We start from the raw sequence: 57,671 nt of genomic DNA on the forward strand, positions 1-57,671 counted from the left end.
ACGTACTGCTTGATGAAGAGCTTCTTCAAAAGCACCTAATTCATCATTTACAGCAATACGAAGTGCTTGAAAACTCCGTTTCGCAGGATGTCCCCCTGTTCTTCTTGCTGCTGCTGGAATGCCTTCTTTGACAAGTTCAGCCAGTTCCCCCGTTGTTTCGATCGGCTGGATACTTCGCTTGGCAACAATGACTTTAGCAATCCGTCTTGAAAATTTTTCTTCACCATATCGATATAAAATGCGGGCGATTTCTTCTTCCGGCCAGGTATTCACTATAGTTTTGGCTGTGAGTTCGGCAGATTGATCCATTCTCATATCCAAAGTTGCATCATGGTTATAGCTGAATCCTCTGTCACCGTCGTCGAATTGAGGTGAAGAAACGCCAAGATCGAACAAAATGCCATCTACTTGCGGAACTCCATCTTTGACCGGTACTCCTGCTGCCAATAGCGACTCTTCCAATTGACGGAAATTGCTTTTGATCAACGTTACTCGATCTTCATAAGGTGCAAGTACTATTTTCGCATTGGCAAGTGCCGTATCATCTTGATCAAAAGCTATTAGTCTTCCGCCTGCTCCAAGTTCAGCAGCAATAACTGAACTATGACCAGCTCCCCCGAGTGTGCAGTCAACGTAAATACCATCAGGCTTAACCTGAAGTGCTTTTGTCGCTTCTTCTTTTAATACTGTGATGTGATGAAACAAGATGTAAACCTCCCGGACGATTACAGGTCGAAATCAAAATCAACCAGCTTTTCTGCAATTTCATTAAAAGATTGTTCAGAAGTATCATAATACTCTGACCATGTTTCTTTACTCCAAATCTCTACCCGATTCGAAACGCCAATAATAACACACTCTTTTTCGAGTTTGGCATACTGCCGTAAATTTCCCGGCAGATTGACTCTGCCCTGCTTATCCCATTCCACTTCGGTTGCACCGGAGAAGAAAAAACGACTAAATGCACGGGCATCCGCTTTCATCAGCGGTAGAGATTTGAGCTTTTGCTCAAGGAGGGACCACTCCTCCATAGGATAGACGAATAGACAATGATCCAATCCGCGGGTGACTACAAACGAAGTTCCGAGTTGTTCACGAAATTTGGAAGGAATAATAATCCGACCTTTTTCATCAATGCTATGTTGAAATTCTCCCATAAACATTGACGTTTCACTCCTCTTAACCATAGTCTCCCACTTTGTCCCACTATCCACCACTACCATAAGCATAATAGATTCGACGCAGAAAATCAAAATCCTTTTTTAATATCATTTTTTTTTAGAAAAATACTGAAAAATTTTATTTTATGTAAATCAGCCAATTCATTTGCAAAAATAGGCATAAAAAAGAACTGATTTCTCTTTATCGGAAAAATCAGTTCTTTTTGTTATGCATGAGTAACTTTTATTTTATTTTTTAAATATATTGAGATTGCTTGCAGATTATGACCAGCTATCTAAATATAATTTTTGTTCTTCAGTCAATGTATCAATATGAATGCCTAGACTTTCTAGTTTAAATCGTGCCACTTGTTCATCCAGTTCATAAGGGACACTGATTACTCCTGCTTCCAACTGCTCATAGTGTTCGCTCACATAACGAAGACCTACTGCTTGTAAAGCAAAAGTCATATCCATAATTTCAACAGGATGACCATCTGCTGCTCCCAAGTTAACCAGACGACCTTCTGCAAGAAGATAAATACGGCGTCCATCATTCAATTTGTATTCTTCAATATTTTTGCGAACCGTACGAATCGATTGAGAACGAGCTGCTAGATCAGGCTTATTCGCTTCAACGTCAAAATGTCCAGCATTGGCAATCACAGCGCCATCTTTCATCACGTCATAGTGCTCGCCTGCAATAACACTTTTATTTCCTGTTACTGTAATAAAGAAGTCACCATGCTTGGCGGCTTCATTCATCGGCATCACACCAAAGCCGTCCATATGTGCTTCTACCGCCTTAATTGGATCAACCTCGGTTACGATAACATTAGCACCCAAACCTTTAGCACGCATCGCTATACCTTTACCACACCAGCCATAACCTACTACTACAACTGTTTTACCTGCGATAATTAAGTTGGTTGTACGAATAATACCATCAAAAGCGGATTGTCCTGTTCCGTAACGGTTATCAAATAGATGCTTACAATACGCATCATTTACAGCAACCATCGGAATTTTCAACGTTCCTTCTTTTTGCAATGCTTTTAAACGGATAATTCCAGTCGTTGTTTCTTCTGCTCCACCACGAATCGTTGATAATAGATCAGGACGTTCTCCATACAAAAATGTAATCAGATCGCCACCATCATCAATAATCAGGTCAGGCTTCGCTTCTAATGCTTTTAAGTTCAAGCTTTTATATTCTTCCACACCTGGATTATATTTTGCAAATACAGTAATACCGTCTTCTACCAAAGCTGCACATACATCATCTTGTGTAGACAAGGGATTGCTACCTGTAATAGTGACATTAGCTCCACCGGCTTGGATAACTTTAGCCAAATAAGCGGTTTTAGCCTCCAAGTGCAAACAGATCGTTACATTCAAACCTTTGAAAGGCAAATCTCTTTCAAATTCTGCTCGAATACGATTTAATACCGGCATATGAGAAGATGCCCAATCAATTTTAAGATGTCCCTCAGGAGCAAGTGCCATATCGGCAACAATACTTGCTTGAATAGATGATGTCATTGTACAGTTCTCCTTTGTTAGTTGGAATAGATAACCTATTTTTATAAATAAACAAGACGATGCGAACCGTTAAAATCAGGCTCAAGGGTTAACAATTGATCGATCCAGCGCTCTCCGTAACGTCCAAGATAGTAATAGCTGTTGATCGTACGTTCTTGTGGCTTGCCAAACGGATACAACGCATACGCGATTCGATCCAAACGTTGTAATCCTGTCTGATGTTGACGTGCTATCGCATTTTGACTTTTGCGGTACAAATAATCAATTTGCAAATCAATCTTATGCTGAGTCGTTTCTCCGAGATGCGGTAATGAAGGATCAATCTCATGCAAAGAGTCTACAAAAGGCGCATACAATTGTTGAAATTGCTCGCGGAATGTAGTGAATCTTTTTTCTAAATGATAATCTTCTTGCTCACTTAACCAGGTCTGACGAATATCATCAAAGCGTTGTCTGACATCATCAAATGTTAATTGATACTGTTGCATCAAAATTTTAACTTTTTCTTCCACCATTGTAAATAACATTCTAGGAACAATCGGAGGCATTTGTAGATTCAAGACAGGAAATGCTTGTTTTGTTAACGCCCAATATGCAATCTCGCCTGTTCCCAAAATGGTACTAAGTACAGGGAATAATGAATCCTGCATCAAAGGACGTGTTAATACATTGTTGCTAAACCGTTCTGGATATTGTTCTAACAACTGTAACAACTCTTGTTTGGTAAAAACAACTAATCCTTTACGATCTGTAAACATCCCATTGCGTTTGAACAATAACAAACGTTCGTTGGTATATACTTCATCACTATGGATATAGAACAAATTAGCACTTTCTTCATCTACTGTTGCTTGTTCTTCATATCCATACTGTCTTACTTGCTCAGCAGCAGACATATATGCTTGAGTCAATTTATCATTATGTTCTATCAATTGACGAAATACTGGAATTTCTAAGCGACGAATAGCAGCATCATCTGAATCGATGAGTACCAATCCAAAACGGCCAAATAAAAGACCCAATTGTTCAGCAAAGGCACTACTCAAATCTGTAGCATGCTCCATAATATTTCGCAATGTCTGTGTCCATTGATTTTTATTTTCCGTATCCGGTAACAGACTTTCAAATTGATTCAAAATATGTTCAGTATTCTGTTCATGAATAAATGTACGACTCACCGGTGAATGTCCACCACGTTCATGATCTAAGCGAATTTTGACAGCCGCTCCATCTTGATCAGGTAGATACGTATGATTCACTTCATCCCAGTCATGATCTTCACCTGCTATCCAAAATACAGGTACGATTGGACGTTGTAGACGCTGCGATGCTTCACGCGCAGATGCTAACAATGTAATCACTTTGTAAATGACTAACAATGGGCCTGTAAATAGTCCGCTTTGTTGTCCACCTACCATCACAAGTGCTTCATCTGTTCGTAGTGTTGCTAAAGATTGCTGTACAGCTTCATGATTATTGTACTTACCGTTATATATGGTTAAGCAGTCAACTAAAGCTCCACGGTCGATTCGGGAGTCTTTACTCTGATCCAGCCATTCTGCACGTTTGATCCATGTTTGTGGATCAGAGACATTCATATTATACAAACTGCTTACCGATGCAAAATCATTGATGTACCGCTCAGCGAGCGGCTGATTCGCGGGTAGGCTCTCCGGAATCACATTCATGGGGTGAAGTCCTCCTCATCGCTATTGCTTTTGATTGTTACTAATCGTAACTTATTAAATCTTATTTGATTGTAACGAAGTTAGTACTGTTTAGTCAAAAGCTATTCTTAAAATATTTGAATATTTTTAGTAACAACCAAAAAACCGCCAGCAAATGGCGGTTTTTTGATTTGAAAGTATAAATTAAGCAGAAGGTTGAGAAACCCAGTGACCTTCAGATACTTCGATCAACTGAGAATTTTCTAAATTAAACGGATCTTTAGCTGCCAAAGTTGCTGCTGCTTCTTGAGAAGCGGCAAGATGTTCTTCAGGCAATAAGATTCTACGTTTATTTGCTTCTACTTCTGGATCAGGAATAGGAATCGCAGATAGCAAAGTTTTGGTGTAAGGATGTAGAGGATTAGCATACAGTTCTTCACTTTCAGCCAATTCTACAATTTTACCCATATACATAACCGCTACACGGTCACTAATATGTTTTACCATGGATAAATCATGCGCAATAAACAAATAAGTCAATCCAAGACGTTGTTGTAGTTCTTCTAGCAATTTAACAATCTGTGCTTGAATCGATACGTCCAAAGCAGACAATGGCTCATCACAGATAATAAATTTAGGATCTACAGCAAGTGCACGCGCAATCCCGATACGTTGTCTTTGACCACCGGAGAATTCATGCGGATAACGAAGAGCATGACTTGGGTTCAAGCCTACCATATCCAGCAATTCTTCTACACGTTTTTTACGTTCAGCACGGCTATTCACTAGACCATGAATATCTAGAGACTCGCCGATAATGTCCATAATATTAAAACGAGGGTTCAAAGAAGCATATGGATCTTGGAAGATCATTTGCATATCTTTACGCATGTTTTTCATTTTGCGTGGAGACAGATCATAAATGTCTGTTCCGTTAAACTTTACACTACCACCGGTAGGTTCGTATAAACGAAGAATTGTACGACCTGTTGTTGATTTACCACAACCAGATTCTCCTACAACTCCAAGTGTCTCACCTTCGTAGATGTTGAAGCTAATGTCATTAACCGCTTTAAGGATATTACCTTTACCTAGATTAAAATGTTGTTTTAATCCTTTTACTTCAACCAACGGTTTACGTGGGTCTAGATTAAGTTTAGCAGACGCTAATTTAGGTTTTTTAGGCTCATCCAAACGTGGCAATGCATTAAGCAAACGTTGTGTATATGGATGTTGAGGGTTTTTGAAAATTTCAGCAGTTGTTCCTGTTTCAACAACATCGCCTTCTTTCATAACAACCACGCGATCACACATACCTGCTACTACACCAAGGTCATGTGTAATCAAAATGATTGAAGTACCCAATTTTTGTTGCATATCTTTCATCAGATCAAGGATCTGAGCTTGAATCGTTACGTCTAGTGCTGTTGTAGGCTCATCCGCAATTAGCAATGATGGACGACAAGCTAGAGCGATTGCAATCATCGCACGTTGGCGCATACCACCAGAGAATTGGTGAGGATATTGATTAAAACGAACATCAGAATTTTTGATACCAACCAGTCGTAACATTTCAAGCGCACTTTCTTTAGCTTGAGCAGAAGACATATTTTGATGTTTACGCAATACTTCTGTAATTTGTTTACCTACTTTGATTGTTGGATTCAAGGAAGTCATCGGATCTTGGAAAATCATGCCGATATCCTTACCACGAATTGCTTCCATTTGTTTATCCGTTTTAGCAAGTAGACTTTGACCTAGGAATTCAATCTCTCCACTTTTGATCTTAGAAGGCGGAGAAGGAATCAGACGCATAATTGTTTGAGCTGTTACACTCTTACCACTACCGGATTCCCCAACAATACCTAGCGTTTCGCCTTTGCCAATTTCAAAATTGACATCTTTTACCGCATCAAATTCACCAGCACGCGTTTGAAAGGATACGCTTAAATTCTTTACTGTTAAGATTTTCTCCACTTGTTCCACCTCCTATAGATTTTATTTTCTCAATTTTGGATCCAAAGCGTCTCTAAGACCGTCGCCTAGCAAGTTAAATGCAAGCATTGTCAAACAGATTAGAGCAGCCGGGAACCACATACGCCAAGGATACAAATTCCATCCTGTTAATGCATCATTGATCATAGAACCCAATGAAGCGACAGGAGCCTGTACACCTAGACCCAAGAAACTCAAAAATGCTTCAGAGAAGATAGCACTTGGTACAGAAAGAGTTACAGTAACGATAATAGGACCCAAAGCATTAGGCAAAAGATGTTTGAACAATTGACGTCCAGCACCTGCACCCATAGAACGAGCTGCTAATACGAAGTCTCTACTTTTCAGTTGCATAATTTCACCACGAACAATCCATGACATCGTAATCCAACCTGTTACAGTCAAAGCAACGATAATTGTTCCCAAACCTGGCTCAAATACAACCAACAATAGAATAACAACTAGCAAATAAGGAATAGAATAAAGAATTTCGGAAAATTTGTTCATAATGTTATCTACACGGCCACCGAAGTAACCCATGATTCCACCATAAATAATACCGATAATTAAGTCAATTGCTGCTGCTGCCAAACCTACGATAAGAGAGATTCGTGCACCCATCCAGGTACGAACCCACATATCACGTCCAAGGTTATCTGTACCAAACCAGTGAACTCCAGAAGGTGGCTTATTAGTATTCATCAAATCATTAGAGTAATAGTTAAAAGCAGAGATCATTGGTCCAACGATCGAAGCGATAATAATAAGAATCAAAGTACCTAAGCTAAACATAGCTACTTTATTACCTTTTAAACGAATCCAAGCATCCTGCCATAAAGAGATACTTTCCTGTTGCAGTGCGATTGGTTCGCCGACCACATCTGTAGTCGCATTTTGATTGTTTTTGTTTCCGCTAGCTGACAACGTTTAGCTCCCCTTCCGACCTGATAATTTGATCCGCGGATCTACCAGCACATATAAAATATCTGTAACAAAACGAGCAAGCATCAACAACACGCCATAGAAAATAGTTACTCCCATAATCATTGTATAATCACGGTTAGTAATACTATCTACGAATACTCTACCAATACCACCGATACCGAAGATTTGCTCGATAACAACAGAACCCGTTACGATATTTGCAGTCATAGGACCTACATACGTAACTACTGGAAGAATACCATTACGTACAACGTGTCTAGTCATAATAGTAAAACCATTTAGACCTTTTGCTTTAGCTGTTTTGATATAATCTGCATTCAATACTTCTAGCATACTTGAACGAGTTAATCGTGCTATAAATGCAATCGGTTGAACAGCAAGTGCTATAACTGGAAGTACAAAGTCACTTGGTTCATTAAAGCCCATAACATCAAACCAACCTAGTTTTAGAGCAAAAATATACTGGATCAATGTTGCCAATACAAAACTCGGAACAGCGATACCTAATACAGCAATAATCATAGCTACATTATCAATTAATTTGCGATGGTAAAGTGCAGCGATTAATCCCAATACAATACCCGCTACAATCGAAATAATAATAGCGAAAATACCGATTTGTAATGAAGGTGAGAATGTATCAGCGATACGTTGTGTAACCTCCTGATTTTGGTATTTCATCGAAATCCCCAAATCACCTTTAACTAAATTTCCTAGGTACTGTAAATACTGTTCAGCAATTGGTTTATTTAATCCATACTGCTCCATTAGACGTTCTTTGATTTGAGGCTGTACATTTTTTTCTGACATAAACGGATTACCAGGTATAGCTTTCATCAGGAAAAATGTAGCTGATGCCAAAATGAACAATGATAACAGCATATACAAAAATTTACTGGCGATATAACGAATCATTTCCCCAAGAACCTCCTTTATCACATTTTCTAGTTTATTGAATATGTTTAAAAACAGCTCGTCATTATTCAACAACTTTTTCATTTTAAAACTTCATCTAATAGATAACAAGTAGAACTTGAAATTATCATGTTTAGAATAGCAATATATGGAAAAATGATAAACACGCAAAAACGGGATATATATGGATGGAGAATCCACACATACATATCCCGCTGCAATCATTAAACCGAAATCTTACTTAATTATTGGAAATAAGCACGAGTAAAGTCAATTGCACCACTAAAGTCTACAAATATACCTTTAAGATTTGGTTTAACCAATGAAACGCTAGTGTAGTAATAGATTGGCATCATAGCCATATCATCTTGCACTAGAATTTTTTCTGCTTTAGACATATCATCCATACGTTTAGCATTATCTTGAGTTGCTTGCGCATCTTTCAACAATTTGTCATATTCAGGATTGCTGTATTTTGCATCATTGTTGCCATTACCAGTCATCCACATATCCAAGAAAGTCATAGGATCGTTATAATCCGCTGTCCAACCTGCACGTGCGATTTGGTAGTTACCACTTTGACGATTATCCAAGAACACGCTCCACTCTTGGTTTTGTGTTTTAACACTTACACCAAGATTGTTTTTCCACATATCAGCAATTGCCAAAGCAATTTTTTGGTGAGCTTCACTAGAGTTGTAAATCAAAGTAATTTCAGGAAGAGTAGTATAACCTTCTTCTTTCATACCTTCAGCTAGCAATTGTTTAGCTTTAGCAGCATCTTCTGTGAAGTAGCTATCTTTGTACTCTGTACGGAATTCTTCGTTGTTACCTTTGATTCCTGGTGGTACATAACCATAAGCTGGAATTTGTCCACCTAATGTTACGTTGTCTACAATCGCTTGACGGTTGATCGCCATAGAGAATGCTTGACGGATTTTCAAGTTGTTAAATGGTTTTTCTTTAACGTTAAACAAGTAGTAGTACGTACTTGCAATACCTTTAGCTTGGAATTGATCTGGGTATTGTTGTTTTGCAGCTGGAATTTGGTCTGTTGGAATTTCACCAGTAGGTGCTCCAGCATAATCCAATTGTCCACTTTGGTAACTTGAGAACTCAGTAGCTCCAGAGTTAACCAATGAAGAAGTGATTGTATTTAATTTAATACTAGAAGCATCCCAATACTTAGCATTTTTTGTCCAAGCCAATTCTTGACCTGTTGTCCAAGTTGTTAAGTTGAATGCACCGTTAGTAATCATTGTATCCGCTTTAGAAGCCCATTGTGGGTTAGCTTCTACATTCTTTTGATTAACAGGGTAGTACGTGTAGAAAGAAGTCAATCCCAACCAGTAAGAAGTTGGATTAGCCAAAGTCACTTCTAGTGTTTTGTCATCTACGACTTTAACACCAACATCAGCGAAATCTTTAACTTTTCCTTCGTTGAATTCTTGTCCATTTTTGATGTAATAAAGTTGGTAAGCGTACTCAGATGCTGGAGTTGTTTTTGGGCTTAGAACGCGTTCCCAAGCATAAGCGAAATCTTTAGCTGTTACAGGTTCGCCGTTACTCCATTGTGCATTATCACGAAGATGGAAAGTATATTTCAATCCGTCTTCAGAAACATCCCATTTTTCAGCAACGCCTGGAACAGGATTACCATCTGTACCTGGACGTGTAAGACCTTCATACATTAGTCTCAAGGCAGTGTTTGTTTGACTATCTTTTGCCTGAGCTGGATCAAACGTTGGAGGCTCAGCGCTCATGTTAATGTGTAAGTCTTGAGCTGCTGCTGTAGTGCCATCTCCTGATTCTCCACTTGTTCCTGTGTTGCTAGAACCGCTGCCGCAAGCTGCAAGCAAAGTTCCGAACGCCATGACAAGCGCCATAAGTACTAACCAACTTTTTCTCTTCATCTAGCAGTTTCCCCCTAAAAAATGTGGTATATGCTTTTAAATTATACAACCAGTGGTCAAAAAAATCTATAACTTATATTTAAAAAATCATCTTTTTTTCGTTATTTTATATAAAACTGTCACATTTAAGCGTATATTATGCTTCACGTCACGGTCGAATACCTAACATCAAGCAAATATATTCCATTTTTCGACAAAATTATTGTGTTATGTATTGCAGAATACCAGTAATCAATAAAGCAATGTAACCTATACTCAACAATAAAAAAGAAACACGCCAAACGGCACGAAATAGTCGTTTGTAGTCCACTTTTCCTTTTAATCGGTTTTGTGCACCACCAATTAGACCAATACCTAACAATAAAATCAATAAGAAAATATAGAATCCTGTTTTGGTATTGAATGTATTATTGAACAAAGCGGCTACAGAAATATATAAAAAAGGAGTCGTTACATCCATAGCCATACCTATCGCTGGTTTCTTTTCTTTCCCTTTTAGCCTATTGATCACATATGTTAATACAAATGGAATAAATGGAACTAGACTTAAAAAGATAAACCCGTTCAATAATAATCCCAAAAATACCCCCATCAATTATCCTCCTGTCTATTCATAGCCTCAACTAAATGGTATACCCAGTAATTTGCTGGTGTAGCTATACCGTAATCTTGACCCATTTTAATAATACTACCATTAATCCACTCTATTTCTGTTGTTTTACCTTGTAATACATCTGCAAGCATAGATGATGTATTGGTAGATGTAGCACGACATACTTCTAAAATCTCTTCCCACCATAAAGAAGAACTCTCTATTCCTGCGGCTTGATATACTTCAATAACTTCATTATACAATTGCTGCATTACAAATAGTCTCTGTTCAGAAACAAGTAATTCACCATTCATTATACGCCAAATCGCTGTTAATGGATTGATTACAGCATTTATAATAAGCTTCCGATATATATCTTTATCGATATTATTCGACAACCGAATATCAAATCCTGCTTGTTGTAGTTCGTTTAGCAAAGGTTGTATTAATAGTTGCTCTTCTTTATCTATTGATTTGGTCTTATTACCTACTCTAGCACTAGAAAGATTACTTAGACTACCTATAACCGTTTTTCCTATACCGGTATGATGGATTTCGTTTATAGACATTCTTTTAGCACCTTCTGTGGTAATTGCTGCATAAACCTGCCATGGTGAAGGCCATAAGCTATCGGTTCGCAATCCATTTTGCAGGCAGATTATACGAGTATGTTGCCCTGCTCGTTGCTGAATTTTACCAACTAAATCTGCTGTTATATCTTTCTGCTTAACCGTGACTAATATATAATCCGCTTTGGGTATATGAGAATAGTTATTTAATTCGTCGATTGCATAAGCATTCTGTGTAGCAGATGGAATCCATAACTGTGGTTCACTATGATGATCTATAGTAGATGTTTGGATCGTTATACCTTGTTGATTCATAATAGATGCTTGTTCTACGGTACGTGTCCACAAATGAATAGTAGCTGAAGAATCATTACTTATTAATTTGCTATAAAAAAGTAATCCTATAGCTCCTGCTCCAAAAATATCAATAATCAATTTTGTAACCTCCATGCATTTTAAAATAGGTATAATTAGACTCATATTCAACAGTAATACGTACGATGCTATAATAATGATAGATTATGCATTATTCGGAATAATATTGTAAAAAATTGCGCTTAGATATCCAAGTGCTAAGGAGGGGCGATCTATGAAATACTTATATTCGGTTAAAATCGTCTGCTTCTGTTTGACTTTAGCTCTAACTTCGCAGTGTTTGCTCTCTTCGGCGCAAGCACAAGCATTAGAAGCACCACCACAATTAGACGAAGCAACACGACAGTTATTAGAAAATAGTCTATCTGTGAATGAATTAGATCAAGAAATCAAACGGATTACAGATCAGCAACATGTAGCTCAAACGAAATATACTCAATTAGAAAAAAGTTTGACTCATCAAGAAAAGCTATTGTCACAAGCAAGACATCAAGCAGATTCTGTGCTTGTTTCTTATTATACAGGAGAAAGAGATGATTTTTGGGCTCTTTTTTTATCTACAGGTAGTCTATCGGGAATGATCGCTTTTTACGATTACTATCGAATGATTATTGATCATGACCAGTTGCTATTAAGTGATTATCAAGAGCAGTATACACAACTTACACAGCAAAAAAATGAGTTATATGCTACAGCAACAGAATTAGGAGAGATTAGCAGTAATTTATCTAATCAGCGTATACGTGTAGCTAATTTGCAACAATCGATTCATCAAAGTCTTGCTACAAGTTCTAATCCTGAGATTGCTCGTCAATTAATGAATGAAATGAATGAGTATTGGAAAAATATTGGACTGTATGAAGTCAAAAAATATTTCAGAGCTATTGCTATATCGATGCAACAGTTCCCGGATTACTTGAAATCACAGCCCGGAGCAATCCAGATTAGTGGAACACATTACACCATCTCGATTGATGAGCAACAACTGAATCAATTTTTACATGTACAAGGACAGTTACCAGAATCATTTCAATTCAAATTTGCACAAAATCAATTGAGTATCCATGGCAAAGAAGGCAATTTAGATTTGGATATTACAGGTCATTACGAAATCGTGAATCAGCCTCAAAATGCAATCCAATTTTATGTAGACAAGCTTGTTTTTAATGGTCTGCAATTGCCTGATACTACCTGCCGGATGCTTGAAAACGAATTTGATCTTGGTTTTTATCCACAACAAATTATAGCTTATTTAAAAGCTACTGCTGTAACTACAGAACCACAACTCATGAAAATTCAGCTAGAGCTATCATTGAATTAATCGGCTAACATGTATGTACTGGATAGGCTAGATGTGAAAGGATTTTGTATATGATTAACGAAGCTGATATTTTAAAGCTATTCTAACTCTATACCGACATGGCTAGAGAATTATGTGCTTCTATGCAACAAGTGATTCCCGATCATCAAAAATCTTTGTTATCGAAGCCACTTACATCTACTAATTTCGAATGGTTGTTTGATCTTATTTATGATGTAGAGCCAACGGAGGAATTTGTGTTTTATTCGGATATGCAGTGGACATGGCATTGGCATGGTGAACATTGCTTATTCGAAAGTGAGCAAGGAACAATGATCGAAGCCAATATCTCTAATACAGACTTTGTAGATATCGCTTTTTTTAATCATTTTATCCAAAGTTATGATGGTGCTCAGTATGTATTGCAATCTATCGATCATCTGGATTTTAACTTTACTGCTAGTTTATTTGATCAATTTGTTGAAAAGAATCTTTTACATCAGCAAAATGGTACTGAATTTACTCTAGTGAATCCTTCAGATCATTAAGCCATATATTTACGAGTATAGTAATAGATAATAAACAAAAGACTCTACTGTGCTACTAATGCACAGTAGAGTCTTTGTTATAAAATAATAATGACGTTACAACAAATCAGCAGCCAGTTGAGCCAGTTTGGAACGCTCTCCTTTTTCCAGCGTAATATGACCACTGATTCCTTCTTGTTTGAAATGCTCTACGACATGCGTTAATCCATTGCTGATTGAATCGAGATAAGGATGATCTATTTGATCAGGATCGCCGACCAGCACAATTTTACTGCCTTCACCTACACGCGATACAATCGTTTTGACTTCATGACGGGATAGATTCTGAGCTTCATCAATAATAATAAATTGACCCGGAATAGAACGTCCACGAATATACGTTAAGGCTTCAACTTGAATACTACCCAGTCCCATCAAAATTTTGTCGATATCGCCTGCTTTTTTGGTATCAAATAAAAACTCTAAATTATCGTAAATCGGTTGCATCCATGGACGCAATTTTTCATCTTTCTCTCCAGGTAGATAACCAATATCTTTACCCATAGGCACAACAGGTCTCGCAATGAGTAGCTTTTTATATTTTTGTTCATCTTCTACTTTGGACAATGCAGCCGCTAAAGCAAGTAACGTTTTACCTGTTCCTGCTTTACCTGTAATTGTGACTAACGGAATATCATCATTTAGTAACAATTCTAGTGCCATTCTTTGCTGTGCATTACGAGCAGCGATTCCCCAGATTGGATCATTACTCAAAAATAAAGGTTCCAATTTGCTAGCATCTGCATTTACTTTAAGCAATGCAGATTTGGCACTACCCAATTCATCTTTTAAGATCACAAACTCATTGGCATAAAAAGAATGTTTGATATTTAGAGATTGGATAGGTAAATAGCGGTTACTATAAAATTCATCAATTACCGCAGGATGTACTGTTAAGGTGCTATATCCTGTATACATTTCATTAGGATCAGCCGCTCGATCAGAAAGATAATCTTCTGTATTAACACCCAATACATCTGCTTTGACTCTAACCAATACGTCTTTACTCACCAGCACGACTTGCGAGCGAGACAGTTGACTTGCTTCTTTTTCCTGTTCTTCTAATTCATAGTTCAAAGCTACTGCCAAAATACGATTATCGTTCGAAATTTCTCCAAACATATCTTGTACTTTAGCAAAGCTACGATGATTTAATTCTACACGTAACGTACCACCATTTTCTAAGTGGACTCCGTCATGTAAATATCCTGATTCTCTTAATGAATCAAGAGAACGTGAGATACTGCGGGCATTCCGTCCAATTTCATCTGCATTTCGCTTTTTAGAATCAATTTCTTCGAGTACGACTGCGGGTATAATAACATCATTTTCTTCGAAAGCAAAAATGGCATTTGGATCATGAAGAAGCACATTGGTATCCAGTACAAAAATCTTTTTCATCGAGAGTTCCCCCTTGAGTAGAAAGTCTTATGATCTCTGATGCCATTTACTTTATGGATAACTATGCTTATCCCTTCTTGATCAGCCAAGCCTCACCCTCCTCTTAATACACAAAAACCAGACGCTAAACAGCATCCGGTTTTTTATAAGATCATACACGTATAGACATACTCCATCAGACACCAGGGTACATAACAGTATAGAGCCTCTCCGGCACATACGTTCAACATATAGCATACGATCAAGCAACATGGATTCCTGCATCATCGAGACCTCCAATCACTGGCATGAATATACTGGTGTTTCTTCATTATAGCATAGGTCAAATTCATTTCAAATCTATAATCTGCTGACCCTTATTCGCTGTCTGTATGCAAAAAAAAGAGCCTTCGCCTGGGCGAAAACTCTATCATTTATTTCTACATTATAGTTCACTTTATTTATTACAAAATGAATATTATTGACTCGGTTTGCTTGTACTTGCTGGCTGATCAAATTGATCCGTATGCGTAGCTGTACCTGCTAATTCATCTTGTAGTGCTTTTTTAGCATTCGCTAACTCTGTTTCATTAATGTAGACATAAGGACTTTTCCAATCACCTGTTACTGGCATGTATTTGATATTCTGTTTCGGAATATCCCAATAGGTTGTCAGTAAGTTTTTAAATTGTTCGCCTTCAATATCAGTTTCCATATTTTTATCTACAGATTCGATAATAGAGCCCAATTTAGTCACACCGCTAAACGATTGAATTTTGTCTACAACAGCATTCAATACTTGGTTTTGGCGTTGGTTACGGCTAAAGTCGTCTGATCCTTGTGTACGAGGACTACAATTTGATTTACGGTAACGTACATAATCTAGAGAGTTTGCACCATTTAGATGTTGTTGACCGGTAGACAAATTAATATTCGTACCATCTGCTTTATCTACATAACACATTTTCATATCTACATTGATATCAATACCACCTACTGAATCGACAACATCCCGGAAACCCTGGAAGTTCAACACAGTTGTATACTCTACATCTACACCCAAATATTTACCAAGCAATGTTTTCATTTCACTCATCGCTAGATCTGTACCATCTTTTTTATCTTTCGCATAAAACTTCGGATAATAAGAGTTCAGTTTATTGGGAATATAACCTTCGAGTTGTAGGTACGTATCACGCGGCAAAGAAACAATCGTGGCTGATTTGGTATCTGGGTTCAGTGTAGCTACCATAACAACGTCTGTTAATCGTGTTCCTGTTTCTTGACGATAATCAGTTCCCAAAAGTGCCATCGTAATCGGTTTTACTTTTGCTGATTTTTCAGGAGCGACAGGTTGACTAATAACAGTACCGCCACTATCTTTTGGACCTACACCATTAAACATACCTTGAACCTGATAATATAAATATCCTGCATAAGCCATAACTCCTACAATTGCCAAAAGAACAACGATCAGCAAAATCTGCATAAATCGTTTAAAGCCACTGGCCTTTTTCTTTTGCTTTTTTTTGGGATTAGGATTACCGGATTTTTGTGTTTTGGATTTGGTTCCTGCACGCGGCGGAAGCCCACCTGTTGTCGTACTCATTGCTCTCAACACCTGTTCCATCATTTTAGATAATGAAGTTATAGTCTTCAATTATGTTGCCTTATCATACGTTCAGCTTATGCATCTTAGTATGTAGTGGCATGTACTGTTGTCATCCGGTCAATACAAGATTGACCGGATATCCAAACAGTATTTAACCTGTTGAAACAGGTACTTAAGCGCAGTGGTCTATCCAACAATATATGATATTACGATTGCATTGCAGATTTACGTTGTTTTTCCGCACGTTCGCGCTCACTCTTATTCAAAATCTTTTTACGCATACGAATTGATTTTGGAGTGATTTCACAATACTCATCTTCGTTCAAATATTCCAAAGCTTGCTCTAGAGAGAAGCTACGAGGAGTTTTCATTTTAACTGTATCGTCTTTTGTTGCAGAACGAACGTTAGTTAATTGTTTTTCTTTACAAATGTTAACAACAATATCGTTATCACGAGTATGCTCACCAACGATCATACCTTCGTAAATTTCAGCACCTGGCTCAAGGAACAAAGTACCGCGATCTTCAACAGACAAGATACCGTACAAAGTTGAAGAACCACTTTCACTTGAAACCAATACGCCTTCATGACGTCCGCCTACTTGACCAGCAGCAACTGGACCATAGCTATCGAATGAATGGTTCATAATTCCGTAACCTTTAGTCAATGTTAAGAAGTATGTTCCGTATCCGATCAAACCACGAGCAGGAATCAAGAATTCTAAACGAACTTGACCACTACCATTGTTAATCATATTTACCATCTCAGCTTTACGTGAACCCAAGCTCTCCATAACTGCGCCCATGCTTTCTTCAGGCAAATCAATTAGTAGATGCTCGATAGGCTCCATACGTTTACCATCGATTTCACGTACGATAACTTCTGGTTTGGATACTTGCAATTCGTAACCTTCACGACGCATATTTTCGATCAAGATACCAAGGTGAAGTTCACCACGACCAGATACGATATAAGCATCAGGGCTATCTGTTTCGTCTACACGTAGACTTACGTCTGTTTCTAATTCTTTGAACAAACGGTCACGAAGACGGCGAGAAGTTACCCATTTTCCTTCGCGTCCAGCAAATGGACTGTTGTTTACAAGGAAAGTCATTTGCAATGTAGGCTCATCAATTTTAAGAACCGGCAATGCTTCTGGGTTTTGTGGATCAGCAATCGTTTCACCGATATTGATGTCTTTAATACCAGCGATAGCAATAATATCACCAGCACCAGCTTCTTCGATCTCAATACGTTTTAGACCTTGGAAACCAAACAATTTCTCAATACGAGCTGTTTTCTTTTGGCCTTCACGGTTAATAACTGTTACCGATTGACCTTGACGGATAACACCACGGTTAACACGACCTACCGCAATACGACCCAAATATTCGTTATAGTCCATCAATGTAACCAAGAATTGCAATGGCTCATCGATTTTCTCTTTTGGTGAAGGGATATGTTCGATAATTGTTTCGTACATAGCTTGCATCGTTTCGTCTTGTTTTTCTGGATCAAGACTAGACGTACCATTCAAAGCAGAAGCGTAAACAACCGGGAATTCCAATTGCTCGTCACTTGCACCAAGTTCAATAAATAGATCCAATACTTCATCAATAACTTCTGTCGGGCGAGCAGCAGGACGGTCAATTTTGTTTACGACAACAGTAGGAGTCAAATTTTGCTCCAATGCTTTACGCAATACAAATTTAGTCTGAGGCATACAACCTTCATAAGCATCAACAATAAGAAGTACTCCGTCTACCATTTTCATGATACGTTCTACTTCACCACCAAAGTCGGCGTGACCCGGTGTATCCACGATATTGATTAAATAGTCTTTATACGTAATAGCTGTATTTTTTGCAAGAATCGTAATACCGCGTTCACGCTCCAGATCATTAGAATCCATCGCACGCTCCTGTAAAGTCTCGTGATCCCGGAAAATACCTGACTGTTGCAACAATTTGTCCACTAGCGTTGTTTTACCATGGTCAACGTGGGCAATGATTGCGATATTGCGAATTTGTTCTCTTGATTGCATAAATTTCTCCAAATCCTCTCCATAAAAGGAGCGTCGGTCAACTAAGCCGACGCTCTACTATTTGTTAACACAGTGTTCAAAAAATCGGCATCCATAATCTTGCTTATTATAATTATACGTCATTGTTGCTATAAATCAAGCAAATTCGCATTTTATTACCAACCTGTTTTTGAATTACTCCGGCTAGCTAGTATCCATAATCCAGATAAGATCAACAGTAGCGCAATAAAATAAAAAGCAAAATTTCCTAATAAACTAAAAATAAGCAGAATTACTGATAACCAAGTAAGTGCAATTGAAGCAAAACCAACGTTGCGTGATACTGGTGAGGCTGCACATACATAATACTCATACATTCCTATAGAGACTCCCAAAATAAGCACAGGCCATAGATGTCCCATGAGCCACCATCCCCAAGTATTGCAAAGGAAGAATAAGGCTCCATATACTGTAAGTATTCCAGCCGGAATCAATACAATAGCAGGTGCACTACGGCTAAAATACAGTAATTGTAATATAATACCTGGCAAAAGAATCGCCAGTGGCCAGAAAATATGACCAATAAAACTGAATACGCCCAATTTGCCAAGTAGGATAATCAAACCTGCACATACAATAAACAGTCCGATTAACCCTTGATTACGATTGGTCATTCCAGCTTCCTCCTTCATCGATCTGTCCCTATTTATATCGGTTTTCATTTTGGCATCATGAAGATATAAAAGGTAATCTAATCTTCTTTAAAACCAATCTTCATTTATAGCAGTAGAAGCAAGCTGTAAAGGGCTTCCTGCTTCGATCGTTAACACTTCCGTCTGCTCTACAGCACGTTCAATCATCGGCTCCAGTTCCAAAAACGATTCTACTTTTTCAATAATTCTCAAATTGGGATTGGTTGTCGGTGATTTCGGGATAAATAGTGTACAGCAATCTTCATAAGGCAAAATCGATAAATCATATGTGCCGATTTCTTTGGCAATTTGAATAATCTCATCTTTACCTGTCATGACTAACGGACGCAAAATCGGTAACTCTGTAGCACGTTCGATAGCGTTCATACTGGATAATGTCTGACTGGCTACCTGACCCAAGCTTTCCCCGGTGATCAAAGCTAATCCTTTTTGCTGTTCAGCGATCTTAGTCGCAATCCGTAACATCGCCCGGCGCATCAATGTAATCATTAAATTATCTTGTCCTGTAGTCGTAAAAGCGGTCTGTATCTCTGTAAAAGGTACCACATGCAATTTGACGACTCCTGCATATCCTGCTAATACACGCGTAAGATCGACGACTTTTTCTTTAGCACGTTCACTGGTAAACGGATAACTATGAAAATGAATACATTCTACTTCAAGTCCGCGGCGCATCGATTGCCATCCTGCGACAGGGCTATCTATCCCTCCAGAAAGAAGCAACATCGCTTTACCATTACTTCCGCGCGGGAAGCCACCTACTGCTGGAATCAATTCACTATAAATATAAGCCGCTCCATCTCGAATCTCTACTCGTAATTCAATCTGTGGTTGTCTTACGTCGACTTTGAGTAATGGATATGCACGTAATACAGGTGAACCTACCAAATGATTCATTTCTTGCGATGAATGAGGGAACTCTTTCCAGACTCGCTTCACAGATACTTTGAATGTAGTAAGTTGGTCAATATGTTGCTCTCCGATTAATTCAATAGCAGCTGCAATAATGTCATCCAATTGAGGCAATGTCTGCTTGACTGGAATAATATCCATAATGCCAAATACATTTTTTAACACTTGAATTAACGCTTCTACCGATTCTCCACCTGTTTCCACATACATTCTACCGTATTCACGACGAACATGCGCTTTAGGATAAGGACGTAAAACCGCACGTACATGTTCTGAAATTGTTTTTTCAAATCTGGATCTATTTTTACCTTTGAGTGTAATTTCACCTAATCTTAAAATCAAACGATCTATATTTTGCATACTTAACGGGTTCTCCTCTCCAATGGGCGAAGCTGTGTAACAGTCTGACGAAGCGCTGTGATTAAATGTTCAATATCTTGATTTGTATGTTGATCGCCCAAGCTGATCCGTATTCCACTTGCAGCATGTTCTCGCGTGATCCCCATCGCTACTAATACACGACTTGGTTCAGCTTTACGGGAAGAACAAGCAGACTGTGTAGATACGATACAACCCTGCTGTTCTAGACTATGCAATATTACTTCCGATTTCATACCGGGATAACAGAAATGAATAATATGCGGTGATGCGATAGCAGGATTCGTTAACACTAGTCCATCTATCGCTTGAATTTCTGTTTTTAACAATTGGCTAAAAGCAGTTAATCGTTCTGCTAGTGTATATTGTTCTGTTGCTGCTAGACGTAGCGCCTTGGTCATGCCTACGATACCGGCTACATTTTCTGTACCCGAGCGATAGCCATTTTCTTGTCCACCACCTGCCAGTAATGGAAAAAGTTCAGTCCCTTGTTTGATATATAATAATCCAGTTCCTTTGGGACCTCTTATTTTGTGAGCAGATAAGCTATATAGATCGATATTCCATTTTGCTAATACTACAGGCAATTTGCCGAATCCTTGTACACCATCGACATGCATCAGTGTACGAGGTTGTACTTTTTTCAGCCATTCTGATACTTGTTGCACAGGTTGAACAGCGCCTGTCTCATTATTCACATGCATCATACTGACTATAATCGTATCTGCTCGTAAAGCATTCTGAATATCTTCCAATAATACAATGCCGTCAGGTGCAGGATCGATATAACTAATTTCAAATCCTATCTGCTCCAATTGACGACAACACTCATACACAGAAGGATGCTCAATACTCGTAGTAATAATATGTCCCTGTGTACGTCCGCCACGCATCGCTGCTCCTTTCAGAGCAAAGTTATTACTTTCTGTAGCGCCTGATGTCCAAATAATTTCGTTTGGTTTGACTCCAAGTAGTTGAGCAGTGACTTCTTTGGCATGTCGAACCAATCGGTCTGCTTCTTCTCCATATTGATGTAAAGAAGATGGATTGCCAAAATGCTTTTCCATAATCTCAGCCATCGATCGTATCACTTCAGGATAAGGAGGAGTCGTAGCGGCATAATCAAAATATTTCATCATTTGTTCCTCCCGTTCCTATACTATTGGCTTAATGTGTAGCTATCCAACTATCGTTCTATCAAAAAAAGATCAAAAAACGGAACCTACGCTCCGCTTTTTGATCTATCTCATATTGATATATCGTACTCATATATGATGATCAAATCTCTATATCGCTAAAACGTTCGTGTACTATTATACCATGTACTTAGGTACTATGAACGTTAATTATGATTATAATTCGTATTTGGCTTGAGCATTTTCAATCTTACCAATATAGCGCTGTGTTTCTTTTGGCAATTGGCTTAATTTCGCCATTAATTCTTCGTCATTTGAGATACCCAAACGTTGTAATCGACCTGGGCCTGCATTGTACGCGGCAAGGGCTGTTTTCACATTACCATCATAACGCTTGATCTGATAAGACAAATATTTGGTACCGCCATCTATATTTTGCGCCGGATCAAAAGAGTTGCTTACTCCCAGACCAGCAGCTGTTCCGTCCATTAATTGCATTAATCCTTTTGCTCCTGCGGAAGAACCTGCATTCGGATTAAAAGAAGATTCGGTATCAATAACAGCTTTGATCAATGATTCAGAGATACCGTATTTGCTACTAGCTGCACTGATTAAATCGTTATAAGCTGTTGGTTTACTCGCACCTGTACCTGTTGCTGCAATAGCAGAAGAAGGATCTGCTCCTCCAATACCTGCTGTGCCTGTAGATGGAAGTGGTGTATTCACTTTAGCCGTTGTTGTAGATGTACTAGGATCGACAGGAGCCAGTTGATCAAATTGATACCACGGGTCACTTTGTCCTGCACCACTTGTTGCATACGTATTGCCTGTAACAGAACTTGAATCTACATCTCCGACACTTGCAGCAGAAGGCAACACACTGGCAAGACTCACTGGATTTATATTAGAACCTTTTGTTTCAGCCGTTGTTCCTATATTTTGTTGCAACATCATATCAAATAATTTGCTACTATCATCGGTATTGGCTGTCAATTGGTCTGCACTACCTACACCAGAAGTATTCAAATATTTTAGTTCTATTAACTGTTTTGCCACTTTTGCATCAATTTGCATTCTGCTCGTGACTCCCATCTATATAATGTATTCCATCGCCGTTATCTATATGCTATCTATACTATTGATTATAGTTGTAAAAGGATGCCTATTCTATAAGAAACAATACTCATAACTGCCTCTTCCTATCAAAATAGGAACAATCTCCTTTTGTCTTGGTGATTATGGTCAGAACCTATCTCTAAATTAGTCTCTATAATACTTTTCGTCCAAAAAGCTATTTTTGTGAATAACAGCTTTATTAATTTTTTAAAATTAAAGTCTCATTAGATTTTTATCAAGTTCTACAATTATGTTTTTTAATTCCATTGTTAAGATATAAAATGACGTTTTACTTTGCTTCATCATTTCCACCCTTTATATGTAATATTTTATATCATTTATCGTTATATTATATATGTACACAAATAAAAAGATGCCCTTCAAGGACATCTTTTTTTAGTATTTCGTATCTAACAAAAATTAAGCGTGACGTTGGTTCATACGACGTTGAGTTAAATAATCACTTTCGTAGTAAGCTAGATCATCGCGTAATTCTTCGTAAATTTTTGTGATTTCTAAAATAATGTCTCTAACCGGTTTGACAGGAGTCTGACGGAAACGAATCGCTTCCTGACCTGTATAAGCATAACGTCCATCTTCAGAGTAGCACTCATTTTTGGGATAAAAAAAGCTATTGATACAATGGTGATACGCATTATAAAGTGCTTTTTCTGCAAAATCCATATCGAAATTCGCACGACGGATCACTACACCTAATTTTTCGTAAGAAACTTCGGAAAACACAAGCAAATGACGTAAATCGGACAAAAATCCTTTGTAGAAAGCAACACTATCGACACCATTTTCAGCTGTCAATGCTTGTAAAGAGTATTCGTTTAAGAACTCTTCCATCTTCTCAATTGCTGGTTTCAATTTTTCCCTAGTGCTTTCACTTAACTTTTGGACATTCGCTGCTAACATGTCTGTAGCTCCCCCTTAAAATTGGTTCCTTAGAGACTGGGATGTGTCTTGAGAAAGACAACATTACCCTGATTTTTAATTACAATCCTACCATAAAATTAATACTTATGGTATCTCTGATGTGTACAAAATCTTCTTAACTTCATTTTAACCACTTTTTAAATATTAAAAACGTTAGCTTGTGAAACGGAATCTCATTAATATTCCCATCCATGAATGGTTTATTATCATATACATTACTTCGATTTTTACAAAGAAGCAAGTTTGTTAGAAGTAAGCACCATTTGATCGCATCAAAAAGCGGCGTGCTCTCCAAAGATGGAAAGACACACCGCCTTCTTCCAGCGGATATACAACCGGTACAGAGTGTCTATCTCTCTATATCGGACTATGATAAATGCTTATGAATGGTATTCTGTCAGACATACAAAAAAAGTAGCGTTAGTGGGGAAAGCTTCTCGTAAGCCGGGTTCTGTGCCTTTTGTGGTTCAGACGGGAACTACCCTCCCACTTTAGGCGACAATCATCTATCTAGGCCAAACATTACTGTTTGGCTCCAGCGACCAACCTCGATACACCTCGGGCAAAGGCTGCTTTTCCGAAGAAAAGCTGTATCTCTTTAGGTCTTGCTCCAGATGGGGTTTACCAGGAACGAAGTCACCAGCGTTCCTCGGGGTCTCTTACACCCCGGTTCCATCCTTACCTGTGCATAATTTCCGAAGAAATCAGCCATCGGCGGTCCATTTCTGTGGCACTATCCTTCAACTCGCGCTGACTGGATGTTATCCAGCACCCTGCCCTGTGGAGCCCGGACTTTCCTCCCGTGACGATAAGTCACCGGCGATTGTCTGTTTAGCTTTCCGCGAACGCAACACTTCACATTATATAATTATTCTATAAGAGTGTAAAGCATACATTACACTTTTTAAAAGTTCTCATTACAAAAATGCAGATTTGATTGTATTCTCTAGCTATTTCGATGTATTTTGTACAGTATATGTTGTAAAGCACAAGATAATTAACATAAAGGGATACGGTCTCAAATCTTTACATACAAAGATTAATATAGCTTTTGTACCCCATTACATTTTACACAAACTGAAAAGGTTCAGTATCAATCGTAGAAGCATGTACTTGTGTATCGTATTTATCTGCTTCCAAACGCTTACGAATCACTTCAGCCAGTCCTGACTTCATAATCTTCTCTGTATTATGACCCGGATCAATAATCGCTATGCCAGCCATTAACGCATCCTGAGCGGTATGATAATCGATATCTCCAGTAACAATCACATCTGCGCCTTTGAACAACGCTTGATTGACATAACGACTACCTGATCCTCCAAGCACAGCTGCTTTTTTGATCGTGCGGTTAAGATCACCTGTGACACGTACAATCGGTACATCTAATCCTTGTTTGACTGTATCTACAAATTGAGCAAGACTCACTGGAGCATCTAATTTACCGACACGACCTAATCCATAGACTTTACCGCTATCTGCCAAAGGATATAGATCATATGCTACTTCGTCATACGGATGAGACTTAATCAGTGCTTGAACAATTTTATTCCGTAGACTGGAAGGAACAACTGTTTCTAATCGGATTTCAGAGACAGATTCTAATTTACCTGTAGTGCCTATGTAAGGCTCACTGCCTTCTTCTGGTTGAAAAGTACCTGTCCCTTCTGAAGTGAACGTGCAATGGCTGTAATCTCCAATATGACCGCCACCCGCAGCAGTTATCGCATGGCGTACCCCTTCTACATGAGAAGCTGGCACAAATGTTACTAATTTGAATAATGAATCAGTAGACGTCTGTTCGATAGGAACTGTATGACGAAGCCCTAGAGCATCAGCCATCCAATCATTGACTCCGCCTTCTGCAATATCCAGATTGGTATGACTAATATAGACAGCAATATCATGCTTGATAAGCTTTTCATATAATTTGCCCATCGGTGTACTGGTATTAATACTTTTGAGCGCACGGAAAATGATGGCATGATGCGCAATAATCAAATCTACATCAAGCGCAATCGCTTCATCCACGACTTCATCAGTCACATCAAGAGCAACCAGAATATTGCGAATATCTTTTTGAAGTGTTCCTAATTGCAGACCGATACGATCATCAGGTACAGCAATACTTTTAGGTGCAAATTGCTCCATATATTGAATTACAGTTTGTCCTTTTGCAAGCATAATAGAACCTCCTTCACCGTTTGCAGCTGTTGCCGAAACACAGCCGATTTAGCTTGTGCTTCTTCATTTTCAGATTTACCTGTGGAAGCAGCTACTTTTTCAAGCTTATGGATTTCTTGAGACCATTTATATTGAAAAATGGAAGACCCTTCTTGGATCAAATACGGCCCAAAACGCAACAAACTATCTCGATCCACATCATAATCATGTGCCTGATTGGTCTCACTATGAGAAGTTAACGTTATGCCTTTATACAATTGTTGATTCATTTCTACTGCATCAGGTAAACGATCTGCTGTCAAAATCTCATAAATACGTCCGTCTTCTTCTAAAATTTGCTCATGACTCAAATACCAATTATGTTCTAACAACCAGCGACGTACATTTTCTTCGCCGACATTAGGTTGAAGAATAAGGCGCTGTACTCCTTCTAACTTATCCAGTCCTTCAGATAAAATAGAGACGATCAATACACCACCCATACCGGCAATAGTCACTACATCTACTTCACCTGGCTGGATCACAGCAAGTCCGTTGCCTAATCTTACATTGATCTTTTCTTTCAGCCCTGCTTCATTAACCTGACGCTGAGCCGCATCGCGAGGACCTACATTGACTTCCCCTGCGATTGCTTCTGTAATCATTCCTTTACGCATAGCAAAAACAGGCAAAAGGGCATGATCGGAACCAATATCCGCCAACCGGCTTCCTGTCGGAATTTGCTCTGCAATTTTTGTTAATCGTGTTGATAATTTCATGCAGCCACCCACGCTATCCATTTTTTTCGAAGTACAAATAAAATAATACATATTAAAGCTACTTTGACCATACAAAATAATGCAAAAGCTTCTGGCATCTGTCCACGCAGAAACACTTCATCAATTTCAGGCATAAACCAGACAGCCAGACTGGTTGTAAAATAAACAGCCGCCAATTTTTTACCACGATGATGCACAAGCCAGCAAAACCACATTAATAACAAACTAATAGGTAACCACAGCCCTTGTAACATCAACCATGAAGCTACAGGTTTAACCTGAGCAAAGAAACCTGCGTACAGTAATACAAAAGCACCAAACCCTATATACAATAACACAGGGCTCGAAATAATATAACCGAGTATACACCAAATGAGCGCACAACCCAAAACCAATAGCGTTATAAATACACGTTCATCCATACCATGCTCACGAATTAAAAAGATGCCTAACCCTAGCATCAACAGACTACCTATCGCTAGTAAAAAGGCTGATGCCAGTGAATTGCGTGTGCGTAAACGAATTCCGCCAGTATAACATAAAGCAGTAAATAACGGGATACATACCAACTGCACTAAAAATGGAAACGTAGCAAAATACAGAATAGTTAAACAAATAAAACAGACTACAATAAATGTAAAAATCCATGTCCGAATATTTCCTTGTTTTAACGAGTTCATCGATAGTACTTTTTTGTCACCACGTTCTTGGTCCACATCATACAAATTCATTAAAAAATCGCAATAATGCCCTGGAAGTAAGCGATTTTCACGCCAGTATTCAATTTCATCTAAAATAACTTCCCGTTTCCCCCGATCCACGACTTTCCCACTCCCTATTCATCACTAGGCAATTGCTTGATCCACGCTCTGCCAGCCGATTGAAACCGTTTATTGGATACTTGTATACAGCTATATTTTTTATTATAGCGTGTTCTGTTCTTCTATAGTTATATATCGCTTAATTGAAGCCAAAAGTAAACCCCTTACATCATACATATGTAAAAAAGAAAGCGTGCTACTTTAAAAAGAATGACACTATTATATAAAAAAAGAGACCTTACCGCTATAAGCAGAAGGTCTCTTACTATCATTCTATTCTAAGAAGTCTTTCAGACGTTTGCTACGGCTTGGATGACGAAGCTTACGAAGTGCTTTTGCTTCAATCTGACGAATCCGTTCACGCGTAACACCAAATACTTTACCTACTTCTTCAAGCGTTCTTGTACGTCCATCGTCTAGACCAAAACGTAGACGAAGAACATTTTCTTCACGCTCTGTTAAAGTATCCAATACATCTTCCAACTGTTCTTTTAACAATTCATAAGCAGCAGCATCTGCTGGAGCCAAAGCATCTTGGTCTTCAATAAAGTCTCCCAAGTGAGAATCATCTTCTTCACCGATAGGCGTCTCTAAAGAAACAGGTTCTTGAGCAATTTTCATAATCTCACGAACTTTTTCGACACTTAGTTCCATTTCAGCAGCAATTTCTTCCGGTGTAGGTTCGCGTCCTAATTCTTGTAGCAATTGACGGGATACCCGGATTAATTTGTTGATCGTTTCTACCATATGCACAGGAATACGAATCGTTCTTGCCTGATCGGCAATCGCGCGTGTAATCGCTTGACGAATCCACCATGTTGCATACGTACTGAATTTGTATCCTTTAGTATGATCGAACTTCTCAACTGCTTTGATCAGACCCATATTTCCTTCTTGGATCAAATCAAGGAACAGCATTCCACGTCCTACATAACGCTTAGCGATACTTACCACGAGACGTAAGTTAGCTTCAGCCAATCTACGTTTTGCTTCTTCATCTCCATCTTCAATACGTTTAGCCAATTCCACTTCATTATCTGCTGATAATAGAGGAACACGACCGATTTCTTTCAAATACATACGAACAGGATCATTAATCTTGATTCCTGGTGGAAGAGCAAGATCATCGTCGAAATTAAATTCGCTATCAGAACTTTCACGATCTGTATTCGAACGCATCGTAATTTCTTCGTCGCCTTCATTGACAACCTCGATGCCCATATCACCTAATTGTTCGTAAAACTCATCAATTTGCTCGGAATCCTGGTCAAATGGAGCCAGTCTTTCCATAATATCTTTGTAATTCAGAGAGGATCTTTTTTTGCCGACCTCTATTAGTTGTTCTTTTACCTGGTCTAATGTTAATTCAGTTTCTAATTCAGTATGCTGATCGTTCGCCATCTTTCGACTCCCTCCTCCCTAGAACTATCCGTACAAGACAATTACTGTCTTTCTAGGGCGATAATCTCACTTGCAATTTGTGCAGCACGTAAAAAATCACCTGATTTTTCAACGCGTAGCATTTCTTCTCTTTTTTGCTCTAATTGTTTCTGTTGTGGAAACTTTTTGATCTGTTGAATACAGTCTTGCAAAACCTGCGTACTGTCACCATGAGGTGTATCCATCATCAGGATTGAAGTCGCTGTTTTTTCTAACCGATCATCCTGAAGCGACGAAATAAATCGGCTTACATCGGGTGGCTTACCTTGTGCATAATAAGCATAAATATAGGAAGCAATCGCAGCATGATCAGCAATATTAAAAGCATCTCCCAAATGTTCTGATACATAAGTTGCTGCTTCAGCATCTTGTAGCATCATCGCAATCAGACGACGCTCTGCCGCATGATAAGCCGGTAACAGAGTAGGCGTGCCCTGAGCTTTTCTTGAGTTACCGCCTGTAGAACTACGATTTCCATTTTGTCCTTGCGGACGAGTCCTATTCAGGGTTTGGCGCATTAAGTTACAATCTTGCTTAAGACTTTCAAGCGATACGCCTACCTCGGTAGATAACTCTCTAAGGTATACTTCTCGCTCTGTCGGTGAAGAAAGCTGAGCAATCACTTTTAATGCTTCTTGAGCATAGGACGCTTTGCCATCTTCTTCTAACAAGTTGTAATTTCGTTTTACATAAATAAGCCTGAATTTGGTTGTCGACACCGCTCCATCAATCACTTGGCTTGCAAAACGTTCCGCCCCATATGTTTTGATATACTCATCTGGATCAAGCCCATTTTGCAATAAAGCGATCTTGACGCGCATGCCTGCTTCTTCCAAAATAGGAATACTTTTGAGTGCTGCTGCTTGCCCGGCATTATCACCGTCATAGCAAATCACTACTTCTTCTGTGAGTGTTCTCATCAACGAAGCATGATTTTCAGTAAGCGCTGTGCCCATTGTCGCTACACTATGTTGTACCCCCGCATCCCATGATGCAATCACATCACCGAAACCTTCCATCAATACCAGTTGCCCTTGCTTGCGAATAGCTGACTTGGCAAGATTGAGATTATAGAGAGTTCGACTTTTGTTAAATAAACGACTCTCCGGTGAATTGAGATACTTGGGTTGCCCTTCTCCCAAGATTCTACCTGCAAATGCAATAATCCTGCCACTGCGGTTCATAATTGGAAACATGACTCGCCCGCGAAACCGATCTACATATCCAGAGCCATCTTGTTTGGAAGAAAGCAACCCGCCTTTTTCCATTTCTTTGAGATCAAAAGAGCGCTTTTCAAAAAATTGAACTAGCGTATCCCAACGATCAGGCGCATAGCCAATTTGAAATTGATCAATCAGCTTATCCCCGAATCCACGGGCACGTAAATATTCCATTGCTGGTTTGCCATGTTCCGTATTTTTCAAAAGGTAATGAAACAACTTCGCTGTCCATTCATGAGCTTGTAATAAACGCTCAAGTTCTTGATCACGAGGAGCCACGCCACCGCCTTTACCATCCTGGAAAGGAATATGTGACTCTTCTGCCATCAACTTCACAGCTTCTGGAAATGAAAGCCCGTCAATTTCCATTCTGAACTTGATCGCATTGCCACCTGCGCCACAACCATAACAATAAAAGATCTGTCGATCAGGTGTCACTGTAAACGAAGGCGTCTTTTCGGAATGAAATGGACAGAGGCCTTTCATATATTTCCCCTGTTTGGTCAAATGAACATATTTGCCTACCGTATCAACAATGTCATTGTGCTGAAGTACAGCTTCAATAACCTCGTCAGGAATACCACCATTATGTCCGGTGCTCATTGCTACCACCTTCATCTCTTTTCACACGATACATAATATTCGATAACTAGGAGTCGATCTCCTGCAAATTTGTTAAAAGTTTTGTTAATTGCATCTGAAAATTTTTCTTATCTTCTGTTGTTAAAGGCTTAGGGCCCTTACCATACTTACCACTACGACGTGCTTTGGCTTGTGCATGACGACGTGCTAACAGAAATTCTATATTGTCTTTATCAAATTCCATTCCGCGAAAAGAAAGGATACGACATTGCTTGGCAAGCGCAATTGTCGCCAAACCATAATCTTGCGTAATCACAATATCTCCTGGACGTACATGATTCACAATATAGAGATCAGCACTCTGATCACTACGATCCACTTGCACCACAGATACGCCTTCTTCGGCATATATCTTATGATCAAAAGAAGACACCATTAATACAGGTGTATGAAACATTCGTGCAGTCTCAGCAATTTCTGCTTTGACAGGACAAGCATCTCCATCCACCACTATCGTACGCGGGTGGAATGGCTTGTTACTTTCCAATGTCCATCCCCCCTCTCATTGGGACTTCATGTGGAGCATACGTTCGTTTATAAAAGTAGAAAATACGGAACGACAAGACATAAATGTCGTCGTTCCGTATAGCTGTATTTAGTCGTTCATTTAAAGTTATATCCAGAGTGCACGTTGTCTTTCTTTTATTTAACCAGCTTCGAGAAGTCTGCATAACTACGAATATCTTGATCTACTGCTGCTAATAAAGCAAGACGATTTTCTCGTACTGCTTCATCTTCAGCCATAACCATCACCTGATCAAAAAAGGCAGTGATTGCTGGACGTAAAGAAGATAATAACGCTAATGCTTCTGCTGTACGATTCGCTGTTAGCAGTGTACGATACTCTGTTGTTGCAGCTTGCCATGAAGCGTATAATTCACGTTCTGCTGGCTCTACAAACAATGCAGGTTGTACAGCAACACCAGAAGATTTAGCTGCAAGATTAGAAACACGTCCAAAAGACTCGATCGTCAACTTGAAGTCTGGCGTATGTTGAACTACTTTCATTAAATCATGACCACGAGCAACAACAGAACCAATATGATTAAATCCTGATGCGATCACTGCATCAACCACATCATAACGAAGATCTTCAGACAACAGTTTTTTTACACGAAGTCCGAAGAAGTCATATAGTTCTATACGTATTATATCGCAAGAACGTTTCATATTCCTTAAATTTTGATGAATATTTAACGCGATATCAAATAATTGCTCTAATGTTAGTGATAATTGGTGCTCAAGTAAGATTTGCACGATTCCTGCTGCTTGACGACGAAGTGCATATGGATCTTGTGAACCGGTAGGAATAATACCGATTGAGAAACAACCTACAATCGTATCTAGCTTATCGGCAATACTGACAAGTGCTCCGGTTAATGATGCTGGAGAAGCTTCGCCTGCAAAACGTGGTTGATAATGTTCAAAGATCGCGCGCGATACTTCTTCACTTTCCCCAGCTTTGCGTGCATAATCTTCACCCATAACCCCTTGCAATTCAGGGAATTCATAGACCATTTGAGTAACCAGATCGAATTTACAAATATCTGCTGCCCGGCTAACAGCTATTGCTTGCTCAGGCGTCACATGAAGTTGTAGCGCTAATTGATCTGCAATTTGACGAATGCGACGTACTTTATCGCCTACTGTTCCGATCTCTTCATGGAACACAATATTTTCTAACTTGGCAAGTGCTGTATCGATCTGTAACTTCTGATCTTCTTCATAAAAGAATTTGGCATCAGACAGACGAGCACGTAGTACTTTTTCATTTCCTTTAGCGATAATGTCTAGAGAGCGATTATCACCACTACGTACAGTGACAAAATAAGGCAACAATTGACCTGCTTCATCCAGCACAGGGAAATAACGTTGGTGTTCACGCATCGAAGTAATCAATACCTCTTGCGGAATATTCAAAAATGCAGGATCAAATGATCCGTACAATACAGTTGGTGTTTCTACAAGGAAAAGGACTTCTTCTAGCAAATCTTCTTTGACATCGATATGCCAATTTTTTTCACTAGCTAAATGAGCGATCTGTGCACTAATCATCGCTTCACGTTCTTCGATATCAGCAATAACATGTTGCTGGCGAAGAGCTTCCAAGTATAACGTCGGCTCAGCAATTTCAGTCTCGCTACCTAAGAAACGGTGACCACGTGTGATGCGTCCTGTGTGTACACCTGTAATTTCAAAGTCAATCACATCATGTCCCCATAGTGCAACGATCCATTTAATCGGACGTACAAATTTGAAATCATGAGTACCCCAACGCATATTTTTAGGGAAAGTCATCGTTGTAATGATATTGCGTAACGCTTCAGCTACAATACTTTCTGTGCTGATACCGACACTGCTTTTTTGAGCGTAAATATATTCAACACCACTTAATTCACGGAAGGTGAATGTTTCTGGATCTACGCCTTGACTACGTGCAAATCCAAGTGCTGCTTTACTCCAAGTGCCTGTCTCATCTTGAGCAATTTTGCGAGAAGGGCCTTTCACTTCTTCGTTGATATCTTCTTGCTTTTCAGCGACATCTTTGATCCAGACTGCAAGGCGACGCGGTGTTGCAAATGCTTTGGCTTCTCCATGAGTCAATCTGGAATCGTCCAACCATTTTACTGTTTTGTCCAACAATTGATTCATCGCTGCACGTAAAAAGCGTGCCGGTACTTCTTCTAGTCCAATCTCAAGCAATATGTCTTTTGCCATGATTATGCATCTCCTTTCTTCAACATCGGGAAGCCTAACTTCTCACGCTCTTCTAGATACGTCGCTGCGACTTGACGTGCCAGGTTACGAACACGAGTCAGATATCCAGTACGTTCGGTTACACTGATCGCTCCGCGAGCATCTAATAAGTTGAATGTATGGGAACATTTCAATACATAGTCATAAGCAGGGAATACCAAATTCTGATCCATCGCACGCTTCGCTTCTTGCTCATACGTACTGAACAGATTAAGCAACATCGCTACATCTGAAACTTCAAACGTATACGTAGAATGTTCTACTTCAGGTTGATGGAATACATCACCATACGTAATGCCATTTACCCATTCAAGATCAAATACATTTTCTTTATCTTGAATATACGAAGCCAGACGCTCCATACCATAAGTGATTTCAACAGCAACTGGATTTGTTTCAATACCACCAACTTGTTGGAAATACGTAAATTGAGTAATCTCCATACCATCTAGCCATACTTCCCAACCTAGACCTGCACAGCCTAGTGATGGATTTTCCCAGTTATCTTCTACAAAACGGATATCATGGTCTAATGGATTGATGCCTAATTCTTTGAGACTATCCAGATACAATTCTTGAATATTATCCGGTGAAGGCTTGATAATCACTTGGAATTGATGATGCTGGTATAAACGGTTAGGATTCTCACCATACCGACCATCTGAAGGACGACGGGAAGGTTCTACATACGCTACATTCCACGGCTCAGGTCCGATTGAACGTAGGAATGTCATCGGATTCATTGTTCCTGCACCTTTTTCAGTATCATAAGGCTGTACAATAATACAGTTCTGCGCTGCCCAGAAATTTTGCAGTGTCAAAATCATTTGCTGGAAATTCATTGACATTACTCCTTTATCTTCATAGTTAATTAATCGATCTGCTGAATATGTATAATCTGCATCGCACGCAAAAAACTCCCGTTCCTACGCCTGATGTACAGACATAGGGACGAGAGTTGTATTCCCGCGGTTCCACCCTATTTGAAGACATTTGCATGCCATCCACTTTTCTATTCAGCTCATATGCTCGCGGATGCCATTGGGCACATGCTCGTCATCAGGCTCACACCATCCCTGACTCGCTATCTAAAGACGATTATCATCTGCTTACTAATCCGGTCAACGCATCATGCGTGTCGATAAGACACAAGTTATAACCTAGATCATATCTGACTTTACCCTATTCGTCAACATGGTTTTGAAGTGAAGTTTCATACTTATCCAATTGATCCAGAAAGCGACGAGATTTTAATTTGAGCCCTAATTGGACTTCCATAAAAGCATCCATAATCTTTTTCAATTCTGCTTTGGTTGAATCTTTGACATCAATATTGCCTAGACGACGAATATCTAATCTTGAAAATAAACGCAGTAATTTGAGTGTTCCTGGCGAGATAGCAAACGCAGCTGGATCTTGACGACGTTCACGCTCTGACAGTATACCGCCCAAGCCCGGACTTAGAAAAAACTTGCCTTCTGTTTCGCCTGAAAAAATACAAGCATCCACTTGAGGTGCATACCCAGTCGCTTGCAGAATTTTCATTTCAAACAGAGTCGTTAGTACAACAGGATCTCTACCTTCCCCTAGAAAAGAAAGAAATGCTTTGAGCTGATCAAACCAAAAACGTCCTGTTTCATTTTCTTGCAGTGCTTTGTCGACCATCTCACATCCATATGCCGCATAAGCTGCTAAAAATACATCTTCACGTAACTTATGATTGGATTCGATAATCTCACCTTGATTCAGAGTACCCAGACCTGTTCCATTGCGAATAAAGGAATATTCACCATACGTAAACGGTTGTATCATTGCACCATGACGGCTTTTGGGCTTTTTGGCTCCCCGTACAAAAATACCAATCTTACCATGTGTCTCTGTACACAAAGTAACAATTTTATTCCCTTCGCCATAATCCATGCTGCGGATGATAATCCCTTCCACCCTGTATAGCATGTCTCATCTCCCTATCTGATTATGAATATATTCCACTCCAAATTTAAAAGAAGCAGAGCATTAATTTCTATGCTCTGCTATCGTTGATCTGAATTACTGTTATCTTTATTTATTAAACATATTTACTTGCTTATTAAGCATTACGATGGAAACCAAGATCTTTCAATACGCTATCTTGATTACGCCAATCTTTTTTCACTTTTACCCATAGTTCTAAGAAAATCTTCGAACCGAGCAAATTCTGAATATCCATACGCGCTTGTCTACCAACTTCTTTCAATAATGCTCCTTGTTTACCGATAACGATTCCTTTTTGAGAATCACGTTCGACAAAGATCACTGCTGAAATATTTACTACACCGTTAGGTTCTACACTCATCGCTTCAATCGTTACAGCAATAGAGTGAGGAATTTCTTCGCGTGTTTGATTTAGAATTTTCTCACGAATCAATTCAGCACATACAAATTGCTCTGGATGATCTGTGATTTGATCGTCTGGATAGTACTGTGGACCTTCTGGTAAATACTTACCAATTTGCTCCATCAATGTATCTACGTTATTGCCTAGCTTAGCAGAGATCGGAATAATTTCAGCAAATTCATGCAGTTTGCGATATTGGTCTATAATCGGCAACAACTGCTCTGGAACGACCTGATCAATTTTGTTGATTACTAGAAAAACAGGGGTTTTTACTTTTTTGAGATGCTCAATAATAAAGCGATCTCCGCCACCTAATCCTTCTGCTGCATCCACTAGAAAAAGAACAGCTTCGACTTCACTTAATGTGTTCAACGCCGTCTGGTTCATAAAGTCACCTAATTTAGACTGGCGCTTATGCACCCCTGGTGTATCCAAAAATACGATTTGCTTATCGTCTCTTGTAAATACGCCATGAATCTTATTACGTGTAGTCTGTGGTTTGTCAGACATAATCGCTATCTTTTGTCCAATAACCTGATTCATTAACGTGGATTTCCCTACATTTGGTCTGCCGACAATCGCAACAAAACCTGATTTAAAATTCTTTTTCGACATATCATTCTCCGTTCCAAGAGTTACCATTCTGTATAACTCCTGTTCATATTTGTCATGCTGTTGGTCATACAAGTCTGTGTATATAAAGTTCTCAACGATTCCGCTTATTTATTTTAAATTCCACGGTCCAAACGCATGTGGCAACAACTCGGAAATAGTGGTCATCCGCGTATCGCCCTTCATATTTCCAAGCAATATCGGCATATCAGGATGACACAATTCTACCATCACCTGACGGCACACACCACAAGGAGCAATCGGTTCATCGGTATCTCCAACTACAGCCATCATTTGAAAAGAACCGGGTTGTTGACCTTGAGCAATCGCGCTGAACATTGCTGTACGTTCTGCACAATTACAAGGAGTATACCCCGCATTTTCAATATTACAACCGTGATGCACTTGTCCATTACGATCAAGCAATGCTGCACCGACAGCAAAGTTAGAGTAAGGTACATATGCTTTAGCGCGAGCAAGAATAGCTTCTTGTAATAATTGTGACGATTCCATTGTAATCCCCCTGAACATGTATCGTATTGATCGTTTCCATACACTGCCTATTCTTATATATTACACGATTTAGACGGTTACGCCCACTAATCTATACCGCATTCTATTATTCTTTGTGTAAAAAACGATAAAATCCCCTCCTGACTCTCCCATTCAAGTCATTAGAGGGGATTTTAGTGCTTTGTATAATCGTTCACTTTATAAACCACGATACAATCGGTTCTGCAAACACGATGATACCGATAACAATGGCAACAATAGATGAAATAAGAACGGCTCCTGCGGCGGCGTCTTTTGCTTTTTTGGCAAAAGGATGCCAATCAGGAGAGCTTAGGTCTACAGCAGCTTCAACACCGGTATTCATCAATTCCGCTCCGAGCACCATACCTATCGCTAGCGTTAGCAGCATCCAATCTACAGCAGATACATGACAGATGATTCCGGCGATAATGATAATACATGTAATCAATACATGAATACGAAAATTACGTTCTGTCCGAAAAGTGTCTGCAATTCCTTCTGCCGCAGAAAAAAATACGGCTCTCCACGTTCTTTTTTTCATCAGCGTGTCAATCCCGCTTGTTGTAATACCGCTTCTTGTTTACCCATCATTTCTGCTTCGGTCTCATCATCTTGATGATCATATCCTAATAAATGCAGAAATCCATGGACAAACAAAAAACCAAGTTCTCGTTCCACCGAATGCCCGTAATCTTCGCTCTGAGCAATCGCACGTGGAACCGAAATAATAATATCGCCTAGCATATCGCCTGGAAGTGGTGTGTCTTGTCCAGTCAATGCAGGATCATAGACAATATCTAATTCATCATCAAGCGATTCATGCATGGCAAAAGACAACACATCTGTTGGACGATCGATACCACGATACTCTTTGTTCAGCTCATGAATCGCTTCATCATCCACAAAAGTAAGAGCGACTTCACCATCATTCACTTGTTCTTGTTCTCCTGCTTTTTGCAGAATCAGTTCAAGTGTAGTGATTAGCTCATCTGTAATCTCATATTTATTTTGTTCATTTTCCCATGCAAGCTGTAAACTCATGCTTTATTCTCCTTCTGATCCGGTTTCTTGATGTCTTCCGGATATTCAATACGAGAGTGGAATATACCCATAACCGCTTCTTTAAGCGTTCTGGCAACCACATCTAGTTCTTTCATCGTTAGATCACATTCATTGAATTGATTATCATCGACACGACCTTTGATAATTTTCTCAATCATCGTCTCGACTTGCTCTACTGTAGGCTTGCTAAGTGAACGTACAGCGGCTTCTACACTATCTGCAATACCCACTACAGCAGCTTCTTTTGTCTGAGCTTTGGGCCCTGGATAACGGAAATCATTTTCAGTGAAATCAGGTTCGATCTCTTGCTCTTCCGCTAGCTTCAAAGCTTTGTGATAAAAGTAATGCAAAAACGTTGTTCCGTGATGCTGTTCTGCAATATCACGAATCGGTTTGGGCAATTTATATTCTTTTTGCATTTCTACGCCATCACGAGCATGTGCAATAATAATCGATTTACTTAGCTTAGGATCTATACTATCATGCGGATTGCCAATATTGTTCTGATTTTCGATAAAATACCCAGGACGCTTGGTCTTTCCAATATCATGATAATACGAACCTACCCGACATAACAATCCATCTGCGCCAATCGCTTCAGCGGCGGCTTCAGACAGATTACCTACCATTACGCTATGGTGATAAGTTCCCGGGGTCTCAATTAATAATTTACGTAATAACGGATGGTTAGGGTTCGATAATTCTACCAATTTGAGAGCAGACAAAATCCCAAATGTCGTCTCAAAAAATGGCATTAATCCAAGTACCAGTACAGTGGTAATTAGTCCACCAATACAAGCAAAACCAACAGCGTACATCATCGACATACGTGTCCATTCTCCATCATTGAGCAGTACTAAAGTTAACACTGCAATTGCCCCAAAGAAGCAACTCATAATTCCAGCTTTGAGAATAGTCGAGCGCTGGCTGGCGCGATGAATACATTGAATTGCTGTAAACGAAACAACCAGTGTAAAAAAGCCAAACTGATAATCAAATAATTCATGTTGACTCATATTCAAAATAATACTCGCCAAAATACTCATAATAATCGATGAAATATAAGCAAGCTGAATATCAAGCAACAATGTAATCAGCATCACCACAATCGCTGCTGGTACAAGGAATCCAAAGTACGGTGAATTACCAATCTGCAAAATACGTACCAGATGAAGACAGATCACACCGATAACGAAAATAACAATCAACATCAACAATTGCGAATTGTTATAACTTCTACCTTGATGAATAGACTGACGCAGATACATGTACAGCCCTAAAGTGATCAAAAAGGCAAATAGCACTAATCCCAGTTGAGGCCAATAATTTACATCATTTTTGAGCAGATCATTTTCATCCAACAAGGTATACATTTCCTGCGTGATTTTCTCACCTTTTGGAACAAGTACTTCACCTTGCTGAATATAAACTGTTGGTGTGTTCTCACGAGCTTCTACTTTCGCCGCTCGGGTCGCTTCTTCATCGTAGAACTTATTAGCGGTTAAGGTAGCTCGAACAAGCTCCTGTACCACCTCACGAGCTGTACGGCTATTCAGTGAGCTTGTACTAACCAATTCAGCTACTTTGGCACGTGCAGACTGTGCATCTGTAATCTGATCGCTCATTAAGCGAGACATAATCGATGTTGCCACTTGACGCATATCTTGTATTTCATCTGTAGATAAACGCGGAATTTTGAGAAACGTTTCTTCAGGAATACTGTACGTTTGCTCACCGATCGTTTTTTGCATTTCATCTAACATTTTGTCTGAATATTTTCCTGCTTCACGGTTATTGCGAATAAAGTTAGCGATAGAGTTTTGCGCACGTTGCGGAATTTCTTCGCTATAAATCTGTGCTTTATCTGCATTGGTAATCTGATCATCTTGATTCAGAGACTCAATTCGATCTAACATTTGCGAAATAACCGTTTCTCTACGCATAGATACAATCGCGTATACGGATTCTACTTGTTCAGCAGCAGCTTCTTGCGCTTGGAGCGTAGATTTGTTATTCGGAATCTGCATCGGAGCGATAATATCACTATCGCTAACCGTACCGACCTGAATATCAAAACGCTGTGGAAGCAGGTTAGGCGCCAGACTAACGTAAAGCACCACAAATAGCAGTACAAACATGGCGTAACGTGTCATCCGGCTATTTTTCCAACCCGCTATCATAGAATCAAGTAAATTACGTGTAGACGGTTTTTTGGAAGTCATACATACAGCCCTCTCACTTCTGAATATTCAAAATGTGCGGTTTCTGTTTTCTCCGCTGACCGCCGACTACTCCAGATTTTCTGAAGCTTTATCATAAGCGACAATAATTTTTTGTACTAATGAATGACGAACTACATCTTGTTGTTGAAAAATAACAAATCCAATTTCTTTGATTCCATCCAAAATCATTCGAGCTTCTACCAACCCTGACTTTTTACCACGTGGTAAATCGATCTGGGTCACGTCGCCTGTAATAACCATTTTGGAACCAAATCCTAAACGAGTTAAAAACATTTTCATTTGTTCTGCTGTACTATTTTGCGCTTCATCTAGAATAATAAAAGCATCATCCAGTGTGCGTCCACGCATATAAGCAAGCGGAGCGATTTCAATCAAGCCACGCTCTAATGCTTTGGCGGTCTGTTCTGGCCCCATAACGTCGTAAAGAGCATCATATAACGGGCGCAAATACGGATCGACTTTCTCCTGCAAATCACCTGGTAAAAAACCTAAGCTTTCGCCTGCTTCAACAGCTGGACGAGTCAAAATAATTCGTTTGACTTTGCCCTCTTTGAGCGCAGCCACAGCGAGTACAACTGCTAAATACGTTTTACCTGTACCTGCGGGGCCAATCCCAAAAACAATATCTAATTTTTTGATCGTAGATACATAGTGCTTCTGACCGATCGTTTTGACACGAATCGGTTTACCACGATACGTCTGGGTAATTTCACCTTTATATAAGTCAAGCAGTTGGTCTGCTCTGAGCTCTTTGGCAAGTTCTATTGCATACAAAATATCACGTTCTGTAAGTACATATCCTTTACGAACCAGTTCTAATAATACTTCAAAAAGCTGAGTCATTTGCTCTACTGCTTGTGCAGGACCATGAATCGAAATCTCTGCTTCACGGCTACCAATTTTGGCATCCGTATCGCGTTCAATTAATTTTAAGAAGCTGTCCTGTGGTCCGAACAGGGACAATCCTTCTTCTGCATTTAGCAGGGGAATTCTGGTGCTTTGCGTTTGCTCTAACAAATAGCCTCAATCTCCTCATTTATAAAATAATATAAAACTGCTTTTGTGCACGTATACTACAAAACTTGGGTACAATCTCTTTACCCTAAACTTTACCATTGTATGGTTTGTCATGCAAAATTTTTTGCACATTATCTATCATTACCATACATCAATCAAAATAGAAACAAAATCACTACAGATTAAAAAGAAACCGATCTCCACTATAGAGATCGGCTAATACCTAACTATTTTTTGTCTACTGCATATTTACGATGATTAAAAGGACGTTTGGCACGAGGCTCGCCTAGAATTTCTGCCCAAATCACGCCTTTGCGAAGCTCCTCAGAGCCGATAGCATTTTTAGAAGTAGTCTCTGAATCCAATTCTTCGATTCTTACTCTACTGCCTGCATTCAAATGCATCGAACGGGCTTGAATATCTCTGTGCATTTCATCAAGACGTTTTTCTACTTCACTTTGATTGGAAATGACTTTTTGCGGTATATAAGGCTCTGGTGAAGATAACGTCGATCTAGTCGCTGAATCTTCATAGCCGGGTGCATTCTCTGATGTATCTAACTCATCATAACGTTGCCCTGCTTCATGATATCGACGCTGTACATCATCTAATGATTCCGGTTCAGCCGAGGTGCGCTCAGGTTCATTGAACCATTTTCTTTTGGTATCACCATTTCCGCCAAACGTTGGCATACCTGAAGGTTGCCCGCCTGACTTCTTTTTAGCTGAACGCGTTCTGACAAAAGAAAAGATAGCAAACGCAATAATGGCGACAAAATATAAATTACCCATAAGGAATTCAAACATCAATTATCGCACACCTTTATTTATTTGACTTATTATCCGGGCTACTGCCAGAATCTTCTGATTTACCGATTGAACCTCTCATTTGAGTGTCTGCTTCGATATTTTTGAAATTCATATAATCCATAACTCCAAGTTGACCTTGACGAAGAGCTTCTGCCATAGCGAGTGGTACATCGGATTCGGATTGAACTACACGTGCTCTCATCTCAACAACGCGTGCTTTCATCTCTTGTTCTTGAGCGACAGCCATCGCGCGTCTTTCTTCTGCTTTGGCTTGAGCGATACGTTTGTCTGCTTCTGCTTGTTCTGTCTGTAGCATAGCACCGATATTTTTACCTACATCGACATCTGCGATATCGATCGATAGAATTTCAAAAGCGGTTCCTGCATCCAGACCTTTTTGCAATACCGTACGAGAGATCATATCTGGATTCTCCAGCACTTGTTTGTGAGAATCACTAGAACCTACGGTAGTAACAATACCTTCACCTACACGAGCAATGATCGTCTCTTCACCTGCACCACCGACCAAGCGGTCGATATTCGCACGTACGGTTACACGAGCTTTAACTTTAACTTCGATACCGTTACGTGCCATAGCAGCAACGACAGGCGTTTCAATTACTTTAGGGTTAACACTCATTTGTACAGCTTGTAATACATCACGACCTGCAAGGTCAATCGCTGCTGCACGTTCAAATTCCAACGGAATCTCTGCACGTTGCGCCGCAATCAGTGCATTTACAACACGGTCTACATTACCACCTGCAAGATAATGGCTTTCCAATTGGTTCATATCAAGTCCAAGACCAGCTTTGTGTGCTTTGATCTGTGGATTCACAATACGTGAAGGGGTTACACGACGTAGACGCATCGCTACAAGCGTAATAATACTTACACGTACACCGGAAGCTACTGCTGAGATCCAGAGCATAACCGGGAAGAAACTGAAAAATACACTTAAAATAATAATAGCGACCACAACGATAAAGAGTATACTCAATACGCTTGTACTCATTATTCACATCACACTCCAATTTTTATAGTTCAACCTGCTTACTTATTGCCTGTTCGATCGGATTCATTTGAAAATGTACTGCTAAATATGTAAACGAACATGACCCCTTTTGTCTACATATGTGAATATGAATCCATAATGAAGACGAAGCAATATCATTTGTACGTTATCAAGGTATGAATAATTTACAGAGGTAGTCATTCATACCTGACTTTATTCAACGTTATTCATTATACCGGTATCCATTATTCTTTGATCAGATGAGCATCTAGAGAAGAAGGTTCTTGTATAATTTCTTCCACAATAATACGACTGCCATCGACTTGTTTCACTCGAATCGGACGATCATTTGCAATAAAATTACCCTGTGTCACTACGTCAATTCGTTCGCCTTCAATCATAACCGTACCTGATGGACGAAGAGGGGTTACACTGGTTCCTTCTTTGCCCAAAAATTGTTCTCTAGTTAAGCGAGACATAAAGCTTTGCTCTGAAGACAATTGTTCTTTGAGAATAAATCGATTCCAAACGCCTCGTTCTTTGAGCAAAATAGCGATCAGTGTTACGACTACAGCAGCTGAAGCAAATGCGATACCCAGAGATAATAAAGCATCGCTTGTATCATATGCGGCTTTCACTACACCTGTTATCAGACTGGCTGAACCCAAAATACCCAATATCCCAAAGCTTGGAATAAACAACTCGAGCACCAGTAAAATAAGTCCTCCTAAAAAGAGTAACCATGTCGTTGAACCTGAAAATCCAGCGGCATAACTACCGAAGAAGTACAATGCAAATGCGACAATTCCAACAATACCCGGTATACCGAATCCCGGTATAATAATCTCTATTGCGATTCCAGCGATCCCGATAAACAATAACAGTGTTGTTACGATCGGGTTAGTTAGCACACGTGCGATATTTTCGCCTGCGCTTGGTTGTACTTGGACGATGTCTGCTGGTGAATGTCCCAACTCAGCTACAACAGCGTTGGTAGAAGCCAAAATATCGTCTGCAAATCCTACTTTCAACGCTTCATTACTGGAAAGAGAAATAATCTGACCTTTTTCTTTGGTCTTATTAATCTCTGGCATTGGGACTACCATATTCACATCTGTCATCCCATCTGCAATATCTGCATTCCGATTATGAAGCTGAGCAGCAGCTCTCATTTCACTTTTCCAATAAGCGACCTGCTTGGGATTATCAATCGGGTTGCCTTGACCATCAACGATAGCGGCTGCACCAATGGTACTTCCAGGTTGCATAAAAATCTTATCTGCATTCAATGCAATATAACTACCTGCTGATGCGGCTTTGTCTTGTACAAAAACAGCTACAGGAACATCACTATTACGTACCATTGCTCCAATATCACCCGCGGCTTGTAGTTCTCCACCGGGTGTATTCATTTCTAACACGATCCACGATGCTTTCGCTTGCTTCGCTTCTTCAAATCCTCGTGCCAAAAACTTTTGTAATCCGCTTTCAATTTGACGATCAATTGGAATCACGTAGACTGAACCATCATTATTACTGGTGGCTGGTGCAGATGCGGCTTGCGTAGTTTGCGGATAAATTCCTGCTACAACCAACATCGCCATAAGTGAGCCCAACAATAACAGAGTCAATCGACGCTTGATACGAACCATTTGGTCAAGCGATTGATTCATACGATCTTAGCCCCTTTCCGTTCAGATGTGTTTGTTTAATATCACAGCATAATATTAAACAATATACATATAAGCATAGTAAAAGGTAGTCTATACGTAATACGCATTTATAATGGTTACGTTTCAATTATATTCCTTTCTCCGAAAAAAAGTATAGAAAAAAGCACCTCATCTTATAAAAAATGAGGTGCTTTCACATATGTTTATTGCAGAAATTGTTGAACCGTTTGATTCACAACTTTTCCGTCTGCGCGACCTTTTACTTTAGGCATCAGGGCGCTCATCAGTTTTCCCATATCGGCTTTTGAAGAAGCACCGGTTTCCTGGATGGTCTGCTTTACAAGAACTTTAATTTCTTCTTCAGACAGCTGTGTGGGAAGGTACTCGGAAATAATCTCAATCTCCGCTTTAAGGTTGCTTGTCAGGTCATCACGACCTGCTTTTTCAAATTCTTGGAGGGCATCTTTGCGCTGTTTGATCTCACGACTAAGAATATCAAGCACTTCATTGTCGTTCAAGTCTCTTTTCAAATCTATTTCGAGATTTTTAATCGTTGAACGAACCATGCGTATGGTAGACAATTTGAATTTCGCCTTGTCTCTCATTGCTTGCTTCATATCTTCGTTTAATCGTTCGCTAAGATTCATGACGGGTAAATCCTCCTAAAACTTTCTTTTACGAGCAGCCTCAGATTTTTTCTTACGCTTAACGCTCGGCTTTTCATAATGTTTGCGTTTTTTCACCTCAGCCAGAACGCCATCTTTAGCGATGGAGCGTTTGAAGCGACGAAGTGCTGCATCAATTGTTTCGTTTTTGCGAACTTTCGTTTCAGACACTAGTTTTCCCTCCCTCCGACCAGACCGTCCAAGAACAATAACACGGTTTATCAACTTTCATTATAGGTGAAAGTTGAATGAAGTGTCAATATGATTGGCTAGTTTTGCCTGCAATTTTTTAATGTTCTATTATATACCCGTTTTATACAGTATTGGAACATCTTTTTTTATTATTCTTTTACACGCTATTTTTGCTTATGCGTGAGAGTTGGAAATGCCTGTTAAAGCACCTAGATTCGCTCCACCTAACAAATGATAATGCAGATGTTGCACTGCTTGTCCGCTATCCGGGCCACAGTTGTTGATTAGACGATATCCACTTGTATTTACACCTAGCTCTTTTGCTAACTCTATGGCTACTCCATGGATATGACCGATGACCGGTAAATCTTCTTGAGTCACTTCATTCATCGAATCGATATGCTTTTTGGGAATAAGCAATACATGCACAGGAGCAGCAGGTGTAATATCGTGAAATGCTAATATCTGCTCATCTTCATATACTTTTTTAGATGGAATCGTTCCTGCTACTATTTTGCAAAATAAACAATCTTCTTTGACGATCATAATAAGACTCCCTTCGCTAAACTTTTTAGTGTATCTTGCTTCCACGTACGTGTATGACTATCTACATACTCTACATACTCTACATACGTTCTAACATCACTTTAGAACCGCTTCCTGCTTGTTCCGCAGGGATAATGACTAATTTACGAGGCAATCTCATTCGTAATTCAGGAACATGGCTGATGATCCCAACAGAAAGTTGATCATTATGAAGTTTTTCCAGTGAAGTCACTACTGTATCCAAAAGTTCGGGATCAAGTGTACCAAATCCTTCATCTAAGAAAAAGAACTGAAGAGGATACTGTCCACGTAATTGAATCTGAGCCGATAAAGCTAATGCTAATGATAACGAAGTTAAAAATGTTTCTCCACCTGACAATGAAGACACTGGGCGACGAATTCCCCCATTACCATTATCACAGATCACAAATCCTCCACCAGAATCCACTTCTAAAGAATACCGTTGCTTGGTCAAAAAGCGCAATCGCTCTGAAGCGGCTAGACTAACCTGCATTAATTGTTCTTCTGCAATGTATTCGACAAACGCATTACCACGCATACTAGCTTGTAATTTGGATAAATGCTTGGCTTCTTGCGCTAAGGTGACTCGTTGATTTTCTAACTCACGCCAGCGTACATGACGTTGTTCAAGGTCTTCACGATCACGAGTTGCTTTGGCACGTTGCTCTAATGCTGCCTCATCGGCTTGACGAGCTGCTGTATATTGTTGCTGAATCTGTGCCCATTCTTCTTCGCTCACACTTTGTCCATTCAATTTATGCTGTACTTCGCGCAAATGTACAGAAAGTTCATGCTGTTGTTCCCGATGAGATTGAATCTGTTGTCGATCCGCTTGAATCTGATCTTCGGTCATTCGCGATTGGCTGACACTTTGTTCATTATCAAACGGAGAAGCTTGCAATGCTTGTTGCCACTTTTCAGCATGTTGATTGACTTGTTCCTGTAATGATTGTAACGATTGCACAGCCAATTCTACTTGATGTGTAGCTGTCTGCTGATGTTGTAATGCTGTGCGCCACAAGTCTGTCGTCTGCTCTGCTTGCTGACGTAATTGTTGATGTTGCTGTTGCGTGTCTGTTAATAACTGCTGAGCTGATTGATCTCCTATCCACTCGGTCAGGCGATTTTTCTTTTCTTGTAAAAGCTGTTGATTCCCTTCTTGACGGGTCTGATCTTGAATCCGTTGTTTGTCGAGTGTGTTGATATGGTCATTACCATTTTTGATAGCTTGCTCTCGCTCTTCGATATACGGAACACTTTTTTCTAATCCTTCACGAATATTCTCAGCTTGTTCATCCATCTGCGCTAGAGCGGCAAATCGCTCACGTGCTGATTGTTCTGTTAAATGCGGTAACTTCTGTTGCCACTGTTGTAATAATTGCTCTAACGACTGCGTAGCGGCTTGTAAACGAGTATGGGACTGCTCCACCAGTCGTCCAGATGATTGTTGCTCAGATTGAGCGGTTAATCGACGGCCTGACCATTCTCGTTCATCTTGTCGCCATTGGCGTAATTGTTGTTGTAGTGCTCTTGTTTGTTGCTCTAAATGCTGATTTTGAGCTTGCAAATTAGCAAATTGTGCTTGTAGCTCTATTTCAGACAAGACAGAGGCTTGATCGTTTGGAACAGATACCGACTCTGCATTATCTAACTGCCAATCCCATTCTTGCATATTGCTATCTAACTCGATTTGACGACCACGTACCTGTTGCTGTTGCATTTGAAGATGTTGCTTTATTTGTTTTAAAGTCTGAGTCTGTTGATTGATATTCTCAGATCCCTGTGTGGTAGAAACTGATTCATCTGCTGAAGTGGAAAGATGATTGCTGATATGAGCAGGTTGTGGATGATGAATAGATCCGCAGACAGAGCAAGGTTCTCCTTCTTGCAGTTCTGCCGCTAACATCATCGCTAGCCGATTCGATTCTGCTTCTCTGGCTTGTTGTGCATGTTGTTCTTCCAGTTGTTCAAACGATTGCTCTGTTATTTGTAGATCATTTGCTAATTGCTGATGATCTTGATATAACGCAAAAATCTGTTGCTGTAATTGCTGTTCCTGCACCGATCGTTGTGCTTCTTGCTCGGTGATCTGTTGCCACACTTGATTGGCTTGTTGGGCAGCCTGATGATATCCATCATATTCTGTCTGTTGTTCTTGTAGACGAGTTCTTGCTGTATCTAGAGCAGACAACTGTTGTTGAGCTTCTTGCAACTCACGTCGATCTTGACTGCGCACTTCACAAGCTTTTAACTGTTTATTCAATTCTTCTTGACGTTGTCTTGCTTTGTCTAACAACATCTGTTCACGCTGTACTTGATGGGATGCTTCTTCCAGTTGTTTTTGTGTAGCTTCCAATTGATTCTGAATCTGCTGTTGATCTTGTTCTAAGGCAGCACATTCTTTTTGCAATTGTAAAGCTTGTTGAAGTTGCTCTATCCGCTTTAACAATGAAGGCTCTTGCTCTGTTAATTGTTGCTTCGCCTGCTGTTCATGTTCGGCAGCGACCGAGACAGCCCGATCAGCTTGCTCTAATTGTTGTTGCAGAACAGTTACACGTTGTTGTTCTTGGATGGCTTTGGTCTCATGGGTACGCCATGTATCTAATAACGGTAATAAATTCTGAGCAGATATTGCTTGTTCAATCTGCTTTTCTTTACTAACAATATCTGCTTCATGTTGTTGTAATTGATCTAATCGTTGTTGTAATCGCGCTTGTTCTTGCTGATATTCTCTAATCTTGCCCCATTGTTCTGTGCGAGCAGTCATATCTGCCAGTTCTTGACGACGTTGTTCTGCTTCTTGAATAGCTGTCTCTAAACGTTCTATCGCTGTCTGTAGCGCTTCGGCTGATGCTTCGCCTAACCCTGTCTGTTCAGCGTACAATTTGCCCAGGACATTGTCTGTTTCTTTGACACGTTGACTAAGCTTTTGCATTAAGCGATCGCCATACCGTTCCAGATGAAAAAGACGCTGTAACATCTGTCTACGATCACTGCCTTTGAGTGATAAAAATTCAGCAAATTTACCTTGTGGTAGGACAACGGCACGTGTAAAATCATCCATTTTAAGCCCGATATAATCTTCTACACAACGCGTAACATCTGCTAATTTGTCCGCAACTACGACATCACCATCTTCACGCATTTCGATAAATCGGCTCATAGCGTTACTAACAGTGTGATCTCCTGTACGTTTGAATCGTCGCTCTACTCGATATCGCTGTGCGCCTTCAGCAGATAATAATTCAAATGAAAAAGACACAAATAATGAATCCTCAGAGTGATTCATAATGCCCTGCGTACCGTTGTAAGCTCGTTCTACTTTTCCGTATAACGCAAGTGTAATCGCATCTAATACTGTCGATTTCCCGCTACCTGTAGGTCCAAAAATACCGAATAACCCTGTTTCACATAGTGCTTCAAAATCGATTTCTTGTTGTTCACGATAACTTTGTAAACCGGATAATTTGAGTGTGATTGGCTTCATGATGGTTGTTCCTCTCCGACTTCGTCTTCATCGATCAATTCCAAAAACAACTCTACTAATCGATCTTCAGGTGTTGCTCCACCTGTCTGACGTTCATAAAATTTGCGGAACAATTCATGCACAGGCAATTGAGCACGTTCAGCAAAAGACTGCTGTGCTTCTGTCTCAGGATACACAGGTCGAATATTGACAATTCCACTGTAGGCTTTGCGAATCGATTGAATATCCGACATTGATAATGCTTCTAATAGTGAAATTTCTAAATCGATAAAAGCATTACGATCTCTACCTTCTTCTAACCATTGGTAAACTTTAGTCAGACCGCCTTTGGCTTTCCAGCGTACCAGAGGACGACCACAAGTTAAAAAGATTTCTTCGATCTGTGGAACCCCTCCAGGTGCTATATCTAGCATCGTGACTGATTTGGCTTGCCCTGCTTCAGAAAAACTATACGCTAGCGGAGAACCACTATAGCGGATAATCCCTTCTCCTTTGACAGCTTGAGCGCGGTGTAGATGACCTAATGCTGTATATTGAGCGCCTGTGTAGAGCGCAGACGGATCTACTGTATAAGCGCCTCCTACTTGAATAGGGCGCTCTGAATCTGATTCTACGCCGCCTAGCGCATAGATATGACTCATAGCTAGGTTGACGGTGTCCGATCGGAAATCAGTCGCTAATTGTCTCATCAACATGCCTACCCGTTCACTATATGCACGACGAATCAGATCTTCATCATTTTCTACTGTTAATAGTTCATTCAGTCTAGCTTCAGATGGATATGGCAATGCGGCTATGATCGCTGTTTCTGATGTTCTTGGGACAGGAATTGTTAATGCACTTGCAGCGGGCGTACCCAGTAAATAAATACCTCTTCCTTTGACTAAAGGAGTAGCTGAAGCTATTCGATCAGGTTGATCATGATTCCCTGCAATCACTGCAAGTGGACGACCGTTCGCGGTCAATCTTGCCGCAGCTTCATAAAATAATTGTTCTGCCGCAGCAGGTGGATTAACAGAATCATATACGTCGCCTGCCATCAGAATCAGATCTGCTTGTTGATCATCTGCAATCTGAACCAATTCATCGACAAAAGCGATTTGTTCTTCAAGGCGACTTCTGCCTTCTAACGTACGACCAAAATGCCAGTCTGCTGTATGTAAAATACGCATAGCTTTCTCCTTTTTACGTGATCATTTATTTTAAATAAATACAGATAAAAGGAGGTTTGCGACCACTAAGTTCTAGCTTTATTGAAGACTAGACCTTCTGGTAACAAACCACCTTATAAATTAAATCTCTACCGCTTCGTTACGATCAAAGAAATAAAGCCATAATTGATCTACTTTCCAATTCAATGAATCTTGAATAGCTTGAGCATACAATTGAAGTTGAATACGATAACGCTCTTTGAGCGCTTCTACGCCTCCATGGCTATCCAATATACGATCGGTTTTGTAATCAACAATAATCCATTGATCATCTATACGGAAAATACAATCAACAATCCCTTGCGATAAAATCTTGTCACCTGCATCATTGATTGGAATACCATAACTAAATGCCAGTTCTCGTCTAATCTCGGTAGCTTGTAACATTTGTTGACCTAAAGGTGTAGCAAAAAAAGCAACAATCTCGTCTGCATGTACACTATCAGCTTGATCCTGACGCAAAATTTGCCGCTGAACTAGATCAGATTTGGTCTGCTCTACGATTATAAGATCGATATGCCCTTGATCTAAAGGAACTCGTTGCATGACCGTATGATACGCTGTCCCTCGTTCTGCTCCGCTCAATCCGCGCTGTTCCATAAATTTAGGACGTTGCAATTGAAGTGTGCTTCCAGCTACTGAGTCGCTCATATCAGTCGATGCGGTAGCTGAATAATCAGAAGAAAGATCCGATTCTACAGCAGGAGATATTTGCTCTACTGATTGTGTCTGATACTCTGCATGATTTTCCAGAAGAATACCTGCGCGCTGTAAAATAGTACTCATCAAAAATGGATTAGCACCTGACGTTTCAGTTGTCTCTATGGACGATGGATCATGTGGTTGATCTGTATACCGTCCGATAGTAACACGTTGATCCAGAGATTCATGTATCCCATCAACCGATGGAGATTCTTCTGACACCAATTGTCGCTTGATTTCACTGATTGTTGTTTTGGCAGCAATATGAGTAGACAATTCATAAGGATATTGCCAGCTCAGTCTTTGTTCCACTTCATCAGCTTGTCCCTGTGCATGAACATCTTCAATCGCTTGATCATTTTCAACAACTGTTACAGGCTGTACCTGCTCACCATCTACTATTTGTTGCAAAGCTATCCACTTGGGATCATGCTCACGCAAAGCAGTAATAGATTGCTCGGTATCTTCTGTTTTGGATTGTAATTGACGACTATCTAGAATCGTAATACTCCATGGAGTAGGATCATCTGCTAAGCAGGCAGAGTAAGGCCCTGCGGCAATTTCATTGCGCTCACGGAATATAGAAGCCGCACGATGACGCATTAATGCTGGCCCTACCCAATCAAGATAGGTACGACTTTTGGCTAGTACATAATCAGGTAATTGCATATAATCGGAGTTCTGAACCTGACTCCATGCCGAGATTTTTTTGTCGATGTCTTTGACCGTTCCAATCATAATCAGCTTATCCCGCGGACGAGTTAACGCTACATACAATACCCGCATTTCCTCTGCTAACAATTCAGTTGCAGTACGACGACGAATCGCTAAGTTCGGCAATGTTGGATAGCTGACACGTGTATCTTCATCGACAAATTTAGGTCCAAATCCTAATTCTTTGTGCATCAAAAAAGAAGTATTCAAATCTTGCATATTGAACATTTTCGACATACCTGCTAGGAAAACAACTGGAAATTCCAAACCTTTACTTTTATGAATCGTCATAATCCGAATCGCATTTTCTTGTCCATCGACAGAAGCTGTAGCCCCTAGATCACCATCTGTATCTTGTAAACGACGAATAAAGCGCATAAAGCGAAACAATCCTCGTGAAGAAGTAGATACTTCAAATTTACGAGCACGATCATATAAGATTCGTAAATGATGTTGACGTTGTAACCCTCCCGGCAATCCAGCTAACCAGTCTAGATAACCAGTATCACGGTAAATACGCCAGATTAGATCGCCTAATTCACCTTCACGTGCTGCTAATCGCCATTGATCGAGTTGTTGAAGAAAATGAAGTAATTTGTAACTCCATTCCTCAGGTTGTTCTCGCATATGTTCAGCTGCTAACATCATCGCTTGATAATACGAAGTGTCTTTGCCAAATAAACGAATCGTTGCCAGTTGATCTTCATTTAAACCAACCATCGGTGAACGCAGAACAGAAGCCAGTGGAATATCTTGTTGCGGATTATCAATTACAGCTAATAATGATAATATAATTTTCACTTCAACCGCTTCAAAAAATCCTTGATTCAGTTCACTATAAGCAGGTATACCTTCACGTTGTAGTTCTTCTAGTATTAGTGGTGCCCACGCTGCTGTAGAGCGTAGCAAAATCACCATATCTCGATATTCTGCCGGACGTAATCCATCGACTGACTTATCGTAAATAAGCAATGGCTTGCCGTCTGGCTCTACCATCTCGCGTACTCTTACAGCAATCGCTTGTGCTTCTAAGCGAGCAGATTCCATTTCGGAAGCTTCATTTACATATCCATCGATATCACTGCTATCCTCTGCATTATTGTAATCAGAACTTGCCCCACTGCCTGCACGATCAATAATCCAGCATTCCGGTGCATATGCAGATTCATCGCCAGGTGGATAAGTTGCACCTGCTACTAATTCTGCTCGTTCATCATATTCAATTTCGGCTACTGTTTTATTCATAATCTGTCTAAAAATCATATTAACAGCATCGACCACTTGATGACGACTACGGAAATTACGAGATAGATCGATCCGTCGTCCTTCTCCTTGCCAATCATCTTGATACTTTTCATATTTATCTAAGAACAGACCTGGTTCTGCCAAACGGAAACGATAAATACTTTGCTTCACATCACCAACCATAAAGCGATTACCGACCGTATCCCGTGAAATAAGCTGTACTAACTCTTCTTGTACAGAATTGGTATCTTGATATTCATCCAGCATAACCTGATCAAATCGTTCCCGATATTCCAGAGCTACTTGCGAAGGAATCACATGTTCAGGTGTAGAATCGGGATGACGCAATATATGAAGAGCATAATGTTCTAAATCCGCAAAATCGACCCAGCCTTTACGCTGTTTTTCCTGTTGATATTTTTGACTAAAACGAATTACAAGTTCTGTTAATTCTTTCATCAGTGGAAAAGTTTCACGTAGTTCTTGTGCAAATTCATCCGGTGTTCTGCCAAAAAATAGACTTTTGATCTCAGCTAACGATTTTTTCGCATTTTCACGCAATTGTTTTACTGTTTCTTGCAATTGCGGATCGATTCCGTCTTTGCGTACCGCTTTTAATTTACCAAAAGCAGCACTTTGGAAAACGGTATATAACTGTTCCCATGGCTGGATACTCATCGCAGACTGCAAATGATGAATCACTTCTAGATCGTCTCGCAAACTATCTGCGTAAGCTAAAGGGCCGCCCGGCAATAATGCTGTATCTATCGCCTGATGCAGTACAGCTTCAATGCCCTGTAACGTCAAAGCGATATCTGTCATAATATTCTGAACCCATGACGTATTCTGTAACGAAGAACCATCTGTTACATTGAATTCTGCTGCTGTATGTTCTAACCAGTATTCAGGCCATGGATGACTACGCGCAAAATGATAAAGACGCTCCACCAAAACTAAAGCAGCATCATCGCTACGCTCACCGCCAAACCAATTCATTAAGCGATAAAATTGCTTATTATCCCGCTCTTCTTCCTCGGTATATTTCTCTTCAAATAATTCTTCCAACAATTCTTCACGCAAAATATCACATTCATTCGCAGTAGCAATACGAAAACCAGGATCAAGCGGAATCATCGAATAATAACGCTGAATAATTTCTAAACAAAAAGAATGCAATGTCGTAATCGATGCTTGGCTCAACAAAGCCAATTGTTGACGCAAATGATCATCTTCTGGACGACGCAATACTTCTTTATCGAGAGCAGCCCGTATCCGTTGTCTCATCTCGGTAGCCGCTGCTTTGGTAAATGTAGCTACTAACATCCGATCTACATCCATTGGCTGAATAGGATCAGTCACTTGACGAATAATACGTTCAACCAGAACTGCTGTTTTACCAGAACCTGCCGCTGCTGCTACCAGCATATTGCCACCATCTAAAGAGATTGCTTTCCATTGATCATCTGTCCACGTACTATGTTCTGGCTTCGGTATCTCCTGTCTATCGGACAATACTTGATCATTGTCTGCCAATAGATCATCTAGATATTGATTGTTATCGTTATGATTATCGTTGTCGATCATGAAGGTGAGTCTCCTTTCTGGTAGTCATGGCGGTTTTGCAACAGTTCCCATGTTTCATTTTTGCCCGGTTTTTGCAGTAATTTATATTGATTTTCTTTTAAAGATTCATCAAATTGACAGACTGATTTGTAATCACAGTAATCACATGCTTTTTCCTGTTCTATACGATAAGGAGTAATCTGTGTAGTTCCATCTGTGATTTGGGTGCCGATTTCCTGTGCGGTCTGGCGTACATTACGCAGTAATTCTTGCCATTGATCTACTGTTGCAACCGCAGAACTGCTATAGAATCCTCCATCTGCTTTGACCGCTACAGGTAAAATAGCAGAATATCCTTTATCCAGTTCATTGTCCATTTTGCCAATTACATCACGATCAGCTAGCAATAATCCTTTCATTTTGAAACGCTTCAGCATTTCTTGCTCCGATTGTTGCATGCTTAGTCCATTACCTGCTTGTAGCATAGGATTATGCACATGGAAATACAGTGCGCCGGCAGGTTGCGCTGATTGACCTAATTGTTCTTCTGCATGCGTTAACAGCACATCTAGATACGTCAGCATCTGCAAAGCGAGTCCGTAATATACTTCATGCAATTTGAGATCAGTCTGGCTAGACTTGTAATCGATAATCCGTAGCAATAAAGTATTATCACCTTCCGCTACATCTACCCGATCAATTCGTCCTACAATTTCCATCGTACATCCATTTTCTAGTGTAAAACGAAGTGGTGGCCATTCTCCATTAGGTCCAAATGCAAGTTCTAAATAGAGCGGCTCAAAATCTCCACGACGTGCTTGCTCTCCTAACATCACAGAAGCACGACTTACAATCTCACGCAATTTACGTGAAATATAATTATATCGCTTGGAACTGGAAAGAATCTGTCCTTGCAGACGTGGAATATGCTTATCGACGGCTTCATACGCAATCTCTACACATTCTTCACGAGTTAATTGTCCCCATGCGCGTCCTTGCTCTTTGAGCATCGTAGCAAGATCGGTTAATGAAGCATGAAATAATTGACCGATATCCGGTGCTTTCAGGCGATATTCTTGACGCTCTCGCAATCTCAAGCCACGTGAAGCAAAGTGAGCAAAAGGACAAGATACAAATTGTTCCATTCCAGATACACTGGTACGTAACGTCTGTCCGTACAAATGTCGACTGGTATCACTATCTAACAAATCACCTGTATTTCTATAAAATAAAGACTGTACTAACATACTGACCTGCGGTCTCCATGCTTCATGTGTAGTGTACCAATTCAATACATGCCACCATGTGTTTGCAATCGTTGTTCCGCGACTCCACTCTCGTAGCTGAGCTATCAAATGCGGTAACGTTGTTGTAGCAGTGCTTACATATTGCAAAGATGCTATATGGTCAGACTGAGCCGATAATGGAGAGACCACCGATTGATGTTGTAAAAAAGGAAATAACTTATGCACATTCGTAATCACTTCAGAAGGCAAGAGTCCTTTATCTTCATCATCTGTTAACGCATAACTAAGCCATAACTTAGAACTTGCCACTGTTAGCGCATGATAAATCAAAAATTGCTCATTTAACAACAATCGTTTACTACCCGGAGATAATTCTAATCCGCCTTCTAACATATTGGTTCGTTCCGGTTCACTTAGAATACCACTGTCTGGAAAAAGGGAAGGCACAATTCCTTCATTCATACCTAATACAAATCCATATTTAATATCCATAGGGCGTGTACGATCCATAGAACCGATTAACACCTGATCGATCGCTGGCGGTACAATCCCTAATCGAATACCGCTGAGTCCTGTTTCCAGTAAGCCTGCAAAAGTTCCCAGATCGATCTGATCTTCTCCCATAATATCAACCATTTGATCCAGCAAATCAATAATTTCGCCATAGATTTGAATATGTTCACGAGCACGTAAAGGATTACCTTGTGCCGTAGCATGTGTACTCATTTTTTCCAAATGCAATGCAATATTGCAATCTTCTAATAACTGATAAAGAGCGATACACATTTCTTTGGCGTGCTTCGCTTTTTTGATTCTTTTCTCAAAACGGTACAACGGATCGATTACAAGCTGACGGGCTTGTTGCATACGCTGTCCTTCTACTAATTCACGTTCACTGATCTCTTTGACATCATCACCAGCTTCTAGTGAAAGACTAGGGATGCCTTTCCACGGGTGTCCATCTGTCCAGCGTGATCCATGAATCCCAGAAGCCAGTACTACATTTTCCAGACGGTCTATATCTTCTGTTGTCACACGTCCATCATCTGGAAGCAACAATCCTGTTTTGATACAACGGAACACATCTTCATATCGCCAGAAATATTGCACAATATCCAACGCTGAACGTATAAACTCTGCT

At 39.8% G+C, this 57,671-nt stretch carries 45 protein-coding genes and 1 other RNA gene (2 of these 46 only partly in view); 2 read left to right on the forward strand and 44 right to left on the reverse strand.

Going from position 1 to position 57,671, the window contains the following annotated elements; all coding sequences use genetic code 11:
* The 10 genes from rsmH to PQ456_RS15490 form a co-directional block, all read right to left on the reverse strand.
* Positions 1-705: the 5' portion of a 16S rRNA (cytosine(1402)-N(4))-methyltransferase RsmH gene (gene rsmH / locus PQ456_RS15445; RefSeq protein WP_273613088.1), read on the reverse strand. Its footprint begins 261 nt before the window's first position; 705 of the gene's 966 nt are visible here — the first part of the coding sequence; its start codon is at positions 703-705; its stop codon lies off the left edge, out of view.
* 20 nt (positions 706-725) lie between these two features.
* On the reverse strand, positions 726-1,163 hold the full coding sequence (gene mraZ, locus PQ456_RS15450) for a division/cell wall cluster transcriptional repressor MraZ (protein ID WP_204823267.1): 438 nt from the start codon (positions 1,161-1,163) through the stop codon (positions 726-728).
* 279 nt (positions 1,164-1,442) lie between these two features.
* On the reverse strand, positions 1,443-2,702 hold the full coding sequence (locus PQ456_RS15455; RefSeq protein WP_273613089.1) for an adenosylhomocysteinase: 1,260 nt from the start codon (positions 2,700-2,702) through the stop codon (positions 1,443-1,445).
* Between the two features lie 41 nt (positions 2,703-2,743).
* The gene (bshC, locus tag PQ456_RS15460; RefSeq protein ID WP_273613090.1) at positions 2,744-4,390 is read right to left on the reverse strand and encodes a bacillithiol biosynthesis cysteine-adding enzyme BshC; all 1,647 of its coding nucleotides are present in this window, start codon (positions 4,388-4,390) and stop codon (positions 2,744-2,746) included.
* 183 nt (positions 4,391-4,573) lie between these two features.
* The gene (locus tag PQ456_RS15465; protein ID WP_204823264.1) at positions 4,574-6,346 is read right to left on the reverse strand and encodes an ABC transporter ATP-binding protein; all 1,773 of its coding nucleotides are present in this window, start codon (positions 6,344-6,346) and stop codon (positions 4,574-4,576) included.
* 21 nt (positions 6,347-6,367) lie between these two features.
* Positions 6,368-7,243, reverse strand: a complete 876-nt coding sequence (locus tag PQ456_RS15470; protein WP_273616336.1) for an ABC transporter permease — start codon at positions 7,241-7,243, stop codon at positions 6,368-6,370.
* 48 nt (positions 7,244-7,291) lie between these two features.
* Positions 7,292-8,224, reverse strand: a complete 933-nt coding sequence (locus PQ456_RS15475) for an ABC transporter permease (protein WP_273613091.1) — start codon at positions 8,222-8,224, stop codon at positions 7,292-7,294.
* 245 nt (positions 8,225-8,469) lie between these two features.
* Entirely contained in the window at positions 8,470-10,137 is a 1,668-nt protein-coding gene (locus tag PQ456_RS15480) for a peptide ABC transporter substrate-binding protein (protein ID WP_273613092.1), read from the reverse strand.
* Positions 10,138-10,336: 199 nt separating this feature from the next.
* Positions 10,337-10,729 (reverse strand): DUF3397 domain-containing protein, encoded by a 393-nt coding sequence (locus tag PQ456_RS15485; protein ID WP_273613093.1) that lies wholly within the window; start codon positions 10,727-10,729, stop codon positions 10,337-10,339.
* Complete coding sequence (locus PQ456_RS15490) at positions 10,729-11,733, reverse strand: ketopantoate reductase family protein (RefSeq protein ID WP_273613094.1); 1,005 nt, start codon at positions 11,731-11,733, stop codon at positions 10,729-10,731. Before PQ456_RS15490 ends, PQ456_RS15485 begins: the two co-directional genes overlap by 1 nt.
* Before the next feature lie 154 nt (positions 11,734-11,887).
* On the opposite strand from PQ456_RS15490, the gene PQ456_RS15495 reads away from it, so the two are divergent.
* Both PQ456_RS15495 and PQ456_RS15500 read left to right on the forward strand, forming a co-directional pair.
* Positions 11,888-12,994, forward strand: a complete 1,107-nt coding sequence (locus PQ456_RS15495; protein WP_273613095.1) for a hypothetical protein — start codon at positions 11,888-11,890, stop codon at positions 12,992-12,994.
* 122 nt (positions 12,995-13,116) lie between these two features.
* Positions 13,117-13,521 carry a hypothetical protein gene (locus PQ456_RS15500; protein WP_273613096.1) on the forward strand — a complete coding sequence of 135 codons (405 nt, stop codon included), beginning with the start codon at positions 13,117-13,119 and terminating at the stop codon, positions 13,519-13,521.
* 96 nt (positions 13,522-13,617) lie between these two features.
* Here the strand turns inward: PQ456_RS15500 and PQ456_RS15505 are convergent, their stop codons facing one another.
* From PQ456_RS15505 to addB, 34 genes are all read right to left on the reverse strand, one after another.
* Positions 13,618-14,961 carry a PhoH family protein gene (locus PQ456_RS15505; RefSeq protein ID WP_273613097.1) on the reverse strand — a complete coding sequence of 448 codons (1,344 nt, stop codon included), beginning with the start codon at positions 14,959-14,961 and terminating at the stop codon, positions 13,618-13,620.
* A gap of 457 nt (positions 14,962-15,418) precedes the next feature.
* Complete coding sequence (locus tag PQ456_RS15510; RefSeq protein WP_273613098.1) at positions 15,419-16,549, reverse strand: LCP family protein; 1,131 nt, start codon at positions 16,547-16,549, stop codon at positions 15,419-15,421.
* Positions 16,550-16,758: 209 nt separating this feature from the next.
* On the reverse strand, positions 16,759-18,597 hold the full coding sequence (gene typA, locus PQ456_RS15515; protein ID WP_273613099.1) for a translational GTPase TypA: 1,839 nt from the start codon (positions 18,595-18,597) through the stop codon (positions 16,759-16,761).
* Positions 18,598-18,752: 155 nt separating this feature from the next.
* A complete protein-coding gene (locus tag PQ456_RS15520) occupies positions 18,753-19,250 on the reverse strand; it encodes a hypothetical protein (RefSeq protein WP_273613100.1) in 498 nt (165 codons plus the stop codon).
* An 87-nt stretch (positions 19,251-19,337) separates the two neighbouring features.
* The gene (thiI, locus tag PQ456_RS15525) at positions 19,338-20,561 is read right to left on the reverse strand and encodes a tRNA uracil 4-sulfurtransferase ThiI (RefSeq protein ID WP_273613101.1); all 1,224 of its coding nucleotides are present in this window, start codon (positions 20,559-20,561) and stop codon (positions 19,338-19,340) included.
* Between the two features lie 2 nt (positions 20,562-20,563).
* A complete protein-coding gene (locus PQ456_RS15530) occupies positions 20,564-21,715 on the reverse strand; it encodes a cysteine desulfurase family protein (RefSeq protein ID WP_273613102.1) in 1,152 nt (383 codons plus the stop codon).
* 216 nt (positions 21,716-21,931) lie between these two features.
* Complete coding sequence (locus PQ456_RS15535; protein WP_273613103.1) at positions 21,932-22,789, reverse strand: lytic transglycosylase domain-containing protein; 858 nt, start codon at positions 22,787-22,789, stop codon at positions 21,932-21,934.
* 462 nt (positions 22,790-23,251) lie between these two features.
* Positions 23,252-23,752, reverse strand: coding sequence for a YpuI family protein (locus PQ456_RS15540; protein WP_204823249.1), 501 nt, complete (start codon positions 23,750-23,752; stop codon positions 23,252-23,254).
* A gap of 446 nt (positions 23,753-24,198) precedes the next feature.
* An RNA gene (gene rnpB, locus PQ456_RS15545) (RNase P RNA component class A) lies at positions 24,199-24,612 on the reverse strand.
* 229 nt (positions 24,613-24,841) lie between these two features.
* Complete coding sequence (locus tag PQ456_RS15550) at positions 24,842-25,957, reverse strand: Nif3-like dinuclear metal center hexameric protein (RefSeq protein WP_273613104.1); 1,116 nt, start codon at positions 25,955-25,957, stop codon at positions 24,842-24,844.
* A complete protein-coding gene (locus PQ456_RS15555) occupies positions 25,933-26,715 on the reverse strand; it encodes a tRNA (adenine(22)-N(1))-methyltransferase (protein ID WP_273613105.1) in 783 nt (260 codons plus the stop codon). The genes PQ456_RS15550 and PQ456_RS15555 overlap by 25 nt, the downstream gene beginning before the upstream one ends.
* The gene (locus PQ456_RS15560) at positions 26,712-27,536 is read right to left on the reverse strand and encodes a hypothetical protein (protein ID WP_273613106.1); all 825 of its coding nucleotides are present in this window, start codon (positions 27,534-27,536) and stop codon (positions 26,712-26,714) included. The genes PQ456_RS15555 and PQ456_RS15560 overlap by 4 nt, the downstream gene beginning before the upstream one ends.
* A 273-nt stretch (positions 27,537-27,809) precedes the next feature.
* On the reverse strand, positions 27,810-28,937 hold the full coding sequence (gene rpoD / locus PQ456_RS15565) for an RNA polymerase sigma factor RpoD (RefSeq protein ID WP_204823245.1): 1,128 nt from the start codon (positions 28,935-28,937) through the stop codon (positions 27,810-27,812).
* Between the two features lie 41 nt (positions 28,938-28,978).
* A complete protein-coding gene (dnaG, locus tag PQ456_RS15570) occupies positions 28,979-30,799 on the reverse strand; it encodes a DNA primase (protein ID WP_273613107.1) in 1,821 nt (606 codons plus the stop codon).
* 46 nt (positions 30,800-30,845) lie between these two features.
* Positions 30,846-31,325 carry a YaiI/YqxD family protein gene (locus PQ456_RS15575; protein WP_273613108.1) on the reverse strand — a complete coding sequence of 160 codons (480 nt, stop codon included), beginning with the start codon at positions 31,323-31,325 and terminating at the stop codon, positions 30,846-30,848.
* A gap of 155 nt (positions 31,326-31,480) precedes the next feature.
* Positions 31,481-33,556 carry a glycine--tRNA ligase subunit beta gene (gene glyS, locus PQ456_RS15580; protein ID WP_273613109.1) on the reverse strand — a complete coding sequence of 692 codons (2,076 nt, stop codon included), beginning with the start codon at positions 33,554-33,556 and terminating at the stop codon, positions 31,481-31,483.
* Positions 33,557-33,558: 2 nt separating this feature from the next.
* Complete coding sequence (glyQ, locus tag PQ456_RS15585) at positions 33,559-34,437, reverse strand: glycine--tRNA ligase subunit alpha (RefSeq protein ID WP_069329826.1); 879 nt, start codon at positions 34,435-34,437, stop codon at positions 33,559-33,561.
* Between the two features lie 340 nt (positions 34,438-34,777).
* Positions 34,778-35,551 (reverse strand): DNA repair protein RecO, encoded by a 774-nt coding sequence (gene recO / locus PQ456_RS15590; protein WP_273613110.1) that lies wholly within the window; start codon positions 35,549-35,551, stop codon positions 34,778-34,780.
* A gap of 133 nt (positions 35,552-35,684) precedes the next feature.
* The gene (era, locus tag PQ456_RS15595; RefSeq protein ID WP_204823240.1) at positions 35,685-36,587 is read right to left on the reverse strand and encodes a GTPase Era; all 903 of its coding nucleotides are present in this window, start codon (positions 36,585-36,587) and stop codon (positions 35,685-35,687) included.
* Positions 36,588-36,695: 108 nt separating this feature from the next.
* Positions 36,696-37,097, reverse strand: a complete 402-nt coding sequence (cdd, locus tag PQ456_RS15600; RefSeq protein ID WP_273613111.1) for a cytidine deaminase — start codon at positions 37,095-37,097, stop codon at positions 36,696-36,698.
* Positions 37,098-37,290: 193 nt separating this feature from the next.
* Complete coding sequence (locus PQ456_RS15605; RefSeq protein WP_273613112.1) at positions 37,291-37,659, reverse strand: diacylglycerol kinase family protein; 369 nt, start codon at positions 37,657-37,659, stop codon at positions 37,291-37,293.
* Positions 37,659-38,159, reverse strand: a complete 501-nt coding sequence (gene ybeY / locus PQ456_RS15610) for an rRNA maturation RNase YbeY (protein ID WP_204823237.1) — start codon at positions 38,157-38,159, stop codon at positions 37,659-37,661. Before ybeY ends, PQ456_RS15605 begins: the two co-directional genes overlap by 1 nt.
* Complete coding sequence (locus PQ456_RS15615; protein WP_273613113.1) at positions 38,156-40,402, reverse strand: HD family phosphohydrolase; 2,247 nt, start codon at positions 40,400-40,402, stop codon at positions 38,156-38,158. The genes ybeY and PQ456_RS15615 overlap by 4 nt, the downstream gene beginning before the upstream one ends.
* 66 nt (positions 40,403-40,468) lie before the next feature.
* Positions 40,469-41,440, reverse strand: a complete 972-nt coding sequence (locus PQ456_RS15620; RefSeq protein WP_273613114.1) for a PhoH family protein — start codon at positions 41,438-41,440, stop codon at positions 40,469-40,471.
* 227 nt (positions 41,441-41,667) lie between these two features.
* Positions 41,668-42,246 carry a hypothetical protein gene (locus tag PQ456_RS15625; protein ID WP_273613115.1) on the reverse strand — a complete coding sequence of 193 codons (579 nt, stop codon included), beginning with the start codon at positions 42,244-42,246 and terminating at the stop codon, positions 41,668-41,670.
* Positions 42,247-42,262: 16 nt separating this feature from the next.
* Complete coding sequence (gene floA, locus PQ456_RS15630; RefSeq protein ID WP_204823233.1) at positions 42,263-43,264, reverse strand: flotillin-like protein FloA; 1,002 nt, start codon at positions 43,262-43,264, stop codon at positions 42,263-42,265.
* A 245-nt stretch (positions 43,265-43,509) separates the two neighbouring features.
* The gene (locus PQ456_RS15635; protein WP_273613116.1) at positions 43,510-44,937 is read right to left on the reverse strand and encodes an NfeD family protein; all 1,428 of its coding nucleotides are present in this window, start codon (positions 44,935-44,937) and stop codon (positions 43,510-43,512) included.
* Between the two features lie 203 nt (positions 44,938-45,140).
* Complete coding sequence (locus tag PQ456_RS15640; protein WP_273613117.1) at positions 45,141-45,584, reverse strand: GatB/YqeY domain-containing protein; 444 nt, start codon at positions 45,582-45,584, stop codon at positions 45,141-45,143.
* A gap of 15 nt (positions 45,585-45,599) precedes the next feature.
* The gene (gene rpsU / locus PQ456_RS15645) at positions 45,600-45,773 is read right to left on the reverse strand and encodes a 30S ribosomal protein S21 (protein ID WP_005547957.1); all 174 of its coding nucleotides are present in this window, start codon (positions 45,771-45,773) and stop codon (positions 45,600-45,602) included.
* 195 nt (positions 45,774-45,968) lie between these two features.
* A complete protein-coding gene (locus PQ456_RS15650; protein WP_273613118.1) occupies positions 45,969-46,340 on the reverse strand; it encodes a histidine triad nucleotide-binding protein in 372 nt (123 codons plus the stop codon).
* Positions 46,341-46,419: 79 nt separating this feature from the next.
* Positions 46,420-49,848: an AAA family ATPase gene (locus PQ456_RS15655; RefSeq protein WP_273613119.1), complete on the reverse strand. Its 3,429-nt coding sequence runs from the start codon at positions 49,846-49,848 to the stop codon at positions 46,420-46,422.
* A complete protein-coding gene (locus tag PQ456_RS15660; protein WP_273613120.1) occupies positions 49,845-51,020 on the reverse strand; it encodes an exonuclease SbcCD subunit D in 1,176 nt (391 codons plus the stop codon). Before PQ456_RS15660 ends, PQ456_RS15655 begins: the two co-directional genes overlap by 4 nt.
* A 120-nt stretch (positions 51,021-51,140) precedes the next feature.
* Positions 51,141-55,304, reverse strand: coding sequence for a helicase-exonuclease AddAB subunit AddA (gene addA, locus PQ456_RS15665; RefSeq protein WP_273613121.1), 4,164 nt, complete (start codon positions 55,302-55,304; stop codon positions 51,141-51,143).
* On the reverse strand, positions 55,301-57,671 hold the 3' portion of the coding sequence (gene addB, locus PQ456_RS15670; RefSeq protein ID WP_273613122.1) for a helicase-exonuclease AddAB subunit AddB. 1,181 nt of this gene lie beyond the right edge of the window; the window shows 2,371 of its 3,552 coding nt (coding positions 1,182-3,552); the start codon falls outside the window, past its right edge; the stop codon is at positions 55,301-55,303. Before addB ends, addA begins: the two co-directional genes overlap by 4 nt.

It is taken from the genome of Paenibacillus kyungheensis (genome assembly GCF_028606985.1).
Taxonomy (GTDB): Bacteria; Bacillota; Bacilli; order Paenibacillales; family Paenibacillaceae; genus Saccharibacillus; species Saccharibacillus kyungheensis.

Coding starts and splice junctions, on each gene's coding strand:
- thiI (WP_273613101.1), bottom strand. CDS start 20,561: ATGCAAAATATAGATCGTTTGATTTTAAGATTAGGTGAAATTACACTC.
- glyS (WP_273613109.1), bottom strand. CDS start 33,556: ATGGCAAAAGACATATTGCTTGAGATTGGACTAGAAGAAGTACCGGCA.
- PQ456_RS15480 (WP_273613092.1), bottom strand. CDS start 10,137: ATGAAGAGAAAAAGTTGGTTAGTACTTATGGCGCTTGTCATGGCGTTC.
- PQ456_RS15550 (WP_273613104.1), bottom strand. CDS start 25,957: ATGCTTGCAAAAGGACAAACTGTAATTCAATATATGGAGCAATTTGCA.
- addA (WP_273613121.1), bottom strand. CDS start 55,304: ATGATCGACAACGATAATCATAACGATAACAATCAATATCTAGATGAT.
- PQ456_RS15635 (WP_273613116.1), bottom strand. CDS start 44,937: ATGAATCAATCGCTTGACCAAATGGTTCGTATCAAGCGTCGATTGACT.
- PQ456_RS15640 (WP_273613117.1), bottom strand. CDS start 45,584: ATGAATCTTAGCGAACGATTAAACGAAGATATGAAGCAAGCAATGAGA.
- glyQ (WP_069329826.1), bottom strand. CDS start 34,437: ATGAATTTCCAGCAAATGATTTTGACACTGCAAAATTTCTGGGCAGCG.
- PQ456_RS15650 (WP_273613118.1), bottom strand. CDS start 46,340: ATGATCGTCAAAGAAGATTGTTTATTTTGCAAAATAGTAGCAGGAACG.
- PQ456_RS15555 (WP_273613105.1), bottom strand. CDS start 26,715: ATGAAATTATCAACACGATTAACAAAAATTGCAGAGCAAATTCCGACA.
- PQ456_RS15475 (WP_273613091.1), bottom strand. CDS start 8,224: ATGATTCGTTATATCGCCAGTAAATTTTTGTATATGCTGTTATCATTG.
- PQ456_RS15520 (WP_273613100.1), bottom strand. CDS start 19,250: ATGACCAATCGTAATCAAGGGTTAATCGGACTGTTTATTGTATGTGCA.
- PQ456_RS15500 (WP_273613096.1), top strand. CDS start 13,117: ATGCAACAAGTGATTCCCGATCATCAAAAATCTTTGTTATCGAAGCCA.
- mraZ (WP_204823267.1), bottom strand. CDS start 1,163: ATGTTTATGGGAGAATTTCAACATAGCATTGATGAAAAAGGTCGGATT.
- era (WP_204823240.1), bottom strand. CDS start 36,587: ATGTCGAAAAAGAATTTTAAATCAGGTTTTGTTGCGATTGTCGGCAGA.
- PQ456_RS15485 (WP_273613093.1), bottom strand. CDS start 10,729: ATGGGGGTATTTTTGGGATTATTATTGAACGGGTTTATCTTTTTAAGT.
- PQ456_RS15540 (WP_204823249.1), bottom strand. CDS start 23,752: ATGTTAGCAGCGAATGTCCAAAAGTTAAGTGAAAGCACTAGGGAAAAA.
- bshC (WP_273613090.1), bottom strand. CDS start 4,390: ATGAATGTGATTCCGGAGAGCCTACCCGCGAATCAGCCGCTCGCTGAG.
- PQ456_RS15505 (WP_273613097.1), bottom strand. CDS start 14,961: ATGAAAAAGATTTTTGTACTGGATACCAATGTGCTTCTTCATGATCCA.
- cdd (WP_273613111.1), bottom strand. CDS start 37,097: ATGGAATCGTCACAATTATTACAAGAAGCTATTCTTGCTCGCGCTAAA.
- ybeY (WP_204823237.1), bottom strand. CDS start 38,159: ATGAGTTTACAGCTTGCATGGGAAAATGAACAAAATAAATATGAGATT.
- PQ456_RS15625 (WP_273613115.1), bottom strand. CDS start 42,246: ATGTTTGAATTCCTTATGGGTAATTTATATTTTGTCGCCATTATTGCG.
- PQ456_RS15615 (WP_273613113.1), bottom strand. CDS start 40,402: ATGACTTCCAAAAAACCGTCTACACGTAATTTACTTGATTCTATGATA.
- PQ456_RS15530 (WP_273613102.1), bottom strand. CDS start 21,715: ATGAAATATTTTGATTATGCCGCTACGACTCCTCCTTATCCTGAAGTG.
- PQ456_RS15510 (WP_273613098.1), bottom strand. CDS start 16,549: ATGAGTACGACAACAGGTGGGCTTCCGCCGCGTGCAGGAACCAAATCC.
- dnaG (WP_273613107.1), bottom strand. CDS start 30,799: ATGAGCACCGGACATAATGGTGGTATTCCTGACGAGGTTATTGAAGCT.
- PQ456_RS15495 (WP_273613095.1), top strand. CDS start 11,888: ATGAAATACTTATATTCGGTTAAAATCGTCTGCTTCTGTTTGACTTTA.
- PQ456_RS15660 (WP_273613120.1), bottom strand. CDS start 51,020: ATGCGTATTTTACATACAGCAGACTGGCATTTTGGTCGTACGTTAGAA.
- recO (WP_273613110.1), bottom strand. CDS start 35,551: ATGCTATACAGGGTGGAAGGGATTATCATCCGCAGCATGGATTATGGC.
- PQ456_RS15605 (WP_273613112.1), bottom strand. CDS start 37,659: ATGAAAAAAAGAACGTGGAGAGCCGTATTTTTTTCTGCGGCAGAAGGA.
- floA (WP_204823233.1), bottom strand. CDS start 43,264: ATGAGTACAAGCGTATTGAGTATACTCTTTATCGTTGTGGTCGCTATT.
- PQ456_RS15455 (WP_273613089.1), bottom strand. CDS start 2,702: ATGACATCATCTATTCAAGCAAGTATTGTTGCCGATATGGCACTTGCT.
- rpoD (WP_204823245.1), bottom strand. CDS start 28,937: ATGGCGAACGATCAGCATACTGAATTAGAAACTGAATTAACATTAGAC.
- PQ456_RS15535 (WP_273613103.1), bottom strand. CDS start 22,789: ATGCAAATTGATGCAAAAGTGGCAAAACAGTTAATAGAACTAAAATAT.
- typA (WP_273613099.1), bottom strand. CDS start 18,597: ATGCAATCAAGAGAACAAATTCGCAATATCGCAATCATTGCCCACGTT.
- PQ456_RS15655 (WP_273613119.1), bottom strand. CDS start 49,848: ATGAAGCCAATCACACTCAAATTATCCGGTTTACAAAGTTATCGTGAA.